This is a genomic window from Micromonospora sp. NPDC048830, from assembly GCF_043198215.1.
Taxonomy (GTDB): domain Bacteria; phylum Actinomycetota; class Actinomycetes; order Mycobacteriales; family Micromonosporaceae; genus Micromonospora.
The window spans coordinates 933-57,270 of the sequence record NZ_JBICUP010000042.1; the positions used below are offsets into that span (position 1 = coordinate 933).

The 56,338-nt window shown below is 71.0% G+C and carries 41 protein-coding genes, 1 tRNA gene and 1 pseudogene; 32 read left to right on the forward strand and 11 right to left on the reverse strand.

Features of this window, described 5'->3' with window-relative positions; translation table 11 throughout:
• A partial coding sequence (locus ACGFIZ_RS27360; protein WP_393423854.1) for a hypothetical protein occupies window positions 1–715 on the reverse strand: 715 nt, incomplete at its 3' end.
• On the opposite strand from ACGFIZ_RS27360, the gene ACGFIZ_RS27365 reads away from it, so the two are divergent.
• Complete coding sequence (locus tag ACGFIZ_RS27365; protein ID WP_393423963.1) at window positions 674–1,642, forward strand: Replicase polyprotein 1ab; 969 nt, start codon at window positions 674–676, stop codon at window positions 1,640–1,642. The two genes, ACGFIZ_RS27360 and ACGFIZ_RS27365, sit on opposite strands and share 42 nt — an antisense overlap.
• Window positions 1,639–2,658 (forward strand): HAD-IIA family hydrolase, encoded by a 1,020-nt coding sequence (locus tag ACGFIZ_RS27370; RefSeq protein ID WP_393423857.1) that lies wholly within the window; start codon window positions 1,639–1,641, stop codon window positions 2,656–2,658. The genes ACGFIZ_RS27365 and ACGFIZ_RS27370 overlap by 4 nt, the downstream gene beginning before the upstream one ends.
• Window positions 2,659–2,976: 318 nt before the next feature.
• Here the strand turns inward: ACGFIZ_RS27370 and ACGFIZ_RS27375 are convergent, their stop codons facing one another.
• From ACGFIZ_RS27375 to ACGFIZ_RS27395, 5 genes are read right to left on the reverse strand one after another with little or no spacing between them, the layout of a single operon-like run.
• Window positions 2,977–3,744, reverse strand: a complete 768-nt coding sequence (locus tag ACGFIZ_RS27375; RefSeq protein WP_393423860.1) for an SDR family oxidoreductase — start codon at window positions 3,742–3,744, stop codon at window positions 2,977–2,979.
• 21 nt (window positions 3,745–3,765) lie between these two features.
• Window positions 3,766–4,482 (reverse strand): triose-phosphate isomerase, encoded by a 717-nt coding sequence (locus tag ACGFIZ_RS27380; RefSeq protein ID WP_393423863.1) that lies wholly within the window; start codon window positions 4,480–4,482, stop codon window positions 3,766–3,768.
• Entirely contained in the window at window positions 4,479–5,285 is an 807-nt protein-coding gene (locus ACGFIZ_RS27385) for a TIM barrel protein (protein ID WP_393423866.1), read from the reverse strand. The genes ACGFIZ_RS27380 and ACGFIZ_RS27385 overlap by 4 nt, the downstream gene beginning before the upstream one ends.
• Window positions 5,282–6,742 (reverse strand): L-fuculokinase, encoded by a 1,461-nt coding sequence (locus ACGFIZ_RS27390; protein ID WP_393423869.1) that lies wholly within the window; start codon window positions 6,740–6,742, stop codon window positions 5,282–5,284. The genes ACGFIZ_RS27385 and ACGFIZ_RS27390 overlap by 4 nt, the downstream gene beginning before the upstream one ends.
• Before the next feature lie 17 nt (window positions 6,743–6,759).
• Window positions 6,760–7,257: a YjbQ family protein gene (locus ACGFIZ_RS27395; RefSeq protein WP_393423872.1), complete on the reverse strand. Its 498-nt coding sequence runs from the start codon at window positions 7,255–7,257 to the stop codon at window positions 6,760–6,762.
• 123 nt (window positions 7,258–7,380) lie between these two features.
• Here ACGFIZ_RS27395 and ACGFIZ_RS27400 point away from each other — a divergent pair, with 123 nt between their 5' ends.
• Together ACGFIZ_RS27400 and ACGFIZ_RS27405 are read left to right on the forward strand one after the other, a co-directional pair.
• Window positions 7,381–8,286, forward strand: a complete 906-nt coding sequence (locus ACGFIZ_RS27400; RefSeq protein ID WP_393423875.1) for a LysR family transcriptional regulator — start codon at window positions 7,381–7,383, stop codon at window positions 8,284–8,286.
• Window positions 8,287–8,401: 115 nt separating this feature from the next.
• A complete protein-coding gene (locus ACGFIZ_RS27405) occupies window positions 8,402–9,973 on the forward strand; it encodes an APC family permease (RefSeq protein WP_393423878.1) in 1,572 nt (523 codons plus the stop codon).
• A gap of 9 nt (window positions 9,974–9,982) precedes the next feature.
• On the opposite strand, the gene ACGFIZ_RS27410 is transcribed toward ACGFIZ_RS27405, so the two are convergent.
• The gene (locus ACGFIZ_RS27410) at window positions 9,983–10,321 is read right to left on the reverse strand and encodes an SCP2 sterol-binding domain-containing protein (protein ID WP_393423881.1); all 339 of its coding nucleotides are present in this window, start codon (window positions 10,319–10,321) and stop codon (window positions 9,983–9,985) included.
• 111 nt (window positions 10,322–10,432) lie between these two features.
• Between ACGFIZ_RS27410 and ACGFIZ_RS27415 the strand changes: the two genes are divergently transcribed.
• The 13 genes and pseudogenes from ACGFIZ_RS27415 (at window position 10,433) to ACGFIZ_RS27475 (ending at window position 26,281) form a co-directional block, all read left to right on the forward strand.
• Window positions 10,433–11,005 carry a phasin family protein gene (locus ACGFIZ_RS27415; protein ID WP_393423884.1) on the forward strand — a complete coding sequence of 191 codons (573 nt, stop codon included), beginning with the start codon at window positions 10,433–10,435 and terminating at the stop codon, window positions 11,003–11,005.
• Window positions 11,006–11,033: 28 nt separating this feature from the next.
• Window positions 11,034–11,282, forward strand: a complete 249-nt coding sequence (locus tag ACGFIZ_RS27420) for a hypothetical protein (protein WP_393423887.1) — start codon at window positions 11,034–11,036, stop codon at window positions 11,280–11,282.
• A 19-nt stretch (window positions 11,283–11,301) separates the two neighbouring features.
• On the forward strand, window positions 11,302–12,162 hold the full coding sequence (locus ACGFIZ_RS27425) for a TlyA family RNA methyltransferase (RefSeq protein WP_393423890.1): 861 nt from the start codon (window positions 11,302–11,304) through the stop codon (window positions 12,160–12,162).
• A 220-nt stretch (window positions 12,163–12,382) separates the two neighbouring features.
• Window positions 12,383–13,267 (forward strand): NAD kinase, encoded by an 885-nt coding sequence (locus tag ACGFIZ_RS27430; protein ID WP_393423893.1) that lies wholly within the window; start codon window positions 12,383–12,385, stop codon window positions 13,265–13,267.
• Between the two features lie 151 nt (window positions 13,268–13,418).
• On the forward strand, window positions 13,419–15,176 hold the full coding sequence (gene recN / locus ACGFIZ_RS27435; RefSeq protein ID WP_393423896.1) for a DNA repair protein RecN: 1,758 nt from the start codon (window positions 13,419–13,421) through the stop codon (window positions 15,174–15,176).
• Between the two features lie 121 nt (window positions 15,177–15,297).
• Window positions 15,298–16,476: a putative cytokinetic ring protein SteA gene (gene steA / locus ACGFIZ_RS27440; RefSeq protein ID WP_347670572.1), complete on the forward strand. Its 1,179-nt coding sequence runs from the start codon at window positions 15,298–15,300 to the stop codon at window positions 16,474–16,476.
• A gap of 31 nt (window positions 16,477–16,507) precedes the next feature.
• Entirely contained in the window at window positions 16,508–17,446 is a 939-nt protein-coding gene (locus ACGFIZ_RS27445; protein WP_347670571.1) for a copper transporter, read from the forward strand.
• Window positions 17,447–17,516: 70 nt separating this feature from the next.
• Window positions 17,517–18,383 (forward strand): hypothetical protein, encoded by an 867-nt coding sequence (locus ACGFIZ_RS27450; protein ID WP_393423900.1) that lies wholly within the window; start codon window positions 17,517–17,519, stop codon window positions 18,381–18,383.
• 1 nt (window position 18,384) lies between these two features.
• Complete coding sequence (gene murJ, locus ACGFIZ_RS27455; protein ID WP_393423903.1) at window positions 18,385–20,076, forward strand: murein biosynthesis integral membrane protein MurJ; 1,692 nt, start codon at window positions 18,385–18,387, stop codon at window positions 20,074–20,076.
• Between the two features lie 46 nt (window positions 20,077–20,122).
• Window positions 20,123–21,244: pseudogene (locus tag ACGFIZ_RS27460) on the forward strand (glycosyltransferase family 4 protein); the annotation flags it as partial.
• Window positions 21,245–21,390: 146 nt separating this feature from the next.
• A complete protein-coding gene (locus tag ACGFIZ_RS27465) occupies window positions 21,391–23,817 on the forward strand; it encodes a hypothetical protein (protein ID WP_393423906.1) in 2,427 nt (808 codons plus the stop codon).
• Window positions 23,818–23,966: 149 nt separating this feature from the next.
• Window positions 23,967–25,679, forward strand: coding sequence for a CTP synthase (locus tag ACGFIZ_RS27470; RefSeq protein ID WP_393423909.1), 1,713 nt, complete (start codon window positions 23,967–23,969; stop codon window positions 25,677–25,679).
• Complete coding sequence (locus ACGFIZ_RS27475) at window positions 25,676–26,281, forward strand: NUDIX domain-containing protein (RefSeq protein ID WP_393423911.1); 606 nt, start codon at window positions 25,676–25,678, stop codon at window positions 26,279–26,281. The genes ACGFIZ_RS27470 and ACGFIZ_RS27475 overlap by 4 nt, the downstream gene beginning before the upstream one ends.
• Before the next feature lie 77 nt (window positions 26,282–26,358).
• Here ACGFIZ_RS27475 and ACGFIZ_RS27480 read toward each other — a convergent pair whose 3' ends face one another.
• Window positions 26,359–26,610 carry a TM2 domain-containing protein gene (locus ACGFIZ_RS27480; RefSeq protein ID WP_393423914.1) on the reverse strand — a complete coding sequence of 84 codons (252 nt, stop codon included), beginning with the start codon at window positions 26,608–26,610 and terminating at the stop codon, window positions 26,359–26,361.
• 287 nt (window positions 26,611–26,897) lie between these two features.
• Here ACGFIZ_RS27480 and ald point away from each other — a divergent pair, with 287 nt between their 5' ends.
• From ald to ACGFIZ_RS27540, 12 genes are all read left to right on the forward strand, one after another.
• Window positions 26,898–28,013, forward strand: coding sequence for an alanine dehydrogenase (ald, locus tag ACGFIZ_RS27485; protein WP_393423916.1), 1,116 nt, complete (start codon window positions 26,898–26,900; stop codon window positions 28,011–28,013).
• Window positions 28,010–29,017, forward strand: coding sequence for a site-specific tyrosine recombinase XerD (locus tag ACGFIZ_RS27490; RefSeq protein WP_393423966.1), 1,008 nt, complete (start codon window positions 28,010–28,012; stop codon window positions 29,015–29,017). Before ald ends, ACGFIZ_RS27490 begins: the two co-directional genes overlap by 4 nt.
• Before the next feature lie 238 nt (window positions 29,018–29,255).
• Complete coding sequence (locus ACGFIZ_RS27495) at window positions 29,256–30,179, forward strand: ParA family protein (RefSeq protein WP_393423919.1); 924 nt, start codon at window positions 29,256–29,258, stop codon at window positions 30,177–30,179.
• An 80-nt stretch (window positions 30,180–30,259) separates the two neighbouring features.
• Window positions 30,260–31,333, forward strand: a complete 1,074-nt coding sequence (locus ACGFIZ_RS27500) for a segregation and condensation protein A (protein WP_393423922.1) — start codon at window positions 30,260–30,262, stop codon at window positions 31,331–31,333.
• Window positions 31,330–32,364, forward strand: coding sequence for an SMC-Scp complex subunit ScpB (scpB, locus tag ACGFIZ_RS27505; protein ID WP_393423925.1), 1,035 nt, complete (start codon window positions 31,330–31,332; stop codon window positions 32,362–32,364). Before ACGFIZ_RS27500 ends, scpB begins: the two co-directional genes overlap by 4 nt.
• Window positions 32,351–33,121 carry a pseudouridine synthase gene (locus ACGFIZ_RS27510; RefSeq protein WP_393423928.1) on the forward strand — a complete coding sequence of 257 codons (771 nt, stop codon included), beginning with the start codon at window positions 32,351–32,353 and terminating at the stop codon, window positions 33,119–33,121. The genes scpB and ACGFIZ_RS27510 overlap by 14 nt, the downstream gene beginning before the upstream one ends.
• Window positions 33,122–33,289: 168 nt before the next feature.
• A complete protein-coding gene (gene cmk, locus ACGFIZ_RS27515) occupies window positions 33,290–33,970 on the forward strand; it encodes a (d)CMP kinase (RefSeq protein ID WP_393423931.1) in 681 nt (226 codons plus the stop codon).
• The gene (gene der, locus ACGFIZ_RS27520) at window positions 33,967–35,370 is read left to right on the forward strand and encodes a ribosome biogenesis GTPase Der (protein ID WP_393423934.1); all 1,404 of its coding nucleotides are present in this window, start codon (window positions 33,967–33,969) and stop codon (window positions 35,368–35,370) included. Before cmk ends, der begins: the two co-directional genes overlap by 4 nt.
• A gap of 178 nt (window positions 35,371–35,548) precedes the next feature.
• A tRNA-Pro gene (locus ACGFIZ_RS27525) sits at window positions 35,549–35,622 on the forward strand.
• Window positions 35,623–36,047: 425 nt separating this feature from the next.
• The gene (locus ACGFIZ_RS27530; protein WP_393423937.1) at window positions 36,048–36,557 is read left to right on the forward strand and encodes a hypothetical protein; all 510 of its coding nucleotides are present in this window, start codon (window positions 36,048–36,050) and stop codon (window positions 36,555–36,557) included.
• Window positions 36,558–36,754: 197 nt separating this feature from the next.
• Window positions 36,755–47,509: a LamG-like jellyroll fold domain-containing protein gene (locus ACGFIZ_RS27535; protein ID WP_393423940.1), complete on the forward strand. Its 10,755-nt coding sequence runs from the start codon at window positions 36,755–36,757 to the stop codon at window positions 47,507–47,509.
• 24 nt (window positions 47,510–47,533) lie between these two features.
• The gene (locus tag ACGFIZ_RS27540; RefSeq protein ID WP_393423943.1) at window positions 47,534–47,956 is read left to right on the forward strand and encodes a hypothetical protein; all 423 of its coding nucleotides are present in this window, start codon (window positions 47,534–47,536) and stop codon (window positions 47,954–47,956) included.
• 69 nt (window positions 47,957–48,025) lie between these two features.
• On the opposite strand, the gene ACGFIZ_RS27545 is transcribed toward ACGFIZ_RS27540, so the two are convergent.
• Window positions 48,026–48,307, reverse strand: a complete 282-nt coding sequence (locus ACGFIZ_RS27545) for a hypothetical protein (RefSeq protein ID WP_393423946.1) — start codon at window positions 48,305–48,307, stop codon at window positions 48,026–48,028.
• A gap of 479 nt (window positions 48,308–48,786) precedes the next feature.
• On the opposite strand from ACGFIZ_RS27545, the gene ACGFIZ_RS27550 reads away from it, so the two are divergent.
• Window positions 48,787–49,380 (forward strand): hypothetical protein, encoded by a 594-nt coding sequence (locus tag ACGFIZ_RS27550; RefSeq protein WP_393423949.1) that lies wholly within the window; start codon window positions 48,787–48,789, stop codon window positions 49,378–49,380.
• A gap of 880 nt (window positions 49,381–50,260) precedes the next feature.
• Here the strand turns inward: ACGFIZ_RS27550 and ACGFIZ_RS27555 are convergent.
• On the reverse strand, window positions 50,261–50,386 hold the full coding sequence (locus ACGFIZ_RS27555) for an Imm1 family immunity protein (protein ID WP_393423952.1): 126 nt from the start codon (window positions 50,384–50,386) through the stop codon (window positions 50,261–50,263).
• Here ACGFIZ_RS27555 and ACGFIZ_RS27560 point away from each other — a divergent pair.
• Together ACGFIZ_RS27560 and ACGFIZ_RS27565 are read left to right on the forward strand one after the other, a co-directional pair.
• Window positions 50,379–55,613 carry a LamG-like jellyroll fold domain-containing protein gene (locus ACGFIZ_RS27560; RefSeq protein ID WP_393423955.1) on the forward strand — a complete coding sequence of 1,745 codons (5,235 nt, stop codon included), beginning with the start codon at window positions 50,379–50,381 and terminating at the stop codon, window positions 55,611–55,613. The two genes, ACGFIZ_RS27555 and ACGFIZ_RS27560, sit on opposite strands and share 8 nt — an antisense overlap.
• A gap of 87 nt (window positions 55,614–55,700) precedes the next feature.
• Window positions 55,701–56,069, forward strand: coding sequence for a hypothetical protein (locus ACGFIZ_RS27565; protein WP_393423958.1), 369 nt, complete (start codon window positions 55,701–55,703; stop codon window positions 56,067–56,069).
• A 30-nt stretch (window positions 56,070–56,099) separates the two neighbouring features.
• Here the strand turns inward: ACGFIZ_RS27565 and ACGFIZ_RS27570 are convergent.
• Window positions 56,100–56,338 (reverse strand): hypothetical protein (locus ACGFIZ_RS27570; protein ID WP_393423961.1); only part of this gene is annotated, 239 nt, incomplete at its 5' end.

Below are 56,338 nucleotides of genomic sequence, written 5' to 3' on the forward strand. Positions count from 1 at the left end.
TGACCGCCGCGAGGGCGGCTTCGGCGGCGAGCGCCGTGAGGGCGGTTTCCGTCGTGACGGTGAGTCGCGTCCGGGCGGGTTCCGCGACCGTGAGGGTGGCTTCCGCGGTGGGGAGCGTCGCGAAGGTGGCTTCGGCGGCGATCGCCGTGAGGGCGGTTCTCGTGGCGAAGGCCGTGAGGGCGGCTTCCGTGGCGGCGATCGCCGTGAGGGTGGCTTCCGCGGTGACCGCCGCGAGGGCGGCTTCGGCGGCGAGCGCCGTGAGGGCGGTTTCCGTCGTGACGGTGAGTCGCGTCCGGGCGGGTTCCGCGACCGTGAGGGCGGTTTCCGTGGCGGCGAGCGCCGTGAGGGCGGCTTCGGCGGGGAGCGCCGTGAGGGTGGTTTCCGTGGCGGCGAGCGCCGTGAGGGCGGTTTCCGTGGCGGGGAGCGCCGTGAGGGTGGTTTCCGTGGCGGGGAGCGCCGTGAGGGTGGTTTCCGTGGCGGGGAGCGCCGTGAGGGTGGTTTCCGTGGCGGGGAACGCCGTGAGGGTGGCTTCCGTGGCGGCGAGCGCCGTGAGGGCGCGCCGGGCGACCGGCGGGAGCGAGCCGAGGCGGAAACCGACCGTGGGCCGGCGGCTCCGGCGTTGCCCGAGGAGATCGTCGCGACCGACCTGGACTCGACCGTCCGCGCCGAGCTGCTGTCGCTGGCCAAGCCGGTGGCGGAGAACGTCGCCCGGCACCTGGTCGCGACCGGCCAGCTGATCGACGAGGACCCGGCGGAGGCACTGGCCCACGCGCTGGCCGCCCGTCGGCTCGCGTCCCGGATCTCCGCGGTCCGTGAGGCGGTCGGGCTGGCCGCGTACCACGCGGGGGAGTGGCAGTCGGCGATCGCCGAGCTGCGGACGTACCACCGGATGACCGGGTTGCAGAGCCACCTCGCCGTCCTCGCCGACTGCGAGCGGGCCCTGGGGCGCCCGGAGCGGGCGATCGACCTGTTCCGGGGCGCCGACCGGGAGCGGTTGGACAAGGCCGTCGCGATCGAGCTGCTGATCGTGGCCGCCGGGGCGCGCGGTGACCTGGGTCAGAAGGACGCCGCCGTGGCCATGCTCCAGGTACGCGAGCTGACCAGCGAGGCGACCGAGCCGTGGGCCGCCCGGCTCCGGTACGCGTACGCCGACGCGCTGCTCGCCGTGGGCCGGCGCGAGGAGGCCCGGGAGTGGTTCTCGCGCGCGGCCGAGGTCGACACCGAGGGTGAGACGGACGCCGCCGAGCGCCTTCTGGAGCTCGACGGGGTGGTGATCGAGGGCGACGAGGACGACGAGTCGGAGGAGATCGCCTCCGGGCCGGGCGCCCCGGGTGCCGTGCCGGCCGAGCCGGACGTCGACCTCACCGACCTCGCCGACCGTCCGGCGGACGACGGCGACGTGGACCCGGACGAACTGGTCCTGGACGCCGCGGACGGGCCGGCCGCGGCCGGCGGCGAGGACGACGATGACCGGGACGGCCGGTACGCCGACGACCTGGCCGACGACGACCTGACCGACGACGAGGCTGCCACCGTCGCTACGCAGACGGAGCCGGCCGGCGCCACGGACGCGAGCGGCTCCGAGCCGGGCGACCCGGAGCAGGGTGCCGAGTCCCGCTCCTCGGGCGCGGACCAGCGGTGACGCCGGATGCCGGGGGCCGGCTGGTCGACGGGTACTCGTTGGTCGTCTTCGACCTGGACGGGGTGCTCTACCTGATCGACCAGCCGATCCCCGGCGCCGCGGAGGCGGTCGGCCGGCTGCACGCGGAGGGGCGGCCCGTCGCCTACGCCACGAACAACGCCTCGCGCCGTTCCAGCGAGGTCGCCGACCTGCTCACCGGGATGGGCGTGCCCGCCCGCCCGGAGGAGGTGCTGACGTCCGCCGCGGCCTCTGCCGAGCTGCTGCGGGAGCGGCTGCCGGCCGGCGCCGCGGTGCTGGTGGTGGGCGCGGAGGCGCTGCGCGCGGAGATCGCCGCCGTGGGGCTGCGGCCCGTGTCCCGCGCCGACGAGTCTCCGGCCGCCGTGGTGCAGGGGTACGGCCCGCAGGTGGGCTGGGTGGACCTGGCCGAGGCGTGTCTGGCGGTGCGCGCCGGCGCGTTGTGGATCGCCACGAACACCGACCGGACGCTGCCCAGCGGGCGGGGCCCGCTGCCGGGCAACGGGTCGCTGGTCGCCGCGCTGCGGACCGCCCTGGACCGGGAGCCGGACGTCGTGGTCGGCAAGCCCGAGCCGGCGCTGTTCGGCACCGCCGCCCGGCGGGCGGGGCAGGGGCGCGCCCTGGTGGTGGGCGACCGGTTGGACACAGACATCGAGGGCGCCCGCCGTGCGGGCCTCGACAGCCTGCTGGTACTGACCGGTGTCAGCGGCGTACCCGATCTGCTCGCCGCCCCGCCGCAGCGCCGCCCGACGTACGTGTCGTTCGACCTGGCCGGGCTGTTCGACCCGGCGGCGGTGGTCCGGGTGCCCGGCGCGGGGGTCCCGGGCGGCTGGTCGACGACCGTGCGCGACGGTGGGCTGGAGCTGGCCGGGGCGGGACGGACCCTGGACGCCCTCGCGGCGCTGTGCGCCGTCGGCTGGGCCGCCGGGGCCGGCTCGCGGGTGCGGCCCGCCTCGCCGGAGGCCGACGCGGCCCTGTCCGCCCTCGGCCTGGCCGGCTGACCGTCCTGGTCGCTCCGGCGTGGTCGGCTGACCGCCCCGGCCGGGCCGGCGTGGCCGGTCATCGGGCGGGGCTCAGACCCGGATCCGCGGTGAGGAGGACAAGACCGTGTGGCATAGCTGAGCGGGTGCCTTGCCAGCAGGGACAATTGGGGTTGTCGAGACACCAATCCGTCGCTGTGGGAAGGACACCCGTTCGGTGAGGAAGAAACCTGGTTTGGCTGGCCGGGTGGGTATCGATCGCAGTAGATCGGGTGTCGGTCAGGAACGTGTCACCAGCCGCAAGCGGCGCTGGCCACACCACACAGCTTCAAGATCAAGCTAGATCGCGGTGTAACCGCCGTCGATGACGATGTCCTGCGCGGTTAGGTACGTCGAGGCGTCGGACGCCAAGAAGCGGACCAGCCCGGCGAGATCCTCGGGCTTGGCCATGCGGCCCTGCGGGATCCGGGCGACCCAGTCGTCGTGCAGCTCCGGCTCCCGGTCGAGGATGGCCTTCGTGAGGTCGGTGAGCACATATCCGGGCGAGATCGAATTTACCCGGATCCCGGCGGGCGCCCACTCGACGGCCAGCGACCTGCCCAGGTGCGCGACGGCGGCCTTGGACGCGTTGTACGACGCCGCCCATTGCGGCACGTTGACGATCGAGCCCGACATGGACGCGATGAAGATCGCGCTACCGGGCATTCCGGCCGTCAGCAGTCCGTCGGCGAATGCCTGGGCCGCGAAGAACGTGCCGGTGAGGTTGACGTCGATCACCCTCCGCCACTGCTCCGCGGTGACCTTGACCGAGTCGCCGTTGATTTCGATACCGGCGGCCGTGACCAGAACGGACGGAACGCCGAGGGTCTGCCGGACGGCCCGGAACGCGTCGGCAACCCCGTCCTGATCGGTGACGTCGATCTTCTGCCCGTGCGTGGCGACCCCGTACTCGTCGGCGATGGCCTTCGCGCTCTCCTCGACGGTGTCGAGCAGGTCGAGAAGGGCGACGTTCATGCCGCCTGACGCCAGGGTTTTGGCGAGCGTCAGGCCAATGCCGCGGGCGCCTCCGGTGAGGACCGCGGTGCGGCCCGTCAGGTTGCTGGTCATGGTGCTCTCCCTCAACTGATCTCACGTGGTGGTGGCGGGCCAGGCGCGGCGCGCCTCGTCCCAGCCGATCCTGGTGGCGGCGATGAACTGGCGCGCCGCCGCCTCGCGGTCCGGGGCCGACAGCACTCCGCTGGTGGAGCCCGTGCCGTCGGCACCCGCCGCCATGACGGCCCGGGCTGTCGCGGGCGTCGAAATGCCACCGGCATGCATGGCCAGCACGGCGGGGCCGGCCCGATGGATGGCTTCGGTCGACGCGGGGATCCAGTCGCGGCGGCCGGCCCTGCTGGTGCCGATGAGATTGGGCGGCTCGTAGAGCACGACGGTCGGCTCCAAAGCGGCAAATCGGACCGCCTCGTGCTGGGTGGCGGCACACACCACCGTTTCGAGGCCTACCTCTGCCGCGCGCCGCAGCGCTAGCTCCAGCTGCGTGCCGTCGAGCGGGTCGGCGTCGTGGTTGAGCATCACGCCCCAGGCGCCGGCATCTGCCAGCGACTCCGCCGTGACCCGGTTCATCGACGGACCGAGTCGATCGGTGTGCATGCCCTGCCCCAGCACGCGTACACCGCAGCCGAGGCCCTCGATCGGTGCGACCAGTGCGGTGGGCACAGTGAGAAGAACCGTGACGCCGTGGTCGTCGCCCGCGCGGCCGGCCGCGACCGCGACAGACTCGATCTCGCGGCGGCGGAGCAGGTTCTTCGGACCGATCTCGAAGAACGGCGGGGTTAGGGAGCCGGTCATTCCCCGATCAGCTCCCGCAGCCGCTCGGCGGTCGCGGGCAGGGTCACGGCCGGGTCGCCTTCGGTCGAGCATTCGAGGTTGACCGCGCCGTCGAAGCCGATCTCGTGCAGCGCGCCGAAGATGGACTCCCAATCGAGCCGGCCGTGCCCCGGCAGCAGCCGGTTGTTGTCGCCAAGGTGGACGTGGGCGACCCGGTCGCCGGCGCTGCGGATGGCGGTGGCGGGGTCTGCCTCCTCGATCGACATGTGGAAGGTGTCCGGCAGCAGCGCGGCGTTCGGGTGGGCGACAGCGTCGAGAATCTCGAGGTTGTCGGTTACGAGGTTGAGGTACCGGCACTCGTATCGGTTGATCGGCTCCAGCAGCACGCGACCGGGCGTTCCCTCGACCACGGCCAGTACCTCGCGGTAGAAGTCGATGAACTGCTCGGTCTGGCCGGCGTCGAGCTTCTGGTAGGGATGGAAGAGGGGCAACGGGTCGCGGGCGCCGTACTCGTACTCGATCTCGGTAACCGTGCCGATCTCGGCGCAGACCGAAGCGGCCTCCAGGTACATCGCGCGGCAGCGGGCCCGGCGCTCGGCGTCCGGCGACATCGCGTTGCCGTAGATTTCGTCGATGAGCACGAACTCCACGGGCCGGACGCCGGTGCGCTGTTCCAGAGTGACGAGCTCACGGCGCACGCCGTCGTTCCATTCCGCCAACGGGTGAAACACGGCGAGGGCGTCGTAACCCCACCGCTTCAGCGACTCGGCCTTGGCGGTCAGCGACTCTCCTGGGACCATCGGGGACGAGCAGGCCAGCATCATCGTGGTTCTCCTTCCGGGTCGTTCATGAACAGGCGTCTCAGGTATTCGCCGAACAACTCGTACCGCGCGTCCCGCTCGGCGGACCGGCGCGGCTGGTAACGGACGGTCGGCGGCCGACTGAGGTGGGCCGACTCACCAATTCCGTCAATCTGCCCGGAGGCGACGAGGGCGAGCGCGGCCGCTCCGCGGCAGGTGGCCTCCCGCTCGTCCGGGACGAGCACGTCGACGCCGCACACGTCGGCCTTGAGCTGGTTCCAGAACGGGGACGACGAACCACCGCCGGTGGAGACGATCTCGCGTACGCGAGCAGGGGTGAGATAGTCCACGTTGCGGCGCAGGAGGTGGGCCACGCCCTCCTCGACAGCGTAGGCGAGGTCGATCCGGTCGTGCGCGAGGTCCAGACCGAGGAACGCCCCCCGGGCGTGGGGGAAGTGGTCAGGTGGGTTCACCCCGGTGAGGTAGGGCAGAAAGATCGGTGCGTTGCCGGCGGTACGCGCGGCGAGGCGTTCCTCCAGATGGTCGTACGACATACCGCCGAGACCCTCGCGGCGGAACCATTCGAGCGAGACGCCCCCGCTGTCGACGCCGTTGAACAGGACGATGTCGCCGGGGCGCAGCCCGGCGTGGAACGACACCTTCCGCTCGGGATCGAACGACCAGCCCGCGGTGAGCATGGACAGCGACAGCACCGTTCCGGCGGACTCACTCACGGCCCCCGGCGTGTAGGAACCCGTGCCGGCCATGGCACAGAAGTGGTCGAGCGCTCCGGCGTTGACCCGGTAGGAACGGGCCGGCGGGAGGCGGTCGGCGATCTGCGGAAGTATGCGGCCGACGTCCGTCCCGGCCGGCACGATCGGGGCGAGCGACCCCGCCGGTACGGAGACGAAGTCGAGCATTTCCTCCCAGTAGCGACCGCGTCGTACGTCGTAGAGGTAGGTGAATCCTCGCGTCGTCACCTCGCCCACCGCGGTTCCCGTGAAGCGGCGGAGCAGGTCGTCCTTGACCATGAGGACGGCCGCCGTCCGGTCGAGCGTCCGTGGTTCGTGCTTGGCGAGCCAGCGCAGCTTGGCCGCCGGCCAGGTCGCCGACGGGCCGGGCTCGCCGGTGACCGCGAAGGCATTCTCGACGCCGAAGCGTTCGCCCAGCTCGCCGGCTTCGGCGGTGGCACGGTTGTCCAGCCACGAGAGCGCTGGTCGCACGGGATCGCCCCGCCGGTCGTTGAGCACCAACGACTCTGCCTGGCCGGTCAGGGCGATCACCGCGTCATGGCGGGCGGCGTCCCCGATCGACCCGGCACACCGGGCAATCAGGTCAATGACGAGGTCGAAGACTCCCTCGGGACGGAACTCGACGCGGTCGCCCGTGCGCTGGTACACCGCGGGCGCGGCGGCGACGACCAGCCGGCGGAGGCATTCGTCGAAGGCGACGACCTTGATGTTGGTGGTACCGACGTCCACCGCGTAAGCGAGCATGGTCAGGCGCCGAGCACCTGGAAGTGAACGGTCCGGGTCCGGGCACGGACGGCGTCGAGGTCGCCGAAGTAGACTCGGCCGAACTCTCCGAGCAGCAGCGTGCCGTCGACGAGCGGAATGCTTTCCGAACGGCCCAAAATCGAAGAGATGATGTGCCCGTCGGTGTTCAGGCCCCATTCCGGAAGCTCGTCGCGCAATTTGGCGGCATTGCGGATGTGGATCGGGCCAGGATGCAGGTACTGTCCCTCGTGCCGGGTCGGGGGCGCGATCTTGGCGAGGACGTTGAGGGTGTCCTGCAGCAGTAGCTGGGTGCCGTAGTACGTGACGTCCTCGGACTCCTCCTGGAGCAAAACGCAGCAGCTCGTGTGGGCCGAGTAGGCGATGGCGAGCCCGTCACGTACACCGGTGCCGGCGACGAACTCCTCCAGCTGGGCGGTCACATCGTAGAACTCCTGCCGAGCCGGGGTCTCGATCGTGACGGACGTGTAGTAGGCGGACATCGGCTACCTTTCGTTGGCCGGATGATTCGGCGAGATCAGGATGCGACGAAAGCTCTTGCAGTGGAAGGGAGAAATTGCGATGATCTGATAAGCGGCACCTATCACGAACCCCTGGGAGGTGCGATGAACCATGGCGCGAGCCTTCGCTTGCTGAAATACTTCGATGCCCTCGCCGACACGCTCAATTACCATAAAGCGGCCGAACGGCTCTTCATTTCCCAGCCGGCCTTGTCGGCGGCGATTCGACAACTCGAAGGCCACATCGGTGGCCGGCTGTTCGAGCGGGACACACATTCGGTCGCGCTTACCGTACTCGGTCGGGAGTGGCTGCCCCACGTCCGGAAGGCGCTGCACGAGGTCGAAGCCGCGTTCGACGTCGTCGAAAATCTCGTCGGCAGCGCCCAGATCCGGGTCGGTTACCTGACCGGCATGGGCGCCGACCTGCTGTTCGAGTTGCTCGACGGGGTGGAGACAAGCCTGCCCGGGCTGTCCCTGGAGACCACCGAGTACGACTTCTCAGACCCGACCGTAGGCCTCCGGTCGGGCGCGTGCGATATCGCGCTCCTGCGGCTCCCGGTGGACGTCCCCGATCTCGAGTCGGTGGTCGTCGCCAAGGAGTCCTGGGTCGCCTGCCTACCGCGTACGCATCGCTTCGCCGACCGCGCCCAGCTGCACATCGGCGAGCTGCTGGACGAACCGATCGTCGTCGCCCCCCAATCGGCTGGTGTCTGGCGCGACTACTGGATGGCTAGCGACGTCCGAGACGGCAAACCGGCGAACATTGCCGCGGAGGCGGCCACCTACGAGGCCGAGACGACGATGGTCGCCCGCGGAGTCGGGATCAGCTTCACGACGTCCTCGCTCACGCGTCTCTACGATCGGCCGGGGATCAGGTTCGTCCCCATCGTCGACCGACCGGCTAGCTTGACAGCCGTCGCCTGGCGCCCGAACCGCCTGTCGGCCGGCGGGCGACAGGTGGTGCGGTACATGCTCAGACGCGTCCCTCGTACGAGCCAGCGGCGGTCATAACCCCTGGTTACCGGTAGATAGAAGCTCCGTCCTTCCAGTCCGGCCACTGCCAGAGTTTCACTGCTGACAGCCCTCGGCCGTGCGGGCCCGAGGTCGTCAGCAAAGGGAGTGCGGCATGACCGACCGGGCGTCACGACCCAGACTCGACACCGACCAGGCGACAGGACTCAGACTCGACCTCGCTCCACCGCCGCGCGTCGTCGGCGAGGACGAGGATGCCCGGCTTGCCGAGTTCGGGTACGAGCAGAAGCTCGACCGCTCGGTCGGCAAGATCGCCTCATTCGCCATCGGCTTCTCGACGATCAGCGCGACCACCGCCGTCTTCACCGGGTTCGGCGCCGGCTATTTCAATGCCGGGTCCCCGTTCATCTGGACCCTCTTCCTGGCGATCCCGGTGTTCCTGCTGTGGACCCTGATCGCCGCCGACATGGCCGCCAAGATCCCCCTGGCCGGGTACGCCTACCAGTGGACGAGCCGGCTCAACGGCTCCAGCTACGGCTGGTTCACCGGGTGCGCGGCGCTCATCGGCTGGGTCAGCGGAATGACGAGCCTGGGTTACATCTTCGCCGGCTATCTGGGCAGCCTCCTAGGGTGGGACCTCACCCAGGCCGGGCAGATCTTCATCGCCATCGGCGTGGTCACCATATGCACTCTTATCAATGCTTACCGGTTGCGTCTGGCCACGCTGCTCAACAACATCGGCGTCGGCCTCGAGCTGGTCATCACCATCGCCGTCACGCTCATCGTGGCGGTGGTGGCGTTCGCCGTCCACGACGACGCCCAGCCGATCAGCTCGCTGTTCCAAGGGACGACGCCCGACGGCCAGACGCAGTCGTACTTCCTCGCCTGGCTGACCGCGTCGCTGGGACCGTTCTTCGGCCTGGTCGGCGTCGAAGCGGTCGCCGACGTGGCCGAGGAGACCAAGGGTGCGCGTCGGGTCATTCCCCGCACGATGTTCTACGCGTTCGCGAGCTCGTGCGTCATCGAATTCCTCATGTACTTCGTGTACGTCCTCGCCATCAGGAACCCGAGTGAACTCACCGACTCGTCCGCCCCGATCGAGGTGATCATCACCCAGCAGCTAGGTCCGGTGTTCTCGCGCATCACCGTGGCGATCGCACTGACGAACATCCTCGTCTGCCTGCTCGCCAACGTCTTGGTGGCGACGCGGCTGCTGTACTCGCTCTCGCGCGACAACATGATGCCGTTCTCCCGTGCCCTCCGGCACGTCTCGCCGGCCCGCAAGACGCCGTCCACCGCCGTCGTCAGCCTCGGTGTCGTCTCGGTGCTCATGCTGCTGTCCGCCCTGGTCAACGCGCGTGCGTTCAACTACTTCTTGGGAATCGCCACGCTCGCGTTCTTCACCACCTACGTCCTGCAGACCATCGGACTGCTCACCGCGAGCCGGCAGGGACGAGTTCCCGCGGCGGAGCCCGGGACCTACGACCTCGGGAAAGCGCGGACCCCGGTGCTGGTGGTCAGCCTGGTGGTCTTCCTCGCGGTCGAGGCCGCCCTGCTGTTCCTCCCTGCGTTTGCCGGGAACGGCCTCGTGTTCGCCGGCATCCTCGGACTCCCGCTGCTCTGGTGGCTGCTGGTCCTCCGGCGCAGGTTGAAGGCCGGCGGGGCGGGAACGCGATACGCCCAGCAACACCCGGAGGAAAATCAGTCCGCGGGACTACGCGTCTGAACGTTCCGATCAGAGCAGCTTGCGGAGCTTCATCAGGTCGAACGGGTTCGCCTTGATCGAGACCCGCTTGGACGCGACCGCGCGGGTGATGTCCAGCTCACCGCGGACGAGGGCGAGCAGGTCGTCGCTGCTGGTGCTCAGGGCGATCTTCGCCTTCGGGTCGTCGCCGTCGGTCAGGTCGACCAGGCGCCCGTCGGCGAGCCGGCCGTGGAACGCGGCGTCCAGGTCGGTGATCCGGCAGGCCAGGGTCCGGTCCAGGTCGATCCGCTCCCGTACGGTCTCGGCGTTGCGGTCCAGCCGGCCGGCCAGTTCCTGCAACGCCTGCCGGCACTCGTCCATGCTGGCCATATCGTCTCCTCACGCACGCCACGCCCGTTTCCCGGCACCGTACCGCAATGGGCGGCGCGGGGCGCCCGGTAGCGTGACACCTGCACACCCCACCCGTGGAAGGACTCAGGCATGCAGGACGCGTGGCGCGCCTACCTCGGACTGGCCATGGGCCTGACGGAGGCGCCCCGGAAGAAGGCCCAGGAGGTGGTGCGCCGGGCGGTCGGATCCGGCGGGGCGACGGCCGCCCAGCTCCAGGCGCTCGCCGAGGAGCTGGTCTCGACCGGCCTGGCCAACCGGGAGGCGCTGACCAAGCTGGTCCGCCTCGAGGTGGACCGCGCGCTCGGCGCGGTGGGGCTGGCCACGGCCGACGAGGTGGCGGAGCTGACCCGCCGGGTGCGCGACTTGGAGCGCCAGCTCCGGGATGCCAGGACCGCGCCGCCGCCCCACGGGCCGGGGGCCGCGCCCTCCGGCGGGCCCGCGACGGCTCCCGCTGTGCCGAAAGCCGCGGAGCCCGCGGCACCGCCCGCCCCCGCCGCGGTTCCGACGAAGGCGGTGGCGAAGAAGGCCGTGGCGAAGAAGGCGATCGCCCGCAAGCCGCCGGCGACGGTCAGCCGTACCGGGGGCGCGGGCACCGCGGCGGAGCCGGCCCGGCCGGTGAAGAAGGCGCCGGGCCGCGGGCAACAGCCGGGCGGTGCGGCGTGAGCGGGCCCGCGGCGGGCGGAGGCGGGCGGTGAGCGCGCCGTTCCCGCCCGGACCGCCGCCGGGGGCGCGGCCCGCGCCGCCGCCCGCTCCCCGCCCCGCCCCGCCCCCGCGGCCGGCCGCCGTCGGGGACGTCGACGACGCCCGGCACCCGGCGGTCGATGCCGCTGTGCGGGCCATGGCGAACGCCGAGGCGCTGTCGCCGGCCGACCAGATCCCGCAGTACGAGGCGGCGTACCAGACGCTGCGGGAGACCCTCGCCACCATCGACCAGTCCTGACCGACCGGAGAACCACCCCATGGCACGTCGCAACCGGCTCGACGCCGAACTCGTCCGCCGCGGCCTGGCCCGCTCCCGGGAGCAGGCCGCCGCGCTGGTCGAGGCCGGCCGGGTCCAGCTGCGCGGGGTCCAGGCCCGCAAGGCCGCCGCGCTGGTCGATCCCGCGGACCCGCTGCTGGTGACGGGCGCCGACCCCAGCTCCGAGTACGTCTCCCGCGGCGGGCACAAGCTGGCCGGCGCGCTGGCCGCGTTCGCCCCGGGCGGGCTGCTCGTGGGCGGCCGGCGTTGCCTGGACGCCGGCGCCTCGACCGGTGGGTTCACCGACGTGCTGCTGCGCGCCGGCGCGGCCGAGGTGGTCGCCGTCGACGTCGGTTACGGCCAGCTCGCCTGGCCGCTGCGCAACGACGACCGGGTACGGGTTCTCGAGCGCACCAACGTCCGCACGCTGACCCCGGAGGGCGTCGGCGGGCAGGTGGAGCTGACGGTGGCCGACCTGTCGTTCATCTCGCTGCGGCTGGTGCTGCCGGCCCTGGCCGCCTGCACGCGGGCCGACGGCGACCTGGCGCTGATGGTGAAGCCCCAGTTCGAGGTGGGCAGGGAGCGGGTCGGCGCGGGCGGGGTGGTGCGGGACCCGGCGCAGCGCGCCGAGGCGGTGCTCGGCGTTGCCGCCGCGGCGGCCGAGCTGGGCCTGGGCCTGGCCGACGTGACGGCCAGCCCGCTGCCGGGCCCCAGCGGGAACGTGGAGTTCTTCGTATGGTTACGCCGGGGCGCGGCGGCGGTCGACCCGGAGCGGGTGCGGGCGGTCGTGGCGGCCGGCCCGCAGGGTCCGATCCCGTCCGGAGACGCGTCGGAAACGGCCCCGGAGGAGGTGGCAGGGTGAGCGCGAGGAGTGAGCTTGTGAGCCCCGCAGTCGTGAACGGAAGGCGGCTCGGGTGAGCGCGAGGAGTGAGCTTGTGAGCCCCGCAGTCGTGAACGGAAGGCGGCTCGGGTGAGCGCGAGGAGTGAGCTTGCGAGCCCCGCAGTCGCGAACGGAAGGCGGCTCGGGTGAGCGCGAGGAGTGAGCTTGCGAGCCCCGCAGTCGCGAACGGAAGGCGGACCCGGTGAGCCGTACCGCGCTGCTGGTGACGCACACCGGCCGGCGCCGCAGCACCGAGCATGCCCGGGCGGTCGCGGCCGACCTCATCGCCGCCGGGTTCGAGGTGCGGGTGGTGGCCGAGGAGGCGGAGGACCTGGACCTGCCCGGCGTGGTGCCGGTGACGGGCCCGGAGGCCGCCGAGGGGGCGGAGATCGTCTTCGCGCTCGGCGGGGACGGCACGTTCCTGCGCGCGGCGGAGCTGGCCCGGCCCGCGAAGGCCCCGCTGCTCGGCATCAACCTGGGCAAGGTCGGCTTCCTCGCCGAGGCGGAGATCGACGACCTGGACGAGGCGGTGCGCGACGTGGTCGGGCGCAACTACACCGTGGACGAGCGGCTGACCCTCGACGTCACCGCGGAGTTCGACGGCGGCCCGACCATCGAGTCGTGGGCGCTCAACGAGATCAGCGTCGAGAAGGGCGAGCGGGCCCAGATGCTGGAGCTGCTCGTGGACGTGGACGGCCGACCGCTGTCCCGGTACGGCTGCGACGGCGTGGTCTGCGCCACCCCGACGGGCTCCACGGCGTACGCGTTCTCCGGCGGCGGGCCCGTGGTGTGGCCGGAGGTGGAGGCGCTGCTGCTGGTGCCGATCAGCGCGCACGCGCTGTTCAGCCGGCCGCTGGTCACCGCGCCGACCTCGACGTTCTCCATCACGGTCGACCCGTTCACCACCCTTGCCGTGCTCTCCTGCGACGGGCGGCGCGTCTACGACCTGCCGCCGGGGGCCCGGGTGACGGTGCGCCGGGGCACCCTGCCGGTGCGGGTCGTGCGGCTGCGGGCCCGGCCCTTCACCGACCGGCTGGTGGCGAAGTTCGGGCTGCCGGTGCACGGCTGGCGGGGCGGACGCAGGTGAGCGGCCTGTCCCGGGCGCCCGGCCAGGGCTGACGGGGCAGGGCCCGCGGCACCGCGGGCCGGGTGCGGGCGGGCCGGACGGCGCGACGGTCACCGCACCCCGGCCGCGCCGGCTGGTCAACTGTCGGGGCCCGCGTCTAGTGTCGGGTGCTGTGCTGGAGGAGCTGCGCATCACCGGACTGGGCGTCATCGAGGACACGACCCTCCCGTTGACCGGCGGGATGAACGTGATCACCGGCGAGACCGGCGCCGGCAAGACCATGGTGGTCACCGGCCTCGGCCTGCTCTTCGGCGGCCGGGCCGACGCGGGTCGGGTGCGGGCCGAGCCGGGCCGGGCGGTGGTCGAGGGGCGGCTGCGGCTCGACGGGCGGGTCGCCGCCGCGGTGCACGCCCGGGTGACGGACGCCGGTGGCGAGCCCGACGAGGACGGTTCGCTGCTGCTGAGCCGCACGGTGACGGTGGAGGGGCGGTCCCGGGCGCACGTGGGCGGGCGCAGCATGCCGGTGGCGATGCTCGGCGAGGTCGGCGAGCAGGTGGTGGCCGTGCACGGCCAGTCCGACCAGCTGCGGCTGCTGCGCCCGGCGGAGCAGCGGGCCGCGCTGGACCGGTTCGCCGGCCCGGAGCACGAGAAGCTGCTCGAGGCGCTGCGGGAGGCGTACACGCGGTGGCGGGCGGTGGTCGACGACCTGGCCGACCGGCGGCGCAACGCCCGGCAGCGCAACCAGGAGGCCGACCTGCTGCGGCTGGGGCTGGACGAGATCAGCCGGGTCGACCCGCAGCCGGGGGAGGACGACGAGCTGCGGGCGGAGGCGCAGCGCCTGGAGCACGCCGAGGGGCTGCGCACGGCCGCGCAGACCGCGTACCAGTGCGTGGCCGGCGGTGCCGAGCCGACCGACGAGACGCCGGACGCGACCTCCCTGCTCGGGCTGGCCCGCCGCACGCTGGAGGCGCAGGCCGGCACCGACGCGTCCCTCGGCGACCTCGCGGCCCGGCTGGAGGAGGCGGCGACCCTGGTCGCGGACGTCTCCGCCGAGCTGTCGACCTATCTGGGCGCTCTCGACGCGGATCCCGCGCGGCTGCAGACCGTCTACGAGCGGCGGGCCGCGCTGCGGGCGCTGACCCGCAAGTACGCCGACGACGTCGACGGGGTGATCGCCTGGGCGGAACGGGCGCGCACCCGACTGTCCGACCTGGACACCTCGGACGAGCTGCTCGACGAGCTGGACCGGGAGGCGTCCCGGCTGGCCGCCGAGGTGGCGGAGCTGGCCGGGCGGGTGTCGGTCTCCCGACAGGAGGCGGCGACCCGGTTCGCCGAGCAGGTCACCGTCGAGCTGGCCGGGCTGGCCATGCCGCACGCCCGGGTGGAGGTGGCGGTGCTGCCCCGGCCGGCCGGCCGGACCGAGCCGGGCCTGCCGGTCAACGGCGTCGAGGTCGGCGTCGGCCCGGACGGCGGCGACGAGGTGGAGCTGCGGCTGCTGGCGCACCCCGGAGCCCCGGCGCTGCCGTTGCAGCGGGGCGCCTCCGGCGGTGAGCTGTCCCGGGTGATGCTCGCCATCGAGGTGGTCTTCGCCGGGTCCGGCGGCCCGCCCACCCTGGTCTTCGACGAGGTCGACGCGGGGGTCGGCGGTCAGGCGGCGGTGGAGATCGGCCGCCGGCTGGCCCGGCTGGCCCGCTCCCACCAGGTGTTGGTGGTCACCCACCTGCCGCAGGTGGCCGCGTTCGCCGACCGGCACCTGGTGGTGGCGAAGGACACCGGCGGCGCGGTGACCACGAGCGGGGTGCGGGTGGTGGAGGACACCGAGCGGGCCCGGGAGCTGGCCAGGATGCTGGCGGGTTTGCCGGACTCGGACCTGGGTATCGCCCACGCCGAGGAGCTTCTGGCCGTGGCGGCTCGGGAACGGCGACCCTGACCGTGAGCGATTGTGACCGCACGCACACCGGTGTGCGTACGGGTGTGCTTCCCTGGGTAGGCGGCCCTGCTCAGGCATGTCGCGACAGATAAAACCTGCCTCACATGCCAGGATGGTCACGATGCGTCTACCCACGTTGCGCCGGAGCCGGAACGCGGAACCGGACAAAGTCCAAGGGACCGCGCGCCTCGACCGCCGGACGAAGCGCCTGGTCGGTCGGCTGCGCCCCGGCGACATCGCGATCATCGACCACGTCGACCTGGACCGGGTGGCGGCCGACTCGCTGGTGGCGGTCGGCGTCGGGGGGGTGCTCAACGCGAAGCCGTCGATTTCCGGGCGCTACCCCAACCTGGGGCCGGAGGTCCTTGTCGGGGCCGGCATCCCGCTGTTGGACGACCTGGGCGAGGGCATCTTCGAGCGGGTCCGTGAGGGCGACGTCGTCCGGATCGAGGGCAACACCGTGTTCGTCGGCGACGAGCCGGTGGCGCACGGCGCGCTTCAGGACGCGGAGACGGTGGCCAAGGCCATGGCCGACGCCCGCGAGGGGCTGTCGGTGCAGTTGGAGGCGTTCGCCGCCAACACCATGGACTACCTCAAGCAGGAGCGCGACCTGCTCCTCGACGGCGTCGGGGTGCCGGAGATCCGGACGCAGGTGCAGGGGCGCCACTGCCTGATCGTGGTCCGGGGCTACGACTACAAGGCCGACCTGGACGTGCTGCGCCCGTACATCCGGGAGTTCAAGCCGGTGCTGATCGGCGTGGACGGCGGCGCCGACGCGCTGGTCGAGGCGGGCTACACGCCCGACATGATCATCGGGGACATGGACTCGGTCACCGACGACGTGCTGCGCTGCGGCGCGGAGGTGGTCGTGCACGCGTACCCGGACGGCCGGGCGCCGGGACTGCCCCGGGTGACCGCGCTGGGTGTGTCGGCGATCACCTTCCCGGCGGCGGCGACCAGCGAGGACCTGGCCATGCTGCTCGCCGACGAGAAGGGCGCCTCCCTGCTGGTGGCGGTCGGCACGCACGCCACCCTCGTCGAGTTCCTCGACAAGGGGCGGGGCGGGATGGCCTCCACGTTCCTCACCAGGCTCAAGGTCGGCGGGAAGCTGGTGGACGCCAAGGGCGTGAGCCGGCTCTACCGGCAGAGCATCTCCGGCTCGTCGCTGCTGCTGCTGGTCCTCTCCGCGGTGGCGGCGATGGCCTCCGCCGTGGCGGTCTCCACCGTCGGCAAGGCGTACCTGGGCGTGGTCAGCGAGTGGTGGAACAATTTCGTGTTCCAGCTCGGCCAGCTCTTCTAGCTCCCGACCGACCGATCAAGAGGCTGCAAGCGTGATCAATTTCCGCTACCACGTGGTGTCCCTGACCGCGGTCTTCCTGGCGCTGGCCATCGGCCTGGTGGTCGGCACGGCCGCCCTCAACGGGCCGGTGGCCGACTCGCTCAAGGGGCGGGTCGACGGGCTGAGCAAGGACAACCAGCTCATGCGCCAGCAGGTCAGCAACATGCAGAAAGAACTGGACATGGAGGAACAGTTCGCCGCGGAGATCGCCCAGGTCGTCCTGCCGGGCAAGCTCGCCGGCCGCCGGGTGGTCCTGCTCACCCTGCCCAGCGGCCGGGAGCACACCGAGGGCGTGCTCAAGATGCTCCAGCTCGCCGGCGTCACCGTCACCGGCCGCGTCGACCTGCAGGACAAGTTCATCAACCCGGAGAACAACAGCAACCTCATGGAGCTGGCGGTCACCGCGGCCCGGCCGACCGCCCCCGCGTCCGGGCTGCCCGGCAACGGGCACGGGGTGGAGACCTCCAGCGCCATGCTCGCCAGCGTCCTGCTGGACCGGGCCCCCGGCGTCGAGCCGGTCAGCGAGGCCGACCGTAGGGCGGTGCTGGCCTCGTACAGCAACGGGGGGTACCTCACGACCGACGACAAGGTGACCGGGCCGGCCGAGGCGGTCGTGCTGGTCAGCGGCCAGCCGTACGTGGACAAGGACTCCGACAAGAAGGACCAGTCGGTCGTCAAGGTCGCCGAGCAGTTCGACCGCAGCGGCGCGATCGTCGTGGCGGGCATCGGCTCGACCGGCGGGAACGTCGTGGCGGTCGTCCGGGGGGACCCGGTGCTGTCCCAGTCGATCTCCACCGTCGACGACGCCAACACGGCGCAGGGGCAGGTGGTCACCAGCCTGGCGCTGGTGCAGCAGTTGACCGAGAAGAAGGCCGGTCAGTACGGCGTGGGCGACAACGCAGCCTCGCTGCTGCCTAAACTGCCCCAGTGAGCGAACGATCCGCCCGGATGTCTGACCTTGCCGACCGCCGCCCGTGGGGCGTGCCGAACGGGGTGCACCAATGAGCCTGCTGGGCCGCCTGCTGATCGCCGGGGCCGGCGCCGCCGCCGCCCGGTACGCCCTGCGCCAGGTGCGCACCGCCCCGGCAGCCCCGGCGTTGGAGCGCACCAACTTCCGGGGCCGCACCGTCACCCTGGCCGCCGGGCCGGCGCTGGCCGCCGGCGCCGCCGCGGCCGGCGCGCTCGGCGCGTCCGGGCCGGCCGCCGGCGCCGCCGCGCTCGTCGCCGGCCTCGGCGGGGGCGCGGTCGGGCTCTACGACGACGTGGTGGGCGCCCGGCCCGAGCAGAAGACGGCCAAGGGCTTCGCCGGTCACCTCGCCGCGCTGCGCGAGGGGCGGGTCACCGCCGGCCTCGTCAAGATCGCCGGGGTGGGCGCGGCCGGCCTCGGCGCCGCCGCGCTGCTGGCCGCCGACCCCACGGTCGCCGCGCATCCCCGCCGGCGGCGTCAGGGCCCCCTGGGCCGCACCGTGGACGTGCTGCTCGGCGCCGGGGTGGTCGCCGGCACCGCCAACCTGCTCAACCTGCTGGACCTGCGCCCGGGGCGGGCGCTGAAGTCCGGCCTGCTGCTGGGCGCCCCGCTGACCCGGGGCCCGCACGGCGGGATCGCCGCCGGCGCGGTGGGCGCCGCCGCCGGGCTGCTCCCCGACGACCTCGACGAGCAGGTGATGGTCGGCGACAGCGGGGCCAACGCGCTCGGCGCGGTGCTCGGCGTGGCGCTGGCCGCCCGCACCGGGCCGCTGGGCCGGGCCGCCGCGCTCGCCGTGCTGGCTGGGCTCACCGCGGCCAGCGAGAAGGTCAGCTTCACCCAGGTCATCCAGGCCACCCCCGGCCTGCGGGAGCTCGACGAGCTGGGTCGGCGAACCGACTGACGTGAAGAAACCGGCACCCCTCGCCGGCGCCGGGCGCGTCGCCGGAGCGGCCGCGCTCATCGCCGTGCTCACCGTGCTCAGCCGGCTCGCCGGCTTCGGGCGCACCGTCGTGTTCACCTGGGTGGTGGAGCGCAGCGACCTCGGCGGCATGTACGTCGTCGCGAACACCGTGCCCAACATCATCTTCGAGATCGTGGCCGGCGGGGCGCTGGCCAGTCTCGTCGTACCGCTGCTGGCCGGGCCGGTCGCGGCGGGCGACCGGCGGGCGGTGGGCGCCACCACCGGGGCCCTGTTGACCTGGACGTTGACCCTGCTGGTGCCGCTGGCGGTGGTGGTCGGGCTGCTGGCCGGCCCGATCGTCGAGGCGATCAGCTCCGGCCGCAGCCCGGCCGAGCTGGCGGCCGGCGCCCGGATGCTGCGCGTCTTCGCCCCCCAGTTGCCGCTGTACGGGATCGGCATCGTGCTCACCGGGGTGCTCCAGGCGCACCGCCGGTTCGCCTGGCCCGTCATCGCGCCGCTGCTGTCCAGCGTCACCGTCATCGCGGTGTACCTGGCCTTCGGCGGGGCGGAGGGGCGCGGGGCCACGATCACCGAGGTGAGCCGGGGCGGGGAGCTGATCCTTTCCGCGGGCACCACCCTCGGTGTGGTGGTGCTGTCGCTGTCCCTGCTGGTCCCGCTGCGCCGGCTGGGCCTGCGGCTGCGCCCCGGGTACGGCTTCCCCGCCGACGCCCGCGCGCGCATCGGCGGCCTGGCCGTGGCCGGGGCGGTGACCGTCACCGCCCAGCAGATCGCCCTGGCGGTGATCATCAAGAGCGTCTCGGGCGGGCCCACCGGCTCGCCGCAGGTGTTCAACGTGGCCCAGACGATGTATTTGCTGCCCTGGGCGGTGCTGGCCGTGCCGCTCGCCGTGGCGGCGTACCCGGCGCTCGCGGCCGCGTCGGCGGCCGGCGACGAGGCCGCGTACGGGCGTACCCTGGCCTCGACCACCCGAGGCGTGTTCCTGTTCAGCTGCCTCGGCGCGGCGGCGCTGGCCGGCACCGCCGCGCCGGTCGCGGCGTTCTTCTACGCCGACGATCCCGCCCCGGTGGCCGCCGCGATCGCCGGCTTCGCCCCGGGGCTGCTCGGCTACGGCCTGTTCGCGGTGCTCTCCCGCGCCCTGTACGCCCGGGGCGACACCCGGCCGGCGACCCTGGCGATCACCGTCGGCTGGCTCGCGGTACCGGTGGCCGTCGCGCCCCTGGCGGCGCTGCTGCCCCGCGCCGACCGGGTGCTCGCGGTCACCCTCGCGAACTCGGTCGGGATGCTGCTGCTCGGCGCCCTGCTGGTCCTCGCCGTGCGCCGGGTGGCCGGCGCGGCGGCGCTGGCCGGCGCCGCCCGCGCCGGTGCGGCCGGGCTGCTGGCCGGGGCGCTCGCTGCGCTCGCCGGGGCCGCCACCGCGGGCTGGCTCGCCGGGGCCGGCACCCCGACGAGACCCGCGGCGGCCGTGCAGGGCATGCTGTCGGCAGCCGCGGTCGGCGTGGCGTTCCTCGCCGTGGCGTACCTGGCGGACCCCCGGGACGTGCGGCCGCTGCTCGCCGCCGTGCGTCGCCGCCTCGGCCGCGCGGGCCGAGGATCCGGGCGGGGCGAGGGGCCGCGGCGGGAGGACCCGATCGGTACAAAACGGGGCGACGGGAAGGAGACGGTGTCGGGGTGAGCGCGACGACGACCGACCGACCGACGACGGACCGGAGGTGGTCGCGGTGACCGACGCCACGGGAGCCGTCCGCTGGCCCGGCACGGTGGCGCTGGTGCTCGCCTCCAGCACCGGCGGCGTCGGCCAGCACCTCCGCTACCTCGCCCGGGGGCTCGCCGAAGCGGGCGCCTCGGTGCTGGTCTGCGGGCCGGACGCCACCCAGGAACAGTTCGACTTCGCCGGCGCCGGTGCCCGGTTCCGGCCCGTCGAGATCCCGGCCAGCCCCACCCCGGCCGACGCCCGGGCCGTCGCCGCGCTGCGACGCGTACTGGCCGACGAGCCGGTCGACGTGGTGCACGCCCACGGGCTGCGCGCCGGGCTGGTCGCCGTCCTCGCCCGGCCGGCGGTCCCGCTGGTGGTCACCTGGCACAACGCGGTCCTCGCCCGCGGCCTGCGCGGCGGGCTGTCCCGGCTCGCCGAACGCGTCGTCGCCCGGTCCGTCCGGGTCGCCCTGGGCGCCTCCGCCGACCTCGTGCAGCGGGCCGCGGCGCTCGGCGCCGCCGACGCCCGGCTCGCCCCGGTCGCCGCGCCGGCCCTGCCCGCGCCGCGTCGCCGCCGCGCCGCCGTCCGGGCCGAGTTCGGGGCGGCCCCCGGCCAGCCGCTGATCCTGTCCGTGGGACGGCTGCACCCGCAGAAGCGGTACGACGTGCTGGTCGACGCCGCCGCCCGGTGGCGCGGCCGTACCCCGCCCCCGGTCGTGGTGATCGCCGGGAGCGGGCCCGCGTACCTGGCGTTGGCCGCCCGGATCTCCGCCGCCCGGGCCCCGGTCACCCTGCTCGGCCACCGCACCGACGTGGCCGACCTGCTCGCCGGCGCGGACCTGGCCGTGGTGACCAGCGACTGGGAGGCCCGCCAGCTGTTCGCCCAGGAGGCGCTGCGGGCCGGCGTGCCGCTGGTGGCGACCGCCGTCGGCGGGCTGCCGGAGCTGGTCGGCGACGCCGCCGTGCTGGTGCCCCCCGGCGACGTGGACGCCGTCGACGCGGCCGTGCGCGAGCTGCTCGACGACGAGCCCCGCCGGGCCGGGCTGGCCGGGCGCGGCGCCGTGCGGGCGGCGACCTGGCCCACCGAGGCCGAGACGGTCGCGCAGCTGGCCGCGCTCTACGCGGAGCTGGCCCCCGCCGCCACCGGGCCCGCCGCCCGTGACACCGCCCCCGCCGGGCCCGCCGCCCGTGACACCGCCCCCGCCTCGGCCGCCGCCGGGTCCGCCGCCTCGGCCGCCGCGGGCTCCGAGACCGGCGATCCCGACGCCGACGCCCCCTCGACGGGACGCCCTTGATGCTGCGCCGACTGACGCCGGTCCTGCTCACCCTCCTGGTCGTGGCGTTCGGCGTCACCGCCCTCGCCGCCCGGCCCGACAGGGCCACCCCGCGCCGCACCGCCGACTTCGTGGTGCTGGCCGGGGTGACCGGACTGCGCTGGGACGACGTCGACCAGCGCGACACCCCGACCCTGTGGGCCCTGGCCCGGCAGGGCTCGATCGGCTCGCTGTCGGTCCGCTCGGCGCACCGGCCGACCTGTCCCGTCGACGGCTGGCTGACCCTCGGGGCCGGCAACTTCGCCGCCTGGAACGGCAGCCGCGCCGCGGCTGGTTGCCCGGCCGCGTCGGTGACCGTCGAGCAGCCGGACGGCATCGGCGCGAACCTGCCCGACCAGGAGAGCGTCGTGCAGCACAACCAGCAGCGCCTGCCCTGGGGCGCGGTGCCGGGCTCGCTGTCGGAGTCGGTGCGCTGCTCGGTGGCGGTGGGCCCCGGCGCGGCGGTGGCGGCGGCCCGCCCGTTCGGCCGCGTCGACCGGTACGCCCCGGGGCTGCCCGCGGACCCGGCCCCGCTGCTCGGCTCCTGCGTCCTGAGCATCGTCGACCTCGGCACCGTCGCCGGCGAGGACCCGGCGGCCCGGGCGGCGCAGGCCCGACGGGCCGACGCCGAGCTGGCCCGGGTGCTCGCCGCCCGGCCGCCGAACTCCCTCGTGCTGGTCGCCGGGGTCTCCGACACCGATCTGCCGTCCCGGCTGCACGTCGCGATCGCCGACGGCCCGGGCTGGGAGCGCGGCTGGCTCACCTCGCCCAGCACCGGCCGCGAGGGATACCTGCAACTGGTCGACCTGGCGCCGACCGCCCTCGCCGCGCTCGGCCGGCCGATGCCCGAGCGGCTCTTCCTCGGCCGGCCCGCCGTGGCCGTGGCCGGCCGTCCGGCGGATCTGCCCGCGGCGATCGCCGCGACGGCCGACGCCGACCGGGAGGCCGGCGCCCAGCGCCGGGTGGCCGGCTGGTTCTTCGCCCTGCTCACCGTCGCGCAGGTGCTGCTCGCGGTGGCGGTGCTGCCGCTGCTGCGCCGCGCCCGCCGGCACGCCGGCCCGGTCGGCCCGGCCCCGGTGTCGCGGCGGGTCGTGGCGGTGGTGGAGCTGCTGCTGGTCGGCGCCGCCCTGGCGGTGCCGGCGGCCCTGCTCGCCGACGCCGTGCCGTGGTGGCGCGGTACGCACGCGGGCTGGTGGTTCGCCACCGTGACGGCGCTCCTGGTGGTCGGGGCGACCGCCGCCGTCCGGTTCACCCCCGGGTACGGCTCGACGCTCGGGCCGCTCGGTGCCGTCGCGGCCCTGGCCACCCTCGTGGTCGCCGCGGACGTGCTCACCGGCGCCCGGCTGCAGCTCAACGGGGTGGTGGGCTATTCGGCCCTGGAGGGCGGCCGGTACGCCGGGCTGGGCACCGTCGGGCTCGGCGTGTTCGCCGCCGGGGCGCTGCTCAGCGCCGGCTGGCTGGCCCGACGGGTACGCCGGGAGTGGCGCCCCGTCGTGGTGGTCGCCGTTGGCGGGGCCGCCGTGCTCGTGGTCGGCAGCCCGTACCTGGGCGCGGACTCGATCGGCGCGATCGCGCTGACCGCCGGGGTGAGCGTGGCCGCCGCGATCAGCACCGGCGGCTGGCTGACGGTCAGCAGGCTGGCCTGGGCGGCCATGGCCGGGTTGGCGGTGATGGTCGGCTTTGCCGTGGTCGACCTGCGCCGGCCCGCCCCCGAACGCGGCAGCCTCGGCCGCTTCCTGGCCGCCGTCGGCGACGGCACCGGCGGTCTGACCGTCCACCGCTCCAGCACCGCCAACGTGGAGACGCTGGTCAACAGCCCGCTCACCCTGCTGGCGTTGGCCGGGGCGCTGCTGGTCTGGTTCGCCCTGCTGCGGCCCTGGGGCGGGCTGATGCGGCTGTTCGGCATCTACCCGACGATGCGGGCCGCGATGGCCGGCACGGCGGTGGCGGCCGGGATCGGCGGGGTGCTCGGCGGCTCGGCGCTGGACGTCGCCGGCTCGGCCGGGGCGCTGGTGGTGCCCATGGCGGCGCTGGCGGCGCTGCGGGTGCTCGACCACTCCACCGACCGGACCCGCCCCGGTGACGGCCACCCCGCCGCCGACCGGCCCGGCGCCGAGTACGAGGGGCCCCCGCCCACCCCCGGAGGCGGTGACGCGACGGCGGCGCCGGCCGACCGCGCGCCCGGCAGGGCGGCGGCCGACGGCGCCACCTCGGCCGACCGTGGCGGCACCCCGGCTGCCGCCGCGCGGGCCGCTGACGTGCCCGCCTCGCTGCCCGGCGGCACCGCCACGCCGGCGGCCGGCGCCCCCGGCGCCCCCGGCGACGACGCCGACGACGGCGGCGACGCCGCGCCGGACCGGGTGCCGGAGCGGGCCGCGGGCGCGTCGACCGAGGTCGCGAGGGCCTGACCGGCCGGCGTCCCGGCCGGGCGACCCCGGGTGCGGCCTGCGGCCCCGGGCCGGGGAGGTGTTAGCGTGGAATCCCGTGGATCGCGTGATCACTCTGCTGATCGGCACGGCGGTCTGCACGACCGCGACGGACGACACGGGAGCAGGCCTTGGCCCCTACAGCACAGACGACCAGGCACATTTTCGTCACCGGGGGCGTCGCCTCCTCGCTGGGTAAGGGCCTCACCGCCTCCAGCCTCGGCAATCTGCTGACCGCGCGCGGGCTGCGGGTGGTCATGCAGAAGCTCGACCCCTACCTCAACGTCGACCCGGGGACGATGAACCCGTTCCAGCACGGCGAGGTCTTCGTCACCGAGGATGGCGCCGAGACCGACCTGGACGTCGGGCACTACGAGCGTTTCCTGGACCGGGCGCTGTCCGGCAAGGCGAACGTGACCACCGGCCAGATCTACTCCGACGTGATCGCCAAGGAGCGGCGCGGCGAGTACCTGGGCGACACCGTGCAGGTGATCCCGCACATCACCAACGAGATCAAGTCCCGGATCCTCGGCATGGCCGACCCCGACGCCGACGGCCAGGTGCCGGACGTGGTGATCACCGAGGTCGGCGGCACGGTCGGCGACATCGAGTCCCTGCCGTTCCTGGAGGCGATCCGCCAGGTCCGCCACGACCTCGGCCGGGACAACTGCTTCTACCTGCACGTCTCGCTGGTGCCGTACCTGGCCCCGTCCGGGGAGCTGAAGACCAAGCCGACCCAGCACTCGGTGGCGCAGCTGCGCAGCATCGGCATCCAGCCGGACGCGTTGGTGCTGCGCTGCGACCGGGAGATCCCGGACAAGGTCAAGCAGAAGCTGTCGCTCTACTGCGACGTCGACCGGGAGGCGGTCACCGCCGCCCCGGACGCGCCGAGCATCTACGACATCCCGAAGGTGTTGCACCGCGAGGGCCTGGACGCGTACGTGGTGCGCCGGCTCGGCCTGTCCTTCCGCGACGTGGACTGGAGCCGCTGGGACGACCTGCTCGACCGGGTGCACCAGCCCCGCCACACCGTCACCGTGGCGGTGGTCGGCAAGTACGTCGACCTGCCCGACGCGTACCTGTCGGTGAGCGAGGCGATCCGGGCCGCCGGCTTCGGCCACCGGGCCCGGGTGCAGCTGCGCTGGGTGCCCAGCGACGACTGCGTCACCGCGGCCGGCGCCACGGCGGCCCTGAGCGGCGTGGACGGCATCGTCATTCCCGGCGGGTTCGGCGTGCGCGGCATCGAGGGCAAGATCGGCGCCGCCCGGTACGCCCGGGAGAACGGCGTGCCGCTGCTCGGCCTCTGCCTCGGCCTGCAGTGCATGACGGTCGAGGTGGCCCGGCACCTGGCCGGCCTGGACGGCGCCAACTCGCTGGAGTTCGACGAGGAGGCCGTCCACCCGGTCATCGCCACCATGGCCGACCAGGAGGACATCGTCGCCGGCAAGGGCGACCTGGGCGGCACCATGCGGCTCGGGGCGTACCCGGCGAAGCTGGCCGCGGGGTCGATCGTCGCCGAGGCGTACGGCAGCACGGAGGTCAGCGAGCGGCACCGGCACCGGTACGAGGTGAACAACGCCTACCGCGACCAGCTCACCAAGGCCGGGCTGCGCATCTCCGGCACGTCCCCGGACGGCCGGCTCGTCGAGTTCGTCGAGCTGGACCGCGACCTGCACCCGTTCTTCGTGGCCACCCAGGCGCACCCCGAGCTGAAGAGCCGCCCGACCCGCCCGCACCCGCTGTTCGCCGCGTTCGTGGCCGCCGCGGTGGCGTACTCCGAGGCCGACCAGCTCCCCGTGGACCTCGACGGCGCGGCGGTCGCGAAGGCGGGGTCGGCCTCGTGAGCGCCGTGGAGCACCGCTACGAGGTGGCCGGGCGGCGCGAACGCTACGCCGGGAAGATCTTCTCCGTGGTGACCGACGAGGTCACCATGCCCGGCGGCGGCACGTCCGCGCGCGACTACGTCCGGCACGTCGGCGCGGTCGCCGTCGTGGCGCTCGACGACGCCGGCCAGGTGGTCCTCGTCCGGCAGTACCGGCACCCCGTCGGCAGGCGCCTGTGGGAGCTGCCGGCCGGGCTGATGGACGTCTCCGGGGAGGACCTGGCCGCCGCGGCGGCCAGGGAACTGGCCGAGGAGGCCGACCTCACCGCCGGCTCCATCGACGTGCTGGTCGACCTGCACAGCTCGCCGGGCTTCTCCGACGAGGTGGTCCGGGTGTTCCTGGCCCGCGACCTGGCCGAGGTGCCGGTCGACCAGCGCCACGAGCGCAGCGAGGAGGAGGCGGACCTCCAGGTGGTCCGGGTCGACCTGGACGAGGCGGTCCGGATGGTCCTGGACGGCGAGATCACCAACGCGTCCGCCGTGGCCGGGCTGCTCGCCGCCGCCCGCGCCCGCGACGCCGGCTGGTCGGCGCTGCGCCGCCCGGACGCGCCGCTGCCGCGCTGACGGGGCGCGGCGCGCCGACGGGACTACGACGACGAGGGGCCGTGCGCAGGCACGGCCCCTCGTGTCGTCTCGGGTCGTCAGTCGCGCAGCGGCCGACCCTGACCGTCGACGCCGCCGTTGACCAGGATCAGGATGCCGTCGATGGTGCCCCAGAGGGCGCCGAAGCCGCAGGTCACAAGCGTCACCACGAGCTGCAGGACGCCGATCTTGGTGTGCCCCATGTAGAACCGCCCGACGCCGAAGCCGCCGAGCAGGATGCCGAGGATGCCCGCCACCATCTTGCTCTTGTCGGACACGCCCTGCGGGTACTGCTGGTAAGGAGTGCTCATGGGGCGACACCCTAGTGATCTCCCGCGATCCTGTCCCGACCGGGGGGACCACGGTGGGACGATGGGGGACGAACAGTGTCCTGACGGCTGAGGCGCTCTCCACCGCCGGCCCGGTCGATACCTGACACATCGTCAGCACAGCCGGCCACCGGATGTCACTGTGTCGGCTGCCCAGCGGATTCGGCGGGCCTAGACTGCCGCCGCGGGGAGCGGTGGACCGCGGCGGCAACGGGGCCGGCGCGCACCGACAGTCGGGGTGGGACGGCCCCGGAGAGAGGGGTCTGCACGTGAAGGTCGGAATCCCACGCGAGGTCAAGAACCACGAGTACCGCGTGGCGATCACGCCGGCGGGCGTCAACGAGTTCACCCGCGGCGGCCACCAGGTCTTCGTCGAGTCCGGTGCCGGCGCCGGGTCGAGCATCACCGACGAGGAGTTCGCCGCCGCCGGGGCCAAGATCCTGGCCACGGCGGACGAGGTGTGGGTCGCCGCGGAGATGGTGCTCAAGGTCAAGGAGCCGATCGCCGAGGAGTACCACCGGATGCGCGAGGGGCAGGTGCTCTTCACCTACCTGCACCTGGCCGCCTCCAAGGCGTGCACCGACGCGCTGCTCGACCGGAAGGTCACCGGCATCGCGTACGAGACCGTCGAGCTGCCCGACCGGTCGCTGCCGCTGCTCGCCCCGATGTCCGAGGTGGCCGGCCGGCTCGCCCCGCAGGTCGGCGCGTACCACCTGCAGCGGCAGGGCGGCGGGCGCGGCATCCTGATGGGCGGCGTCTCCGGCGTGTACGCGGCCAAGACCGTGGTCATCGGCGCCGGCGTGTCCGGCATGAACGCCGCCGCCATCGCGCTCGGCCTGCAGGCCGAGGTGCTGCTGCTGGACAAGAACGTCGCGCGGCTGCGGCAGGCCGACGCCATCTACCGGGGCCACCTGCAGACGGTCGCCTCCAACGCGTACGAGATCGAGCGGGCCGTGCTCGACGCGGACCTGGTCATCGGCGCCGTGCTGGTGCCGGGAGCGAAGGCCCCGACCCTGATCTCCAACGAGCTGGTCTCCCGGATGAAGCCGGGCAGCGTGCTGGTGGACATCTCCATCGACCAGGGTGGCTGCTTCGAGGACTCCCGCCCGACCACGCACGCCGAGCCGACCTACAAGGTGCACGAGTCGATCTTCTACTGCGTGGCGAACATGCCCGGCGCCGTGCCGCACACCAGCACGTACGCGCTGACCAACGTCACCGTGCCGTACGCCCTCGAGCTCGCCAACCACGGCTGGCGCGAGGCGCTGCGCCGCGACCCGGCCCTGGCGCTGGGCCTGAACACCCACGACGGCCAGGTCGTGTACGGGCCGGTCGCCGAGGCGCACGGCATGCGACACCTGCCGCTGACCGAGGTGCTGGCCTGACCGACGAGGCGCGCACCGGAGCACCGGACGGGGCCGGCGCGGGCAGGCAGCCCGCGCCGGCCCTGCGCCGTGCCGTGCGCGGCTACCTCGACCACCTCACCGTCGAGCGCGGCCTGTCCGCCAACACCCTCGCGTCGTACCGGCGGGACCTGGACCGCTACCTGGCCACCCTGGCCGCCGCCGGCGTCACCGACCTGGCCGCCGTCGACGCCGCCCAGGTCGAGGCGCACCTGGCCCGGCTGCGCGCCGGCTCCGACGGCCACCCGCCGCTCGCGGTCTCCTCGGCCGCCCGGGCCGCCAGCGCCGTGCGCGGCCTGCACCGCTTCGCCGTGCGCGAGGGCCTGGCCGGCGGCGACCCGAGCCGGGACGTCCGCCCGCCCGTCCCGCCGCGCCGGTTGCCCCGGGCGCTCGCCGTCGACCAGGTGGTGCGGCTGCTGGAGACCGCCGGGCCGCTGACCGCCGCCGGTGACGCCGCGCCGCTCGCGCTGCGCGACCGGGCGCTGCTGGAGTTCCTGTACGGCACCGGGGCGCGCATCTCCGAGGCCGTCGGCGCCGCCGTCGACGACCTGGACACCGGCGAGGGGACGGCGTTGCTGCGGGGCAAGGGCGGGCGCACCCGACTCGTGCCGATCGGCGGGTACGCCGTCGAGGCGCTGGGCGCCTGGCTGGTACGCGGCCGGCCCGCCCTGGTCGCCGCCGGCCGGGGCACCCCGGCGGTCTTCGTCAACGCCCGCGGCGGCGCGCTGACCCGGCAGGGCGCGTGGACGATCCTGCGCCGGGCCGCCGAGCGGGCCGGACTGCCGGTGGACGGCCCCGGCGCGGTCTCCCCGCACACCCTGCGGCACTCGTACGCCACCCACCTGCTCGACGGCGGCGCCGACGTGCGGGTCGTGCAGGAACTGCTCGGCCACGCCTCGGTGACCACGACCCAGGTGTACACATTGGTCACCGTGGAGCGGCTGCGCGAGGTGTACGCTACCGCCCATCCCCGCGCCCGCGGCTGAGCCCGCGTGCCCCGGCGGTCCCGGTCCGCCCCGCCCCGCCCGGGCCGGGCAGGCGCACCGGCCCCGGCCAGGCAGGCGGCCGACACGCCGCACGGCTGCCGAACGCGCTGCTCGCCGGTGGCGTACAGTCGGCATGGCGCGGGCCTGGCGGAGCGAAGCGGACCGGGTGCGCAGCGGCGCCGCGAGGGGGTCGGACGGCTCCGACGCCGGGTGGTCGTCGGGAGGGGGCAACGAGGACATGGCTGGCAACGGTGACCGTGCCGAGACCTGGACGTCGGAGCTCCGCGAGCAGCAGGCCGCGCTCGGTTCGGACCTCGGCCCGGCGGATCCGGCGGCGTACACGATGCGCAAGCCGATCCCGGAGCCGATGCCCACCGACCGGCACGGCCCGGCCCGGATCATCGCGATGGCCAACCAGAAGGGCGGCGTCGGCAAGACCACCACCACGATCAACCTGGGCGCGGCGCTGGCCGAGTACGGCCGCCGCGTGCTGCTGGTCGACTTCGATCCCCAGGGCGCCCTCTCGGTCGGGCTCGGGGTCAACCCGCACAACCTCGACCTGTCGGTCTACAACCTGCTCATGCAGGACGACGTCACGCCCGAGGACGTCCTCATCAAGACGGACGTGGCGGGCCTGCACCTGCTGCCGGCCAACATCGACCTCTCCGCGGCCGAGATCCAGCTCGTCAACGAGGTGGCCCGGGAGATGGCCCTGGCCCGGGTGCTCAGGTCGATCCGCAAGGAGTACGACTACATCCTCATCGACTGCCAGCCGTCCCTCGGCCTGCTGGCGATCAACGCGCTGACCGTCGCCCACGGGGTGCTCATCCCCCTGGAGTGCGAGTTCTTCAGCCTGCGCGGCGTGGCCCTGCTCCTGGACACCATCGACAAGGTGCGCGAGCGGCTCAACTTCGACCTGGAGCTGGAGGGCATCCTCGCCACCATGTACGACAGCCGCACCACCCACTGCCGGCAGGTGCTCCAGCGGGTGGTCGAGGCGTTCGGCGACAAGGTCTACCAGACGGTGATCACCAAGACGGTGAAGTTCCCCGAGTCCACGGTGGCCGGCGCGCCCATCACCACCCTCGATCCGGCCTCGTCGGGCGCCCGTAACTACCGGCAGCTCGCCCGCGAGGTGATCGCCGCCCAGGCGGAACGGTAGGCCGTGCGCCGTCCGACCGGCGGGCGCCCCGGGGCGCACCTTCCCGCCGGGCCTCCCGGAGCGTGGACTACGGTCGTCCGGTGACCGCGCCGCCCCTCGACCCGCCCGTCGGGCCTCCGCCCGCCGACGGCGCGGCGACCGGTGCGTCCGGCGCGGCGACCGGTGCGTCCGGCTCGGCGACCGCGGCCGACCCGCCCGTCCTGGCCGGCGCGCCCGACGGGGCACCGGTGACCGCCTCGGCCGACGGGGCCGCCGAGGCTGGCCTGCCCGGCGCGGAGGCCGCTGGCTTCACCGTCCGGCTGGACAACTTCACCGGCCCGTTCGACCTGCTGCTGCAACTGATCGGCAAGCACAAGCTCGACGTCACCGAGGTGGCCCTGCACCGCGTGACCGACGAGTTCATCGCGTACATCCGCGCGATGGGCGACCAGTGGGACCTGGACGAGGCCAGCGAGTTCCTGCTGATCGCCGCCACCCTGCTCGACCTCAAGGCGGCGCGGCTGCTGCCCGCCGCCGAGGTCGAGAACGAGGAGGACCTGGCCCTGCTGGAGGCGCGCGACCTGCTGTTCGCCCGCCTGTTGCAGTACAAGGCGTTCAAGGAGGCGGCGGCGCACCTCGCCGAGCTGGAGGCGGTCGGCGGTCGGCGCTACCCCCGGTCCGTGACCCTGGAGCCCCGGTACGCCGAGGCGTTGCCCGACCTGGTCCTCGGCATCGGCCCGGAACGGCTGCTGAAGCTCGCGGTCAAGGCGATGACCCCGAAGCCGGTGCCCGAGGTCTCCATCGCCCACGTGCACATGGTCCGGGTCAGCGTGCGCGAGCACGCCGCGATCATCAGCGAGCGGCTGCGCCGCGCCGGCACGGCCACGTTCTCCCTGCTCTGCGCCGACTGCGAGGCCACCCTCGAGGTGGTCGCCCGGTTCCTGGCCCTGCTCGAGCTGTACCGGGAGGGGCTGGTCTCCTTCGTCCAGGAGCAGGCCTTGGCGGAGCTGACGGTGCGGTGGACCGGCCCCGCCGACGGCGGCACCGACCTGCGCGTCGACGAGTACGCCGGCAGCGTCGAGAGTCCGCCGCGCGATGTCGGCGACGTGGCGGGGTCCGGGCCACCGGGACCGGACCATGTCGGCGACATGGAGTCGATGGAGGGAGCGGGATGAGTGACGAGGAGCGCCAGGACTCGCTGGCCGACCAGGCGGCCGCCTGGGTGCCGCCGTGGGAGCGCCCCCGACCCCCCGCCGCCCGTCGACCCCAGGAAGACCTCGGCAGCGAACGGCCCACCGAGGAGCCGAATCCTCCCACGGGCCCGGACCCGGATGCGGCGGACATCGCGCTGGTAGCCGTGCCGGATGCCGTGCCGGCAGCCGTGCCGGCAGCCGAGCCGGCAGCCACGTCGGTAGCCGAGCCTCCCCAGACCGTGCTGCCGGCGGCGGCCCCTGCCGAGGCCGCCCCTGCCGAGGCCGCCCAGCCCGACGCCGCGCGGTCGGAGGCCGGCGAGCGCCAGGTCGAGGCGGGAGAGCGGCACGTCGAGGCGGGAGAGCGGCACGTCGAGGCGGGAGAGCGGGACACCGCCGCGGGCGTACCGAGGAAGCAGCCGGCGGGGCGACGGCGGACGACCGCCGCGCCCGAGCCACCGCCCGAGCTCGACGACCGCGAGCTGCGGGCGGCGCTGGAGGCCATCCTCCTCGTCGTCGACGAGCCGGTCAGCGAGCTGACCCTCGCCCAGGTGCTGGAGCAGCCGCCGGAGCGGGTCGGCGCGATGCTCGACGACATCGCGGCCGGCTACACCGCCGCCGGGCACGGCTTCGAGCTGCGCCGGGCCGCGGGCGGCTGGCGGCTCTACACCCGGCCGGAATACGCGACGTACGTCGAGCGGTTCGTGCTGGACGGGCAGTCGGTACGCCTGACCCAGGCGGCGCTGGAGACCCTCGCCGTGGTCGCGTACAAGCAGCCGGTGACCCGCTCGCGCATCTCGGCCATCCGGGGTGTCAACTGCGACGGGGTGATCCGTACGCTGGTCTCCCGCGGCCTGGTCGAGGAGTGCGGCACCGAACCGGACAGCGGGGCGTTCCTCTACCGGACCACCACGATGTTCCTGGAGAAGCTGGGGCTGAACTCCGTCGACGAGCTGCCCCCGCTCGCCCCGTTCCTCCCCGACGACGTAGAAGAGCTTGCCGATGCGACGCGATGACCGTGCCCCGAAGCCCGACGCCCCCGTGTACGAGGGCGCCGAGCGCCTGCAGAAGGTGCTGGCCGCCGCCGGCGTGGGCTCCCGACGCGCCTGCGAGGACCTGATCTTCCGCCGCCGGGTCACCATCAACGGTCGGGTGGCCCAGCTCGGCGACAGGGCCGACCCGGCCCGCGACGTCATCCACGTCGACGGCGAGCGCCTGCAGGCCGACACCCGCCTGGTCTACCTGGCGATGAACAAGCCGCGCGGGGTCGTCTCGACGATGGCGGACGAGAAGGGACGCGCCGCCCTGTCCGACTTCCTCGGCAACCGGGTCGAGCAGCGGGTCTACCACGTCGGGCGGCTCGACGCGGACAGCGAGGGCCTGCTGCTGCTCACCAACGACGGCACCCTCGCCCACCGGCTCATGCACCCCTCGTACGGGGTGCCGAAGACGTACCTGTGCGAGGTCGCCGGGCCGATCCCGCGCAACCTCGGCAAGCGGCTGGCGGCCGGCATCGAGCTGGAGGACGGCCCGGTGAAGGTCGACTCCTTCAAGGTGGTGGACACCCTGGGCAAGACCGCCCAGGTGGAGCTGACCCTGCACGAGGGGCGCAAGCACATCGTCCGGCGGCTGCTGGCCGAGGTCGGCCACCCGGTGTCGCGGCTGGTGCGTACCTCGATCGGGCCGATCCGGCTCGGCGACCTGCGCGCCGGACGGACCCGCCGGCTCACCAACGCCGAGGTCGCCGCCCTGTTCAATGCGGTGGGTGACTGACCCGCGGTCGCGGGTACCACAACCGGTAGGCTTCCGTGACGCCCGCGACGGGGCGTCACGGCGGCGTCGCGCGCGGCCCCGGCAGGGCGCGGGCATGATTGACGACGACGGACAACCGCTCGCGGCGGGCCGCCGAACCCCGCGAGGTACGGGCTGAGGAGGAACACGGTGGAGGAAAACGTACGGACCGGGCGCTGCGTGGTCGCTGTGGACGGGCCGTCCGGTTCGGGTAAGTCCACCGTCTCCCGGCGGCTCGCCGGCGGCATCGGCGCACGCTACCTGGACACCGGCGCGATGTACCGGGCGGTCACCTGGGCGGTGCTGCGCTCCGGGGTCGACCTGACGGACGCCGAGTCGGTGGCCAAGGTCGCCGCCGAGGCCGACCTGCGCATCGGCACCGACCCCCAGGGGTACGGCGTGACCGTCGACGACATCTCCGTCGACCGCGAGATCCGGGGCCCCGAGGTGACCGGGGCGGTCTCCGCCGTGGCCGCCGTACCCGCGGTGCGGGCGCTGCTCGTGGCCCGCCAGCGGGAACTGATCGACCAGGCCGGGCGAATGGTGGTCGAGGGCCGCGACATCGGCTCGGTCGTCACGCCGGACGCCGACCTGAAGGTCTACCTGACGGCCTCGGCGGAGGCCCGCGCCCAGCGACGCAGCGCCGAGGACGCCACCGACGTGGCCGCGACCGCCGCCGACCTGGCCCGCCGGGACCGGCTCGACTCCACCCGCAAGGCCGACCCGTTGCAGCAGGCCGCCGACGCGGTGGTCCTGGACACCACGGAGCTGGGCATCGACGAGGTCGTCGACCGGCTGCGTTCGCTGCTGACCGAGCGGGGAGTGGCGTGACCAACGACGAGGGCTGGGTGGAACTGCGCGAGCCGGACCTCGACACCGAGGAGCAGACCGGTCCGCAGCCCGTGGTGGCTGTGGTGGGCCGCCCCAACGTGGGCAAGTCGACCCTGGTCAACCGGATCATCGGCCGCCGCCAGGCGGTCGTCGAGGACGTCCCCGGGGTGACCCGGGACCGGGTGCCGTACGACGCGCAGTGGTCCGGCCGCGCGTTCACCGTGGTGGACACCGGCGGCTGGGAGCCGGACGCCAAGGACCGGGCCGCGGCGATCGCCGCGCAGGCCGAGGCGGCGGTCGCCACGGCCGACGTGGTGCTCTTCGTGGTCGACGCCGTGGTCGGCTCCACCGATGTGGACGAGGCCGCGGTGAAGATGCTGCGCCGCAGCGCGAAGCCCGTCATCCTGGTGGCCAACAAGGCCGACAACAGCTCCGTCGAGATGGAGGCGACCTCGCTGTGGTCGCTCGGCCTCGGCGAGCCGCACGCGGTCTCCGCGCTGCACGGCCGGGGCTCCGGCGACCTGCTCGACGCCATCCTGGACGCCCTGCCGGACGCGCCGGCCGTACTGGAGAACCGCCCCCGCGGCCCGCGCCGCGTGGCCCTGGTCGGGCGCCCGAACGTGGGCAAGTCCAGCCTGCTCAACCGGTTCTCCGGCGAGGAACGGGCGGTCGTCGACTCCGTCGCCGGCACCACCGTCGACCCCGTCGACAGCCTTGTGGAGATCGGCGGCCAGACCTGGCAGCTGGTGGACACCGCGGGCCTGCGCAAGCGGGTGGGCAAGGCCAGCGGCACCGAGTACTACGCCAGCCTGCGTACCGCGTCCGCGATCGAGGCCGCCGAGGTGGCGGTGGTGCTGCTCGACGCCAGCGAGCCGATCAGCGAGCAGGACCAGCGGATCCTGTCGATGGTCACCGAGGCCGGGCGAGCCCTCGTGCTCGCCTTCAACAAGTGGGACCTGGTCGACGCCGACCGCCGGTACTACCTGGAGAAGGAGGTCGAGCGGGAGCTGCGCCGCATCCCCTGGGCGATCCGGGTCAACGTTTCGGCCAAGACCGGCCGGGCCGTCGACCGGCTGGCCCCGGCGCTGCGCAAGGCGCTCGCCAGCTGGGAGACCCGAGTGCCGACCGCGCAGCTCAACCAGTGGCTCACCGCGCTGGTGCAGGCAACCCCGCACCCGGTGCGGGGCGGTCGGGCGCCGCGCATCCTCTTCGCCACGCAGGCCGGCACCTGCCCGCCGCGCTTCGTGCTGTTCAGCACCGGCCCGTTGGACGCCGGCTACCAGCGGTTCGTCGAGCGCAAGCTCCGCGAGGAGTTCGGCTTCGAGGGCAGCCCGATCGAGATTTCGGTACGCCCGCGCAAGAAGCTCGGCCCGGGCGGCCGGGGCAAGGCGCACGGCTGACCCGACGGCTGGGCGGGGCCGCCAGCGCCCCGCCCACCCCACCCTCCTAGGACGCTCTAGGGGGTGTGAGGGTGCCGCGGCGCGCCGGAGGATCAGGTGGGGCCCGTGCGGACGGACCGAAGATCGTGCGCTAAGCTGTACCGGCTGTCGCGGGGAGTTAAGCACCGCGCGGGAGCATCGGGACGTGGCGCAGCTTGGTAGCGCACTTGACTGGGGGTCAAGGGGTCGTCGGTTCGAATCCGGCCGTCCCGACAGTGTGAGCTGGGGAAATAGGCAATCGCAACGAACATATTGGACGATCGCCGTGACCAGATGGCCACGGCGATCGTCCCTTTGTGGCCCGGGTAACGTGACAAAGCCGGCATTCGACGCTTTGAGCATGACCGGATGGCGCCATTTGGGCTGATTCGCCGCGTGTCGCGCAAGACACGGAATCAAGGGGCCGCTGTGTCGGCCAGTGCCGGACCGTGATGATGAGGTGGGTCGGGGGCGTGACGTTCGCTGGCGCGTAGGCGTTGCCTCGCCGCTGCCTTGTTTGTGCGACAAGTGGGCTCGTGCCGTGCTTCGTAGAGGTGTGGGAAGTCGGGCCCGAGAAGAAGCGGCACGCACCTGAGGCGAGCGTCGGCTACGCTCACCGATCCAAACCCGTCGCTTGTCCATTGGCATCGTGAGGTCGTATGAAGCGGTTGCGTTGGCCTGTCGTGCTGGCGTCGTTGTTGGTCGTGGGCCTGGCTGTTGGTGTGACCTGGGCGTTCTGGCCGCGAGATCAGGTGGCGCCGCAACCGCGCGAGCGGCAGTACGAGGCGTTCACCGCGTGCCTGCTGACTGACGATCAGGGTTTGGCGGGCGAGCTTGCGGGGGCCGCGTGGGCTGGAATGCAGCGGGTTTCCGTCGCGGAGTCCATCAGGGTCCAGTATCTGGCTGTGGCGGGGCCGCAGACCTCGGCGAATGCGCTGGCGTACTTCAACACCCTGGCCCTGGATGGTTGCCGAGTCGTGGTGGCGGTGGGTGAGGCGCCGGTGGCGGCACTGGAGCAGGGGCGCTCGCGGTTCCCGGGCTCCCGCTATGTGACGGTGGGATCGGACCGACCGGTCGAAGGCGTGCGAGGTGTGCCGGCCACGACGGCTGCCGATGTTCGGGCGGGAGTGGAGATGGTGGTCCGCGAGGCGTGGACCACTACCAGATGATCTCCTGCATTTCCATGCTTGAGTTTTTGCTCAACGTCAGGGAGTCTGTTCTCTCCGTATAGTTTGATCAACGGGGGAGGGCTGCCATGGGCGGTCGGCGGCAGCGTGGGCGCATCGTGGTTGTCGATCGTCGCCGCAGGCGGGCTCGGCTCGTCGGCCGTCTGGCAATGGTCCTCGTCCTGACGATGTTGATGACGGTGGGGGCTCCCAAGGCGCCACTGCACCACCCTGGCAGCAGCGGGTTCCCGCTCTCCTGGCTCTCCGACCTTTTGGCGCTCCGGTTCGCATGGGCCGAGCCGGCGACTCCGCAGCAGCAGATGGGGCAGTCACCCGACCGGGGGCACTACGTCGCCTCGCCGCCGGTGCAGGACCACAGCCGAGTCCGGCCCGCCCGGGGCGAGCTGAAGCTGATGCAGCCGCGCAAGCCCGAGGTGGGTGTACGCACGACCCGTTCCGCCGAAGGCTTCGACGTGGCCGCCAGCAGGCGTGTCTCGGAGGCGTCGACCAGCACCTCCGATGTCTTCCAGAACCCGGATGGCTCCTACACCCGGCGGGTCCACCAGCGTCCCGTGAACTTCAAGGATTCGAAGGGGGATTGGCAGCAGATCGACAACACCCTTCAGCAGGCCGACGATCGGCTGCGGGTCCGCGCCAATCCCATCGATGTCACCTTCGCCCCACGCGCGGCGGGGACGTCGCAGCCGCTCATGCGGATGGACCTCGGCCGCGGCGACATTCTCGGCTACGACCTGCGAGGCGCCGCTCCGAGCGCGGCCACCCTGGCCGGCGCTACCGCCACCTACTCGAACGTCTTCCCGAACGTTGACCTGACCCTCCGGTCGAGTGGCGGCACGGTCAAGGAAAGTCTGATCTTCCGATCGCCTGACGTGGCGACCGAGTACCTGTATCCCCTGCGCCTGACCGGTCTGACCCCGCAGATCGAGGACGACGGCGGGGTTGTCTTCCTTGACGCTGCCGGCAAGATGGCGGCGCGCATGCCGGTTGGCTGGATGGAGGACTCCGCCGTCGACAAGACCGGTGCCAGAGCTACCTCCTACGCTGTCCGCTTCGAGATCGTGACAACCGTCGACGGCCCGGCGCTGAAGGTTTCCGTCGACGGGAACTGGTTGCGGGACCCGGCGCGCAAGTTCCCGGTGGTTCTCGATCCCAGTACCGGCCGGACCCCCACGACCAGCGATGACACCTACGTGCAGTCGGGTGGCACCGAGCCCCAACGCAACACCGAGCACAGTGTCGCGGTCGGCACCTTCGACGGCGGTACCGGCAAGGCCAAGACCCTGTTGCCTTTCTACCCCGCCTTCGGTAACGCCTACGCGGGCAAGCGACTCAGCGCGGCCGACCTGAACGTCTTCCTGACCTACCAGGGGGCCGGCGACGGGTGCGTGGCCCGCCGGTTCGACGTGCACCGGGTAACCGCCAACTGGTCTACCTCCACGGTCAAGTACGGCACCTTCCCGCCGTACACGCCGTCGATCGGCAACGCCTCCCCGAGCAGCACCGCCGCCTGCGGCAACACCGCCGCCGACCGCACCGTCGGCACCTGGGTCTCGGTGCCGATGGACGTCGACGAAATCAACGAGTGGGTCACCGGCGCAAGCACCTACGGGCTGGCACTCACCGCCTCCGAGACCGACAGGGACGCGTGGAAGCGTTTCACCTCCACCGACGCCGCGGTGAACTGCAACCACAGCACCTACGGCCTGATCAGTTGCGCTCCGTTCATCGACGTGACCTACACCGACAACGTCGCCCCGCAGGTCGACCTGCGATACCCGTCGAACAACGTCGCCCTTGACACCCTCACCCCGGAGCTCATCGCTCAGGGCCACGACTCGGACAACTGGCCGGCCAAGGGTCTTCGGTTCAACTTCATCATCTACAACGACCAGGGGACGCAGCTGACCAGCTCCGGCTGGGTCAGCGGTGGCGTGTGGAAGGTGCCCGCCGGCGTCCTGCAATGGAAGAAGACCTACCTGTACGCGGTCCAGGCCAACGACTACTCCTCCAGCGGCCCGACCACACCGATGTACGCGTTCAGCACCCAGGTGCCGCAACCCCCGATCACCTCCGCGCTCGCGCAGAACGGCGACAAGGGATACGACGGCAACGTCGGCAACTACACCACCTCCGACATCGATGCGCAGGTCACCACGGTCGGGCCGGCGTTGGCCGTCAACCGGGACTACAACAGCCTCGACACCCGGGTCGACAACGCCTTCGGCCACGGCTGGTCGTCGATCCTCGACATGAGGACCCGAGAGATCCGCGACGCCTCGGGGAGCCTGCAGACCGTCGCCGTGCGCTATCCGGACGGGCAGGAGGCCGCGTTCGGCCGTAACAACGACGGCACCTGGGTCGCGCCGCTGGGGCGGTACTCGGCATTCAAGCCCGTGACCGGCGGCTACTCCCTGACGGACAAGGACGCCACAGTCTACGAGTTCACCCGGGCCGCCGCGTCCGGCGTCCACCGGATCACGAAGATCGCCGACGCCTCCGGCCGCGCCGTGACCTTCGAGTACGACACCGGCGGCCAGCTGAAGAAGATGACGTCACTGGCGTCCAGTCGCAGTCTGGCCTTCACCTGGTCGACGCCGCCGGCCGCCACGGCACCGCACATCGCCACCGTCGTCACCGATCCGGTCGTGCCGAGCGATACGGCAACCGCCCTGACCTGGACCTACGGCTACGACGGCGACAAGTTGACGTCGGTCTGCGAGCCCGGCGCCGGCACCCAGTGCCTCACCTACGGTTACACGTCGGTGTCGCAGCATGCCAACACTGTCCTGAACAGCGACCCGTACGCGTTCTGGCGCCTCAACGAGGCCCCGAACACGACCGCCGCGGCCAGCGCCGTGGTCTCCGAGGACGGCGCCGACAGCGGTTCCTACACCGACGTGACCCTGGGCGGCGGGCCGGCGCTGCCGGACTCGACCTCCACGTCCGCGTCGTTCAACGGCACGTCATCCCTGGTCACCCTGCCCGCCAAGGCCGTAGCCGAGGGCTCCTACCAGTCGATCGGCATGTGGTTCAAGACCAGCTCCCCGAACGGGGTGCTGTTCAGCTACCAGAAGGACCAGGTGACACCCGCCGCCACCACGACCGCTGCCTTCGTCCCCGCCCTCTACATCGGCTCGGACGGCAAGCTGCGCGGCGAACTGGGCTCCGCCAATCCGGCGGGTGCGATGTCCTCGCCCGGGCCTGTCACCGACGGGCAGTGGCATCATGTGGTCCTCGCCGGCAACGGCGGAAGCCAGCAACTGTTCCTCGACGGCACACAGGTCGGCAGCCTGACCGGTGCGATCAACCTGCACGGTCTCGACGCGGGTAACGCCTACCTGGGCGCCGGCTTCCTCGGCGGCGCCTGGCCGAGCCAGCCGCACAGCACTCCGACCGCCACCTTCTTCACCGGGTCGATCGCCGACGTCGCCTACTACAACAGGGGCCTCACCAGCACCGACGTCGCCGCGATGTACCGGACGGGCCGCGCTGGCACCCCGCAGTTGTCCCTCGTCACCAGTGCCGCCGGGAGGGTCCAGGCGCAGGTCGTCTACCACAGCGTCACCGGCCGAGTCTTCGAGGTCACCGACGAGAAGGGCGGCGTGTGGAAGGTCGGCGCACCGACCGCCTCCGGTTCCAGCCTGGTGTACGTGTCGGCCGTCCTCGGCTCACAGCCCACCGACTACTGGCGACTCGGCGACGTCGAGGCGCCGGCCGACGCGGTCAACGTCGTGCACAGCCATGAAGCCCGCTACAGCGCGGTCACCTTCGACACCAACCAGGCCGACACCAGCCCGTTCGCCGACACCTACGGCGCGATCTTCAACGGCACCTCTTCCTACGTCAAGCCCTACAATCCCGCCAACCAGGCCTACCCGGGCGTCGACTTCCCCCTCGTCGACGACGCCACCGTGGAGATGTGGTTCAAGACGCCGGTGAACCACGCCGCCAGCGGCGTCCTCTACGCCTACCAGCGCAACGAACTGAACAACGCCCCCACGACATCCAACTGGACGCCCGCGCTGTACATCGGCGCCGACGGTCTACTGCGCGGCGAGTTCTACAACGGCACGTGGAACGCGCCGATCACCTCCACGACAAAGGTCAACGACGGCAAGTGGCACCATGTCGTGCTGTCCGCGTCGACCACCCGGCAGGTTCTCTACCTCGACAACAAGATCGTCGGCGCGCTTGGCGCCATGGAGGCGACCAACGCCCTGGTGTCGTACATCGGAGCCGGAACCACCAGGGGATGGCCCAGTTCGTCGGCGGACGTCAGCTACTTCAAGGGCAACATCGCCGAGTTCGCCTACTACGACCGGGAACTTCCGCCGACGGAGGTGGACGCCCACTACCGGGCCGCGAAGAGCGCCCTGCAGAGCGGGCCGACCGCGACCCTGACCCCCGTCGCCACCGTCACCACCACGGACCCCACGAACAAGACGTCGACCGACGTCTACGACATCGTGAACGGCAACCGCCTGATCGCCGCCACCGACGCCCTCGGCCGCACCACCTCCTACGGCTACGACGTCGGCGGCTTCGAGTCCGTGGAGTTCGACCCGCTGGGCATGAAGACCGTCTCCGCCCGGGACGTGCGTGGCAACACCATCCGCTCCACCGTCTGCCGCGACCAGACGACATGCGACAGCACCTACTACAAGTACTGGCCCGACTCCACCACCGTGAACCTCACACCGGACCCGAGGAACGACCAGCTCATCGAGGTGCGCGACGCCCGGTCGCAGAGCACCACCGACAACACGTACCTCACCAAGCTGGGCTACGACGCCGCCGGCAACCGGGTCAGCGTCACCTCCCCACCCGTCGCGGGGTACGCGTCCGGACGGGCCACGACGATGACGTACTCCACCGCGGCGACCCCCGCGGTCGGAGGCGGCACGGTGCCGCCAGGCCTGCCGCTGACGACCGTGTCCGCCAAGGGAGCGACGCAGCGCACGGAGTACAACTCGGCCGGCGACGCGGTACGGATCACCGACGCGGCCGGACTCGTCACCGAGTTCACCTATGACGGCCTCGGGCGTACCCGCACGAAAACAGTCAAGGCCGAGGCGCCCGTCGGCGATCTGACCACCACCTACACCTACGACCCGGCCGGACAGGTCGTCGAACAGCTCGACCCGCCGGTGCTCAACCAGGTGACGGGTGCGATCCACACGGCCAGGACGTCCACCACGTACGACGCCGACGGCAACGTCACCTACCGCAAGATCGAGGACACCACCGGCGGGGACGCCCCGCGCGACTCCACCAGCGACTACAACTCCCACGGGCAACTGGTCAAGACCGTCGACGCCGTCGGTGCCGTCACCCTCTTCGCGTACGACGACTACGGCAACCTCACCAGCGCCGTGGCCTGTCGTGTCAGCCCGCCACCTGGAAGCCCCTGTCCGAACGGCGACATCCTGCGCACCGAGGCGGAAACCTACGACGCCGTGGGCCAGCAACTAACCACCACGATCATCGGTGCCGACGGCACCAGCACCCGCGTGTCGTCGAAGGCCTACTACGCCAACGGCAACCTCGCCTCGGACACGGACGCGATGAACTGGGTGACGGAGTACGAGTACGACCTCAACGACAACGTCACGAAGGTCACCCGCACCGACGGCGTCAAGCGTTTCGTCCGCGAGGAGAACAGCTACGACGCCGTCGGCAACCTGATCATGCAGCTGGCCGACAACGGCGCCAACTGGACCACCCACAGCTACGACGCCGCGGGACGACTGGTCTCCTCCACCGAGCAGCCGTACGACCTCGAGCGCGTCACCAAGTACTCCTACGACGCCGACGACCGCGTCGTCAGCACCCAGAGTCTCGTCGGACAGCTCCAGACTCCGCTGCAGACCGTCGAGAACACCTACGACCCGATGGGTCGGGTGACCTCGGAGAGCGTCAGCGTCAAGAGCGCCGCCCTACCCACCGGATGGTGGCGGATGGAGGAGGCCGCCGGCTACGAGGCGTACGACTCCTCGCCGTCGGCGCGAACCCTCTACTCGTACAACGGCATCGTCGGTCGCTCCGACGGCGCCGCGCTGTTCAACCGCACCAACGTCCTCCAGACGCAGCAACCCGCGTTGAACACCACCCAGTCCTACTCCGTGTCGGCCTGGGTCAAGCTGACCGACCTCAACCAGGACCAGACGATGGTCGGCGAGGGCGGTCTCAACAACGGCGCCTTCTTCCTCAAGTACAGCAAGTCCTTCAACCGCTGGGAGTTCGCCGCCGCCCGTACCGACACCAGCTCGACGACCTGGAGCGCCGCGCGCTCCAGCGCCGCTCCGGTCGTGAACACCTGGACCCACCTGGTCGCAGTCTTCGACGCGGGCACCAAGGAAATGAGTCTGTTCGTCAACGGCTCGCGGACCGGCAGCACCACCCAGCCCACCCCCTGGAACGCCGCAACCCCACTGTCCGTCGGCGGCATCCTGATCGGCCCCAACGAGACCCAACTGGTCAACGGGGCGATCGACAACGTGCAGATCTTCCAGGAGGAGTTGAGCGCCGACGAGGTCGGCACGCTCTACGGCGGCGGTAACGGCCGAAAGGCCACCACGACGGTGACGCCGAAGAGGCTGACCACCAGCTACACCGTCGACAAGCGTGGCCTCGTCACCGCGATGACCGATCCGATGGGCAACCTGACCTCCTTCGAGTACGACGCGGCTGGGCAACTGGCGAAGGTGGTCTCGCCGTCGGTGTCGACGGAGACCTTCGGCGGCGGCGCGCCGGTGCCGGCCGTCCCGGTCTCCCGCACCGGCTACAACACCTTCGGTGAGGCGACCGAGACCCAGGACCCGCTGACCAACGTCCTCACCACCCGCTACGACGCGGTGGGCCGACCGATCAAAACGATCATGCCGGCCTACACCCCGCCCGGTGGCACCCCGATCGCCGCGGCGGAGACCAGCACGGTCTACGACCCGCTCGGCCAGGTCGAGTCGAGCACCGACCGACGCGGCAAGACCACGACCTTCGAGTACGACTCACTCGGCAACGTCGCCAAGGTCACCAACCCGGCAGGAAAGGTGACCATCGCCAAGTACGACAAGGTGGGCGACCTGCTGGAGACGGTGGACCCGACCGGGGCAAAGACCACCGCGACCTACGACTACCTCGGCCGGATGCTGACCTCCAGCCAGGTGGTCCGCCAGCCGGTCCCGGTCACCAACACCACCACCTACGGGTACGGCACCGGAGCGTACGGCAACACCCCGGCCGCCGGCCCGTGGCTGCAGAAGGTGACCACGCCGGAAGGCGTGGTGCGGAGCACCACCTACAACTGGGTGGGCGAGCCGCTGACCGAGACCGACGGGGCCAACAACGTCACCACGACCGAATACGACGGGCTCGGTCGGGTGGTCAAGACGACGCTGCCGGACCTGACGAGCCGGACGGCCACCTACGACGGGGCCGGGCGGGTCACCCGGATACAGAACTACAGCGCGACCAACGCGCTGCTCACCACCGAGACCCTGAGCTACGACGACAACAGCAACCCGACCGCGGTCAAAGACGCCCGGGGCACCACCACCACGTTCACCTACGACGCGCTGGGCAACCTCACCGGGGAGACGCAGCCGGTCACCGCGACGACCGCCATCGGGACCTCGTTCGGCTACGACCTGGCCGGCAACCAGACCCGGTTCACCGACGGCCGGGGCAACGCCTTCTGGACGACGTACAACTCGTGGGGGCTGCCCGAGTCGCGCATCGAACCGGCGACGGCGGCGTACCCGAACGCGGCAGAACGTACCTTCACCGTCGCCTACGACGCGGCCGGTCGCCCGGTGCGGCAGGACTCCCCGGGCGGGGTGAGCGTCACCAACACCTACGACGACCTCGGGCAGATCCGGCAGATCACCGGCACGGGGGCGGAGGTCGCCACCCCTGATCGGGTCTTCGACTACGACGACGCGGGCCGCCTGACCGGACTGTCCGTCCCGTCGGGCACCAACACGATCTCCTACGACGACCGTGGCCTGCCGCTGACCATCACCGGGCCGGCCGACAACACCTCGTTCTCGTACAACCGGGACGGGCAGTTGGCGTCGCGGACCGACGTCGCCGGGAAGACCAGCTACACCTACGACAACGTCGGCCGGTTGCGTACCGCGTCCAACCCGACGACGTCGATCAACGTCACCCTGGCCTACAACAAGCTCTCCCAGCCGGCGACGATCACCTACGGCACCAACAACAACGTCCGTACCCTGACCTACGACGACCTGCACCGCCTGAAGACCGACACCCTGAAGAACGCCGCCGGCACCGTCACCCTCGGCTCGATCACCTACGGGTACGACGCCAACGGCAACGAGACGTCGAAGGCGACCACCGGATTCGCCGGGTCCGCGTCGAACACGTACACCTATGACCTGGCTGACCGGTTGACCTCGTGGAGCAACGGGACGACGTCGACCACGTACGCGTACGACGCCTCCGGCAACCGCACCCAGAACGGGTCCAAGACGTTCACCTACGACGCCCGAAACCAGCTACTGACGCAGAACGACGGCTCGTCGTACCTCTACACCGCGCGTGGCACGTTGAAGCGCACCATGTCCGGGTCGGTCGCGTACGACACCCAGACCGACGCCTTCGGCCAGGTGCGGTCCCAGCAGGCTGCCGGGGGCGTCACCACCAGCTACGACTACGACGGGCTGGGCCGGGCGATCAAGCCGGGCTTCGCGTACACCGGTCTGGGTAACCACCTGGCCAAGGACGGCACCGCGACCTACACGCGTGGCCCGGCGGGGGAGTTGTTCGGTGTGGGGTCCGGTGCCGGTGCCGGTTCCCGGTACGCCTGGACCGATCAGCACTGGGACGTGGTGGGGCAGTTCTCCGCCACCGGGACGGCCCTGGCCGGGTCGACGACCTATGACCCGCTGGGCAGTGTGCTGACCACCAGCGGGATGGTCGGCAACCTCGGCTACCAGTCGGAGTGGACGGACGGGCTCAGCGGCCGGGTGAACATGCTGGCACGTTGGTACAACCCGGCCACCGGGCAGTTCGACACCCGGGACAGCGCCGACGTGTCCCCGGTGCCGGACTCGGTCGCGGCCAACCGTTTCCAGTACGGCGACGGCAACCCGCTGACCACGGTCGACCCGACCGGGCACTGGGGCTGGTCGAGCTTCAAGAGGTCCGTGTCGAGTGTCGCCAGGGTTGTCACGAACCCGGTGTCGACGTTCCGGGCGGCCACCACCGCCGCGACGTCGGCGTTCAAGCACGTCACGTCGGGCCGGACCTGGAAGGCCGTCAAGTCCGGGGTGAAGAAGGCCACCAGCAAGGCGACCAAGGCGTGGAACGTGGTGAAGAAGTCCACGGTCCGCTGGGTCAAGAAGAAGGCCAACTCGGTCAAGGACGCCATGCGCTCGGCCAAGAAGTGCCTGTCGGGCGGCGTCGGCAAGTGCGTCAAGGAGACCGCGAAGAAAGCGGTGAAGAAAGCCGTCGACAGCGCGAAGGCGACAGTCGAGGCGATAAAGAAGGATCCCTGGAAGTTCGTCGCCACCGCGGCGGCGGGGCTCGTCGCGGCGGTCGCCATCGGCGCGTTGTGCGCGACCGGGGTGGGCTGTCTGATTTTGGCCGGGGCCGCAGCGGGTGCGATGGCCGCCGGTACCGGGTTCATGGTCGATGTTTCCCGAGGTGATCAGGAGTTCTCCTGGAGCGGCCTGGCCGGCACGATGATCGAGGGCGGTCTGGACGGCGCGCTGTCGGCGGGCCTCAGCCGGCTCGGCGGTGGCCTCCGTGCAGCGGCGGGTGGGGCGAAGGCCGCTGCCGCGGCCGGAAGCCGGCTGCCCAGGCTGGGCGGACGTGCCCCGGGCAGTGGTGACGTGAAGGCCGGCGGCGGGGGCTCGAACGCCACCGCTGATGGCGGGGGCAGGGCAGCTTCCGCGGGTGGATCATCCGGTGGACCCGGTGCGCAGGGGCGGCACCGCCAGGCCGACGGCTCGGCGGATTGCACGCGGCACAGCTTCGATCCGTCGACCCGGGTGCTGCTGGCCGATGGCAGCAGCAAACCGATCGAGGATCTGCAGCACGGTGACAAGGTCGCCGCGACCGACCCGGAGACCGGTCGGAGTGCGGCGAAGCCGGTCACCCAGCTGCACGTCAATCAGGATCGTGACCTGACCGACGTCACCGTCCGCGACGACAAGACCGGCAAGACGACGGTGGTGAAGACGACCCAGCACCACCCGTTCTGGGACGCCACCGACGGCAGATGGGTCGACGCCGCGAAACTCGCCGCCGGTCACCGGCTGCTTGTGCACGACGACAAGCGCCTGGAAGGCGACGGCACCGGCGCCGGAATGGGCGGCGGCGGCCCAGGAGACCAACTCACGGTCGTCGAGGTACGCAACTACACCGGCGACAAGCGGATGCACGACCTCACCGTCGCCGACATCCACACGTACTATGTGCTGGCCGGTAATACCCCGGTCCTGGTGCACAACTGCACAGTTGTACTGGGACTGAACCATCCAGATGAAGGAATTGGTGCTGATGCTCTGGCCGAAAGGTTGCGATCCGAAAGCGGGGTCAATGCCTATACGTTCAACGGGCCCGAGCTTGGGAAATTGGACAACAATGGGCAGCCCATGTGGATGAACAAGGTCGATGAAGCTCTTCGTGACAAAAGTGTACATATAGCGGTAACCCTTGATGGTCTTACTGGCGCTACCCCGCTAGAGCAGTTTCAGAATTCTATGAGGGCAGGGCAGAAGCTGAGGGGGTGGCGAGACGTGGCGAGTGGCAATGGCACTAACTGGGAGATGAGTAGGCTCTCTCTCGCGCTGATGCTTGGAAAGAGATCGCCATCGAGTGTTTCATGGTATGTCAACGGCGTGAAGCAGTCATTGCGGTTGCCTACGACTGACGACGAGTGGGTAGTCTTCAAGGGCCTCGGCTGACTCATTGGAAGGCAGGTGGGCTAGGTGGTGAGCTTGTACAAGGCGCCTTCCTACATGGTTACTGACCGGCAGTTCAAGGTAGTGGACTTTATGCAAACTCACTGCCAGTTGCTCCTGCAAAGCCCTCCTCCTTCAAATGGCAGTAGTCCTCTCCGGATAGAGGTTCTTTTTGCGGGTGTGACATTTATGTTCCTTCCGCCTGTCTTCCGTGGGTTGTACCTGCGCAAGGCGGAGTACGCCGAGGCTCAACGGATCCTGGCAGGTTTGAACTTTGGTGCTGACCGCAGAGGTGATGTGTATTTGTTGAGCAGTGACCATGACTGGTTCGTTGTTTCCGTTAGTTCGCCACAGTGGGTTGAGGCGGTAAGGGCGTACTCTGATCCGTCAATATTTTTTCCGGAGACGTGGGAGGTTGACTCAACTCTTTCGATTGGTTCGCTCGATTGAAAGCATGGAGGATATCTCAAGATGAGCATTGATAACCGCGAGCGGGACGTGGCGGCTGGCGGGCGACGATTATAGTCGGGTGAAATTGCTGCGTGGCGGGGCGGACTGGAACGCGGCGATTGACGTGTTGTCTCCGGGTGGCTTCTCTGGTGACGGCAAGCCGGACATGCTGTGGCGCAAGGCTTCCGATGGCACGTTGTGGATGATCTGCGGCAACGGCACGGACGGGTTCGCCACGGGGGCCAGTGAGCAGATCGGTATCGCCTTCGGCGCTGCCAACGTGATCTTCGGCCGTGAGACTTTAGCGGTGACGGCAACGTCGACGATCTCCCGTAACAGCTCCAACAACATGATCCTGCACACTGGAAACGGGGCCGGCGGCTGGATCGGCGGCGGCAGAGCTGGTCTGGGATGTGCATCACGTGAATCCCGCCCAGCTTTGCGCTCTTCAGGAGGAGTTTGGGGCGGCCGCTGGCCCGTCAGGCGTGCAGGACCGACTGGGGCATGTCGAAGATCCGGTCGGGGTCGTATTCCTGATGACGGTGCGGAGGCGGGGGAGGTTGACGCCGTAGTAGGCGCTTGCCCCAGTCGTGCTGGCCCGGGTTCAGGTAGTTGATGTAGACGCCGGTGCCAACCAAGGCGGGCCAGCACCTGCTCCTCATTCAGGGACGTGATGGTTCAGTCATGCAGTCTGTGTTCAAGCGAACAACGCAACAAGGTAGTCCGATAATTGGGCGCCCGACCTAGCTGTGCGTTGAGTTGCGTGGTCTTGTGCCACGCTTGCTGTCACAGCTGATGTCAGATGCCTAATCTGGCTGGAATGTTCGGCGTTGGTGACGAAGATTTTAGGACATGTGACGGATGCCTTCGATGATCTTGTCAGTGCTGTTTCCCCGCCGTCTAATCCCCTGACCTTCGGCGACTGGAGTGAACTCGAGCGACGCCTCGGCTCAGCCGTTCCTGCCGATTATGTCTGGCTCGTGCGGACCTATGGTGCTGGTACCTTTGACGACTACCTGCATGTGCTGCAGCCGAAGTCTCGGTTCGAGGCGTTACGTCTGCTTTCGAGAGCGTCGGGGATGCGTGAGTTGTTAGAGCGGCGCAGTCGCTCAGAGGGTGGGAACTTTCCTTATTCGCCTGAAGCGCTGCTTCCGGTGGCGGTTACAGAAGACGCCGACATGGTCTTCTGGGTGAAGAGACTCCCGGAGGATCCGGCCACCTGGACAATCACGGTCAACCGAGCTCGGAGCGCGGCTTGGTATCCATTCGACGGAGGTCTTGTCGAGTTCCTGGCCTCGGTCTACACGGGTCGGCTCCGGTTACCCTTATTCCCGGACTACTTTCCTGCCGAGTCCTCTGAATTTCGAAAGCCGCCAAGTGTTGAGGAGTTGCGAGCTGTCGCGCGGGACATCGGTCTCGCCTGACGGTTATTGCCAATCATGCGATGGCTGGTCCGCTCCTATGTGGCTGTACAGATAACGGCCCTGTCTGGTACTCGTTGGTGGCGAGGAGAATTGTGGTAACGAGGCCAGGCGTCGGTGGTCGACGCATTACGTCGCGCCGACACTCGGGCCATGGCCGATAAATTCCCCTTGGGTGGTCGATAAGGGAAGACGGGAGATGCGTCATCGTGATCTGCGGCTATTAATTATCGCGCTGCTGTGGTTCTCCAGTTCGTTGGAGGTGGTCGAAATGTCAGAAGGTCAGATGTTTGGGTGGCACCAAGCGGCAGCCTGTGCACTTGACTGGTTGTGGTCACGGCCCTGGTCACAGGCTTGACGTCCCGGGAGGAAAGGGTCCGGCATAGGTCGGTATCGCGATGCCGGCCACTGTCGAGCTGTCCTAAATTGCGCACTTATCGGCATGGCCCAGCATGGCGTGACACAACTGTATTGTAACTGGGGGTCAAGGGGTCGTCGGTTCGAATCCGGCCGTCCCGACGGTGTTAGCTGGTAAAATAGATGCTCGCAACGAGTACATTGGACGATCGTCGTGACCAGATGGCCGCGGCGATCGTCTTTTTGTGACTCTGGGTAACGTGGCAAAGCCGGCATTTGGCGCTACGGGCGTGCCCGGATAGTCGCATTTGAGTTGACTCGACGTGTGCCGGACAAGACGCGGAATCAAGGGACCGCCGTGTCGGTCAGTGCCGGACGGCGCTGATGAGGGGCGTCGGGGCGCGACGCTCGCAGGCGGTGCAGCCGCCTGCGAGTGCGCGATCGGGCGGCTGATCCATCAACTCCAAGATTCGTCACCCTGGATTGCCCGTTCATGGCTGCATGACGAGGCAGTAGACCACGAGCTCTACGGTTTGACGACCCACTGGACGTTGGTGCGGCGTCCACCGGTGCGCAGGAATTCGTGGGCTGCTTGGCGGGCTTGGGCGGCTGTGATCTCGAAGGGCTCGGCGTCGTCGGGAAGGGTGACCACCTACGACGCCGCCGGCAACGAACTGACCGAGAAAACCAACAACGGCCGCACCACCACCGCGACCACCTACGACGCGGCCGGGCGGACGATCTCCACCACCGTCGACCCGAACGGGCTCAAGCGCACCACCACGCTGACGTACGACGCCGACGACAACGTCGTCTCCAGCGTCTCCACCGACGGCGCGAACGGCAACACGGTCACCGGCACTTCCGAGGCCATGTACGACAACGCCGGCCGCGCGGTCGCCGAAACGACGTACCCGTCGACGGACCTGACCCCGATCGCCCGGTGGAAGCTGGCCGAGACCAGCGGAACGAAGGCCGCCGACTCGGCCGGCAACAACCCGATGACGGGCACGAGTGGGATCACCTGGTCCACCGAGCGGGGCGGCTCGGCCGTGTTCAACGGCACCAACACCCGCCTGACCAGCACCGGCCCGGGCGTGGACACCAACCGCAGCTTCACGGTGGCGGCCTGGCTGAACCTGGCCGACACCACCAGGACCTACAAGGCCGTCGGGGCCGCCGGCGCCCAGCAGAGCCCGTTCGACCTGCGTTACGACGACACGGGCAAATGGAAGTTCGTCATGCGTACCGCCGACGTCGCGGACGCCTCGTCGCCCGGCGCGACGTCGACGAGCACCCCGGCGGTGAACACCTGGACCCACCTGGTCGGTGTCTACGACGCCCCGACCAAGACGATGCGCCTGTACGTCAACGGCGTGCAGGAGGGCAGCAACACTGTCAGCGGCACGTTCTCCACCGCCGGGCCGGTCGAGATCGGCGTCGGCAGGTGGAACGGCAGCCGGGGCAACTACTTCAACGGCAAGATCAGCGACGTCCAGCTCTACCAGAAGGCGCTCTCGGCCACCGAGATCGGTCAGCTCAGGGCCGGTACGGCGCCGGCGGCCGACGCCCAGGTCATCCGCACCTCCCAGGTTGTCGACCAGGACGGCCTGCCGACCTCGATCACGGACGAGAACGGCAACACGACCTACCAGGGCTACGACGAGGAAGGGCGCCTGGTCAAGACCACCGCTCCGGCGGCGATGGTCGAGCAGGCCGGGCAGCTTCCGGCGCTGACCAGCGCGGTCAGCTGGGTCGGCTACAACACGTTCGACGAGCCGACCGACACCCGCGACGCCAACGGCAACTGGTCGGTCACCCGCTACGACGCCGCCGGCCGGGTCGTGTCCCAGACAGATCCGAGCTACACCCCGCCTGGGTCGAGCACCCCGATCGTTGCGGAGACGACCCAGACGTACGACGACGCCGGTCAGGTCACGTCGGTGACCGACCCGCTCGGCAAGATCACCCGTTACGAGTACGACCAGTTCGGCCGGGTGTCGAAGCAGATCGCGCCGAACGACGGGGTCACCACCTACCGGTACGACGACGTGGGCAACGTCCTGTCGACGACGGACCCGACGGGCGCGGTGACGGAGGCGACCTACGACTACCTGGGCCGCACCCTGACGTCGACCGAGGTGGTCCGGCAGGCGAGCGCCAACTACACCACCACCTACACCTACGACGACGTCTCTGCGCAGCAGACGAGCCAGGTCACGTCGGCTGCGGGGGTGAACAGCACCACCACCTTCAACGCGGCCGGTGAGCCGTTGACCGTCAAGGACGGCGCGAACAACGTCACCAGCTACACCTACGACAGTGAGGGGCGGACCACCCGTACCACCCGTCCGGATGGCTCGTACGCCACGGTCACCTATGACATGGCGGACCGGGCCACCGACACCGCCGAGTACAGCCCGGCCGGTGTCAAGCTGTCGTCGCAGTCGGCCCGCTACGACCGGGCCGGCAACATGGTCGCCACCACGGACGCCCGCGGCACGACCACCACGTTCGAGTTCGACGCGACCGGCGCGCTGACCAAGGAGATCCAGCCGATCTCCGCCTCCGATGCGATCGAGACGACGTTCGGCTACGACCTCGAGGGCAACCGCACCCGGTTCACCGACGGTCGGGGTAACGCCTTCTACACCACGTACAACTCGTGGGGCCTGCCGGAGTCGCAGATCGAGCCGGCGACGGCGGCCCACCCGGACGCGGCGGACCGGACCTTCACCATCGCGTACGACAAGGCCGGCCGGCCGGTCACGCAGACGCTGCCCGGCGGTGTGACGGTCACCAGGACCTACGACGACATGGGCCAGTTGGTCCGGCAGTCCGGTGCGGGTGCCGAGGCGGCCACCGTGGACCGCGTCTTCGACTACGACGGGGCGGGCCGGATGACCGAGTTCTCCGGCTCCGGCGGCACGAACACGATCACCTACGAGGATCGCGGCCTGCCGCTGTCGGTGACCGGGCCGTCCGGGAACTCGTCGTTCGGCTACAACGCCGACGGCCGGTTGGCCTCCCGCACGGACGCCGCCGGCACCACCTCCTACGGGTACGACGGCGCGGGCCGGCTCGCCACCTTGAGTAACCCGACGGCCGGCGTGCAGATGGCGTACACGTACAACACGTTGTCCCAGCTCACCAAGATCACGTACGGGAACAATGGCAACAGCCGCAACTTCACGTACGACCCGCTGCGGCGGCTCAGCGACGACGAGTTGAAGTCGTCGACGGGCACCTCGCTGGCGAAGATCCACTACGGGTGGGACGCGAACAGCAACATCACGGAGAAGACCACCACCGGGTTCGCTGGTGCAGTGGCGAACACGTACACCTATGACCTGGCTGACCGGTTGACGTCGTGGAACAACGGCACCGCCACGACGGTGTATGCGTATGACAAATCCGGTAACCGGGTGCAGAACGGTCCGAAGCTGTTCACGTACGACCAGCGCAACCGGCTGTTGACCGCCGATGGTGCGAGCTACACGTACACCGCGCGGGGGACGCTCGCCTCGGCCGGCGGCATCGCGACCAGCACGGACGCGTTCGGGCAGGTGGTGTCGCAGCAGTCCGCGGGCGGTGGCGGTTCGCAGACGTATACGTACGACGGGTTGGGTCGGGCGATTCGGCCGGGGTTTGCGTATGGGGGGTTGGCGAACGACCTGGCTGGTGATGCTTCGGCGAGTTACGTGCGGGGTCCGTCGGGTGAGGTGGTCGGCACCACGTCGGGTGGTAGTCAGCGGCTGGTGTGGACGGACCTGCACACCGACGTGGTGGGGCAGTTCACCGCGACCGGGGCGAGCCTGTCCGGGTCGGTGAGCTACGACCCGCTGGGCAAGGTCGTCGGCACGGCCGGCCTGCTGGGGCAGTTGGGTTACCAGTCGGAGTGGACCGATGCGGTGACCTCGCGGGTGAACATGCACGCGCGGTGGTACAACACCGAGACCGGTCAGTTCGACACGCGGGACACGGCGGACAACAGTCCGGTTCCGGATTCGATCAACGCGAACCGTTACCAGTACGGTGACGCGAACCCACTGACCGTCACCGACCCGACGGGGCACTGGGGTTGGGGCGGCCTGAAGAAGGCGTTCTCCTCGGCGGTGAGCGCGGTCCGCTCGACGGTGTCGTACGCGTCGTCGTACGCGTACAGCGCCTATTCGTACACGTCGTCGTACGCGTATTCGGCGTACAACTCGGCCAAGAGCACCGTCAAGAAGGTGGCCCACAAGGCCAAGGCGGTGGTGAAGAAGAAGGTCCAGCAGGTCAAACGGAAGTACCACCAGGTCAAAAAGGCGGTCAAGAAGAAGTACCACCAGGCCAAGAAGGCGATCAAGAAGAAGATCGACGCGGGCCGCAAGTACGTGTCGAAGAAGATCGCCGCGGCGAAGAAACGCGCGAAACAGCTTGCCGCGAAGGCGAAACAGGCGGCCAAGAAGGTCGCGGCGAAGACGGTACGAGCGGTCAAGAAGGCTGCCAGTCAGGTCAAGGACGCGGCAGCGGCGACGAAGAAATGGGTGAAGGAACACAAGGACACCCTGATCGAGGTCGCCGCGATCGGTGGGGCGATCCTGGCGGGTCTGGCCTGTACGGCGGTCACCGCCGGGGCGGGTGCGATCGCCTGCATGGTGGGTGCGGGCGCGTTGATCAACCTGGCGAAGGACGCCGCGCAGGGCGACATCCACAGCGTCGGCGACGCCCTCGGCTCCATGGGCACGGGCGCGCTGTCGGGTCTCGTCGGAGGCGCCGGTGGCGCGATCGCCGGCCGGGTCGGTGCGCTCGTGGCCAACAAGGTCGGCACCGGCCTCGCGGGCCGGCTGGCCACCGAGGCGGCGGAGAACACCGTCGAGGACGCCATCGGCCAGGTCGCGACCACGGGCCGCTACAACCCGCGAGCCGCTGCGGAGAACATGATCCCGGGCCTGAGCCTGCTCAACCGCCGGGGCGGAGGGGCGTCCAGCGGCGGTGGTGCTGGTGGTGGCAATGCCTTCGGTATCTCGGTCGGTGGTGGCGGTGCTGCGTGTGGGGCTGCGGGCCGTCGGCACAGCTTCGATCCGAAGACCAGGGTGCTCATGGCCGATGGCAGTAGCCGGCCGATTGAGGACGTCAACGTCGGTGACAAGGTCATGGCGACCGAGCCGACCACGGGGAAGTCGGAGCCGAAGCAGGTCACGCAGCTGCACCGCAACGACGACAAGGACCTGACCGACCTGACCGTCCGCGACCAGGACGGGAAGGTCACGAAGGTCGAGACGACGTGGCACCACCCGTTCTGGAACGCCACCAAGCGCAAGTGGGACGACGCCAAGGACCTCAAGCCCGGCACGAAGCTGCTTGTCCGCGGCAAGGGCGCCGTCACCGTCGTCGCCGTGCTGAACAAGCTCGGCGCCAAGGAGATGCGCGACCTCACCATCGCCGACATCCACACGTACTATGTGATCGCCGGCGGCACCCCAGTCCTCGTACACAACAACAACAAGAAGTGCGGACCGGATAATCAGACCTTCGACACGCAATCCGAGGCTCGCGCGGCTGCCCACGCCAGGGCTGGCGTGCCTCTAGGCAGGGAGCCTGATCTCCGTTGGGAGGTTGGCGGTGACCGGACCCGCCGAGGACAGGAGGGGTACCGGTTCGAGGACAACCCGGGCACGCATGGCAATTACGAGCAGCATGAAATGGACGGGGTAGGATCACGCTTGATTGTGGAGCACACCAATGATCCGAATGCTCCTTATCCCCACTTCCATGCTGGGCAGCCCAAGGGTAATCCGAGCGAGTTGGGAGTCGACTTCGGCTGGGGCGGTGGCAAAGAGTATGAGCGTTACGGCGCAATCGGTGGGTCACACCACATGTACTATCGGGAGTAAGGGCTGTTCGAATCGAGAATGAATGGCGAGTGAGTGACTAGAAGTCGTTTGAGAGCGGCTGGTTTCCAGGTGCTCGAAGCATTTGACATGGCGGAAGGGCTGCCATCCGAGCAGGCGGCCTGGAAGCCGGTCATCAGTTCGCTAGCCCGCCCCGAATGGTCGGTCGCGCTTACCGCGAACGATGCAGTGGAACAGGTGGAGCGACAGTGGCGCCGATTGGTGTACGAGCGTGGCTTGGCGGGTGGCGATGGCACTCTGCTGATCAGCCTGACGAGGCAGGACGACGACCGGGGTTGGGTGGCGGTGCGGTTGCCAGATGGGCCGCTGGCGCTCGACGCCCTCGGTCCGAATCCGAGCGAGCCGGAGTTTGTCGCAATGTCGATGGCCGGGGATGTCGTATGCGGGGTAACGGCAGAGGAGTATGAGTTGTGGGTGGTCTGCGCACGCCTTGACTAAGCCTTGATCCACCAACGTGGTTGGCGGCGATCACCGGTTGATCACTTCGATATAGGGGTGAGTCGGCGGGTGTGCGGGAGCCTGTACGGTGCCAAAACTAGATTCCGGCTGCTGACCAGCGGGTTCAAGGATTCGTTCAGGCGGCTCGATGGTGCTCGTTGATGGTTCCTCCCGGCCGCCGTCGGCGTCGAACGACGCCGTCGATCGGCACGGCGACGCCCGGGTCATGGTTGGGTGGCACCTGTCCGTGGCCTTGGTGCGGCCGGTGA

Excerpts from the sequence above, each read along its gene's own strand:
- ACGFIZ_RS27510 (WP_393423928.1), top strand. The coding sequence starts at position 32,351 with ATGCGACGCGATGACCGTGCCCCGAAGCCCGACGCCCCCGTGTACGAG.
- ACGFIZ_RS27380 (WP_393423863.1), bottom strand. The coding sequence starts at position 4,482 with ATGACCGGCTCCCTAACCCCGCCGTTCTTCGAGATCGGTCCGAAGAAC.
- steA (WP_347670572.1), top strand. The coding sequence starts at position 15,298 with ATGCGTCTACCCACGTTGCGCCGGAGCCGGAACGCGGAACCGGACAAA.
- ACGFIZ_RS27410 (WP_393423881.1), bottom strand. The coding sequence starts at position 10,321 with ATGGCCAGCATGGACGAGTGCCGGCAGGCGTTGCAGGAACTGGCCGGC.
- ACGFIZ_RS27395 (WP_393423872.1), bottom strand. The coding sequence starts at position 7,257 with ATGTCCGCCTACTACACGTCCGTCACGATCGAGACCCCGGCTCGGCAG.
- ACGFIZ_RS27450 (WP_393423900.1), top strand. The coding sequence starts at position 17,517 with ATGAGCCTGCTGGGCCGCCTGCTGATCGCCGGGGCCGGCGCCGCCGCC.
- scpB (WP_393423925.1), top strand. The coding sequence starts at position 31,330 with ATGAGTGACGAGGAGCGCCAGGACTCGCTGGCCGACCAGGCGGCCGCC.
- ACGFIZ_RS27545 (WP_393423946.1), bottom strand. The coding sequence starts at position 48,307 with ATGTTGTTGGAGCTGTTACGGGAGATCGTCGACGTTGCCGTCACCGCT.
- ACGFIZ_RS27465 (WP_393423906.1), top strand. The coding sequence starts at position 21,391 with ATGCTGCGCCGACTGACGCCGGTCCTGCTCACCCTCCTGGTCGTGGCG.
- ACGFIZ_RS27375 (WP_393423860.1), bottom strand. The coding sequence starts at position 3,744 with ATGACCAGCAACCTGACGGGCCGCACCGCGGTCCTCACCGGAGGCGCC.
- ACGFIZ_RS27530 (WP_393423937.1), top strand. The coding sequence starts at position 36,048 with ATGAAGCGGTTGCGTTGGCCTGTCGTGCTGGCGTCGTTGTTGGTCGTG.
- ACGFIZ_RS27495 (WP_393423919.1), top strand. The coding sequence starts at position 29,256 with ATGGCTGGCAACGGTGACCGTGCCGAGACCTGGACGTCGGAGCTCCGC.
- ACGFIZ_RS27385 (WP_393423866.1), bottom strand. The coding sequence starts at position 5,285 with ATGATGCTGGCCTGCTCGTCCCCGATGGTCCCAGGAGAGTCGCTGACC.
- ACGFIZ_RS27480 (WP_393423914.1), bottom strand. The coding sequence starts at position 26,610 with ATGAGCACTCCTTACCAGCAGTACCCGCAGGGCGTGTCCGACAAGAGC.
- ACGFIZ_RS27415 (WP_393423884.1), top strand. The coding sequence starts at position 10,433 with ATGCAGGACGCGTGGCGCGCCTACCTCGGACTGGCCATGGGCCTGACG.
- ACGFIZ_RS27405 (WP_393423878.1), top strand. The coding sequence starts at position 8,402 with ATGACCGACCGGGCGTCACGACCCAGACTCGACACCGACCAGGCGACA.
- ACGFIZ_RS27425 (WP_393423890.1), top strand. The coding sequence starts at position 11,302 with ATGGCACGTCGCAACCGGCTCGACGCCGAACTCGTCCGCCGCGGCCTG.
- ACGFIZ_RS27565 (WP_393423958.1), top strand. The coding sequence starts at position 55,701 with ATGGCGGAAGGGCTGCCATCCGAGCAGGCGGCCTGGAAGCCGGTCATC.
- ACGFIZ_RS27400 (WP_393423875.1), top strand. The coding sequence starts at position 7,381 with ATGAACCATGGCGCGAGCCTTCGCTTGCTGAAATACTTCGATGCCCTC.